Annotated in this window: 49 protein-coding genes, 2 tRNA genes and 1 pseudogene (1 of these 52 cut by a window edge); 32 read left to right on the forward strand and 20 right to left on the reverse strand. The window is 65.2% G+C overall.

Features of this window, described 5'->3' with window-relative positions:
• Positions 1–166 (reverse strand): annotated as a pseudogene (locus HMPREF3115_RS31275) (MFS transporter); the annotation flags it as partial.
• A 516-nt stretch (positions 167–682) separates the two neighbouring features.
• Here HMPREF3115_RS31275 and HMPREF3115_RS24215 point away from each other — a divergent pair.
• The gene (locus HMPREF3115_RS24215) at positions 683–1,015 is read left to right on the forward strand and encodes a YnfA family protein (RefSeq protein WP_070556418.1); all 333 of its coding nucleotides are present in this window, start codon (positions 683–685) and stop codon (positions 1,013–1,015) included.
• 33 nt (positions 1,016–1,048) lie between these two features.
• On the opposite strand, the gene dnaQ is transcribed toward HMPREF3115_RS24215, so the two are convergent.
• The 3 genes from dnaQ to HMPREF3115_RS24230 are packed head-to-tail and all read right to left on the reverse strand — an operon-like array spanning position 1,049 to position 3,074.
• The gene (gene dnaQ, locus HMPREF3115_RS24220) at positions 1,049–1,783 is read right to left on the reverse strand and encodes a DNA polymerase III subunit epsilon (RefSeq protein ID WP_006401060.1); all 735 of its coding nucleotides are present in this window, start codon (positions 1,781–1,783) and stop codon (positions 1,049–1,051) included.
• A gap of 38 nt (positions 1,784–1,821) precedes the next feature.
• The gene (gene rnhA, locus HMPREF3115_RS24225) at positions 1,822–2,265 is read right to left on the reverse strand and encodes a ribonuclease HI (protein ID WP_006401058.1); all 444 of its coding nucleotides are present in this window, start codon (positions 2,263–2,265) and stop codon (positions 1,822–1,824) included.
• Entirely contained in the window at positions 2,262–3,074 is an 813-nt protein-coding gene (locus HMPREF3115_RS24230; protein ID WP_006401057.1) for a class I SAM-dependent methyltransferase, read from the reverse strand. The genes rnhA and HMPREF3115_RS24230 overlap by 4 nt, the downstream gene beginning before the upstream one ends.
• 18 nt (positions 3,075–3,092) lie before the next feature.
• On the opposite strand from HMPREF3115_RS24230, the gene gloB reads away from it, so the two are divergent.
• The 8 genes from gloB to HMPREF3115_RS24270 all read left to right on the forward strand — a co-directional run bounded on the left by gloB (position 3,093) and on the right by HMPREF3115_RS24270 (position 13,557).
• A complete protein-coding gene (gene gloB / locus HMPREF3115_RS24235; RefSeq protein ID WP_006401056.1) occupies positions 3,093–3,899 on the forward strand; it encodes a hydroxyacylglutathione hydrolase in 807 nt (268 codons plus the stop codon).
• 152 nt (positions 3,900–4,051) lie between these two features.
• Positions 4,052–5,638 (forward strand): transglycosylase SLT domain-containing protein, encoded by a 1,587-nt coding sequence (locus HMPREF3115_RS24240; protein WP_039224895.1) that lies wholly within the window; start codon positions 4,052–4,054, stop codon positions 5,636–5,638.
• 139 nt (positions 5,639–5,777) lie between these two features.
• A complete protein-coding gene (locus tag HMPREF3115_RS24245) occupies positions 5,778–7,010 on the forward strand; it encodes an MFS transporter (protein WP_006401054.1) in 1,233 nt (410 codons plus the stop codon).
• 343 nt (positions 7,011–7,353) lie between these two features.
• Positions 7,354–8,499, forward strand: a complete 1,146-nt coding sequence (carA, locus tag HMPREF3115_RS24250) for a glutamine-hydrolyzing carbamoyl-phosphate synthase small subunit (protein WP_006401052.1) — start codon at positions 7,354–7,356, stop codon at positions 8,497–8,499.
• A gap of 26 nt (positions 8,500–8,525) precedes the next feature.
• Positions 8,526–9,185, forward strand: coding sequence for a leucine efflux protein LeuE (gene leuE, locus HMPREF3115_RS24255; protein WP_006401051.1), 660 nt, complete (start codon positions 8,526–8,528; stop codon positions 9,183–9,185).
• A 48-nt stretch (positions 9,186–9,233) separates the two neighbouring features.
• Complete coding sequence (carB, locus tag HMPREF3115_RS24260) at positions 9,234–12,488, forward strand: carbamoyl-phosphate synthase large subunit (protein WP_006405092.1); 3,255 nt, start codon at positions 9,234–9,236, stop codon at positions 12,486–12,488.
• A 119-nt stretch (positions 12,489–12,607) separates the two neighbouring features.
• On the forward strand, positions 12,608–13,084 hold the full coding sequence (gene greA, locus HMPREF3115_RS24265; protein WP_006401049.1) for a transcription elongation factor GreA: 477 nt from the start codon (positions 12,608–12,610) through the stop codon (positions 13,082–13,084).
• Between the two features lie 14 nt (positions 13,085–13,098).
• Positions 13,099–13,557, forward strand: a complete 459-nt coding sequence (locus HMPREF3115_RS24270; RefSeq protein WP_006401048.1) for a DUF4149 domain-containing protein — start codon at positions 13,099–13,101, stop codon at positions 13,555–13,557.
• A 57-nt stretch (positions 13,558–13,614) separates the two neighbouring features.
• Here the strand turns inward: HMPREF3115_RS24270 and HMPREF3115_RS24275 are convergent, their stop codons facing one another.
• Positions 13,615–14,145 (reverse strand): YhbY family RNA-binding protein, encoded by a 531-nt coding sequence (locus HMPREF3115_RS24275; protein ID WP_006401047.1) that lies wholly within the window; start codon positions 14,143–14,145, stop codon positions 13,615–13,617.
• Positions 14,146–14,339: 194 nt separating this feature from the next.
• Between HMPREF3115_RS24275 and HMPREF3115_RS24280 the strand changes: the two genes are divergently transcribed.
• The 11 genes from HMPREF3115_RS24280 to phoR all read left to right on the forward strand — a co-directional run bounded on the left by HMPREF3115_RS24280 (position 14,340) and on the right by phoR (position 26,613).
• Complete coding sequence (locus HMPREF3115_RS24280; protein ID WP_006401046.1) at positions 14,340–15,002, forward strand: RlmE family RNA methyltransferase; 663 nt, start codon at positions 14,340–14,342, stop codon at positions 15,000–15,002.
• Between the two features lie 165 nt (positions 15,003–15,167).
• Positions 15,168–17,063, forward strand: a complete 1,896-nt coding sequence (ftsH, locus tag HMPREF3115_RS24285; RefSeq protein ID WP_006401045.1) for an ATP-dependent zinc metalloprotease FtsH — start codon at positions 15,168–15,170, stop codon at positions 17,061–17,063.
• Positions 17,064–17,091: 28 nt separating this feature from the next.
• Positions 17,092–18,033 (forward strand): dihydropteroate synthase, encoded by a 942-nt coding sequence (gene folP, locus HMPREF3115_RS24290; protein WP_175835779.1) that lies wholly within the window; start codon positions 17,092–17,094, stop codon positions 18,031–18,033.
• Between the two features lie 29 nt (positions 18,034–18,062).
• A complete protein-coding gene (glmM, locus tag HMPREF3115_RS24295) occupies positions 18,063–19,418 on the forward strand; it encodes a phosphoglucosamine mutase (RefSeq protein ID WP_070556421.1) in 1,356 nt (451 codons plus the stop codon).
• Positions 19,419–19,915: 497 nt separating this feature from the next.
• Complete coding sequence (gene pstS, locus HMPREF3115_RS24300) at positions 19,916–20,947, forward strand: phosphate ABC transporter substrate-binding protein PstS (RefSeq protein WP_006401042.1); 1,032 nt, start codon at positions 19,916–19,918, stop codon at positions 20,945–20,947.
• A 94-nt stretch (positions 20,948–21,041) separates the two neighbouring features.
• Positions 21,042–22,028: a phosphate ABC transporter permease PstC gene (pstC, locus tag HMPREF3115_RS24305; protein WP_006401041.1), complete on the forward strand. Its 987-nt coding sequence runs from the start codon at positions 21,042–21,044 to the stop codon at positions 22,026–22,028.
• Positions 22,025–22,918, forward strand: a complete 894-nt coding sequence (pstA, locus tag HMPREF3115_RS24310; RefSeq protein ID WP_006401040.1) for a phosphate ABC transporter permease PstA — start codon at positions 22,025–22,027, stop codon at positions 22,916–22,918. The genes pstC and pstA overlap by 4 nt, the downstream gene beginning before the upstream one ends.
• A gap of 15 nt (positions 22,919–22,933) precedes the next feature.
• A complete protein-coding gene (gene pstB / locus HMPREF3115_RS24315) occupies positions 22,934–23,782 on the forward strand; it encodes a phosphate ABC transporter ATP-binding protein PstB (RefSeq protein ID WP_070556424.1) in 849 nt (282 codons plus the stop codon).
• Positions 23,783–23,800: 18 nt separating this feature from the next.
• Positions 23,801–24,505 carry a phosphate signaling complex protein PhoU gene (phoU, locus tag HMPREF3115_RS24320; RefSeq protein WP_006401038.1) on the forward strand — a complete coding sequence of 235 codons (705 nt, stop codon included), beginning with the start codon at positions 23,801–23,803 and terminating at the stop codon, positions 24,503–24,505.
• A 30-nt stretch (positions 24,506–24,535) separates the two neighbouring features.
• Positions 24,536–25,237, forward strand: coding sequence for a phosphate regulon transcriptional regulator PhoB (phoB, locus tag HMPREF3115_RS24325; RefSeq protein ID WP_012213681.1), 702 nt, complete (start codon positions 24,536–24,538; stop codon positions 25,235–25,237).
• 56 nt (positions 25,238–25,293) lie between these two features.
• The gene (gene phoR, locus HMPREF3115_RS24330) at positions 25,294–26,613 is read left to right on the forward strand and encodes a phosphate regulon sensor histidine kinase PhoR (RefSeq protein WP_006401036.1); all 1,320 of its coding nucleotides are present in this window, start codon (positions 25,294–25,296) and stop codon (positions 26,611–26,613) included.
• A 101-nt stretch (positions 26,614–26,714) separates the two neighbouring features.
• Here phoR and ppk1 read toward each other — a convergent pair whose 3' ends face one another.
• On the reverse strand, positions 26,715–28,778 hold the full coding sequence (gene ppk1 / locus HMPREF3115_RS24335; RefSeq protein WP_006401035.1) for a polyphosphate kinase 1: 2,064 nt from the start codon (positions 28,776–28,778) through the stop codon (positions 26,715–26,717).
• A gap of 275 nt (positions 28,779–29,053) precedes the next feature.
• On the opposite strand from ppk1, the gene ppx reads away from it, so the two are divergent.
• Positions 29,054–30,568 (forward strand): exopolyphosphatase, encoded by a 1,515-nt coding sequence (ppx, locus tag HMPREF3115_RS24340; RefSeq protein ID WP_006411726.1) that lies wholly within the window; start codon positions 29,054–29,056, stop codon positions 30,566–30,568.
• 25 nt (positions 30,569–30,593) lie between these two features.
• Here ppx and HMPREF3115_RS24345 read toward each other — a convergent pair whose 3' ends face one another.
• Both HMPREF3115_RS24345 and HMPREF3115_RS24350 read right to left on the reverse strand, forming a co-directional pair.
• Positions 30,594–31,025, reverse strand: a complete 432-nt coding sequence (locus HMPREF3115_RS24345; RefSeq protein ID WP_006401032.1) for a hypothetical protein — start codon at positions 31,023–31,025, stop codon at positions 30,594–30,596.
• Between the two features lie 169 nt (positions 31,026–31,194).
• A complete protein-coding gene (locus tag HMPREF3115_RS24350; protein ID WP_006401031.1) occupies positions 31,195–31,395 on the reverse strand; it encodes a hypothetical protein in 201 nt (66 codons plus the stop codon).
• Between the two features lie 1,228 nt (positions 31,396–32,623).
• Here HMPREF3115_RS24350 and HMPREF3115_RS24355 point away from each other — a divergent pair.
• Together HMPREF3115_RS24355 and HMPREF3115_RS24360 are read left to right on the forward strand one after the other, a co-directional pair.
• Entirely contained in the window at positions 32,624–34,027 is a 1,404-nt protein-coding gene (locus HMPREF3115_RS24355) for an L-lactate MFS transporter (protein WP_070556426.1), read from the forward strand.
• A gap of 18 nt (positions 34,028–34,045) precedes the next feature.
• Positions 34,046–34,177 (forward strand): MFS transporter small subunit, encoded by a 132-nt coding sequence (locus HMPREF3115_RS24360; RefSeq protein WP_006401017.1) that lies wholly within the window; start codon positions 34,046–34,048, stop codon positions 34,175–34,177.
• Between the two features lie 172 nt (positions 34,178–34,349).
• On the opposite strand, the gene HMPREF3115_RS30140 is transcribed toward HMPREF3115_RS24360, so the two are convergent.
• From HMPREF3115_RS30140 to HMPREF3115_RS24370, 3 genes are all read right to left on the reverse strand, one after another.
• The gene (locus HMPREF3115_RS30140; RefSeq protein WP_006401015.1) at positions 34,350–34,571 is read right to left on the reverse strand and encodes a hypothetical protein; all 222 of its coding nucleotides are present in this window, start codon (positions 34,569–34,571) and stop codon (positions 34,350–34,352) included.
• 426 nt (positions 34,572–34,997) lie between these two features.
• Positions 34,998–35,453, reverse strand: coding sequence for a hemerythrin domain-containing protein (locus HMPREF3115_RS24365; RefSeq protein ID WP_070556434.1), 456 nt, complete (start codon positions 35,451–35,453; stop codon positions 34,998–35,000).
• A gap of 58 nt (positions 35,454–35,511) precedes the next feature.
• Entirely contained in the window at positions 35,512–37,617 is a 2,106-nt protein-coding gene (locus tag HMPREF3115_RS24370) for a catalase (protein WP_070556450.1), read from the reverse strand.
• Positions 37,618–38,277: 660 nt separating this feature from the next.
• On the opposite strand from HMPREF3115_RS24370, the gene HMPREF3115_RS24375 reads away from it, so the two are divergent.
• Together HMPREF3115_RS24375 and HMPREF3115_RS24380 are read left to right on the forward strand one after the other, a co-directional pair.
• Positions 38,278–38,409 (forward strand): entericidin A/B family lipoprotein, encoded by a 132-nt coding sequence (locus tag HMPREF3115_RS24375; protein WP_035948185.1) that lies wholly within the window; start codon positions 38,278–38,280, stop codon positions 38,407–38,409.
• 328 nt (positions 38,410–38,737) lie between these two features.
• Complete coding sequence (locus HMPREF3115_RS24380; protein ID WP_070556436.1) at positions 38,738–38,986, forward strand: CsbD family protein; 249 nt, start codon at positions 38,738–38,740, stop codon at positions 38,984–38,986.
• Positions 38,987–39,208: 222 nt separating this feature from the next.
• On the opposite strand, the gene HMPREF3115_RS24390 is transcribed toward HMPREF3115_RS24380, so the two are convergent.
• The 3 genes from HMPREF3115_RS24390 to HMPREF3115_RS24405 form a co-directional block, all read right to left on the reverse strand.
• Positions 39,209–40,174 carry an IS110-like element ISBcen8 family transposase gene (locus HMPREF3115_RS24390; protein ID WP_070556440.1) on the reverse strand — a complete coding sequence of 322 codons (966 nt, stop codon included), beginning with the start codon at positions 40,172–40,174 and terminating at the stop codon, positions 39,209–39,211.
• A 399-nt stretch (positions 40,175–40,573) separates the two neighbouring features.
• The gene (locus tag HMPREF3115_RS31725; protein WP_175835777.1) at positions 40,574–40,951 is read right to left on the reverse strand and encodes a hypothetical protein; all 378 of its coding nucleotides are present in this window, start codon (positions 40,949–40,951) and stop codon (positions 40,574–40,576) included.
• 18 nt (positions 40,952–40,969) lie between these two features.
• A tRNA-Pro gene (locus HMPREF3115_RS24405) sits at positions 40,970–41,046 on the reverse strand.
• Positions 41,047–41,205: 159 nt separating this feature from the next.
• Here HMPREF3115_RS24405 and HMPREF3115_RS24410 point away from each other — a divergent pair.
• Together HMPREF3115_RS24410 and HMPREF3115_RS24415 are read left to right on the forward strand one after the other, a co-directional pair.
• Positions 41,206–41,667 carry a SixA phosphatase family protein gene (locus HMPREF3115_RS24410; RefSeq protein WP_006401004.1) on the forward strand — a complete coding sequence of 154 codons (462 nt, stop codon included), beginning with the start codon at positions 41,206–41,208 and terminating at the stop codon, positions 41,665–41,667.
• A 149-nt stretch (positions 41,668–41,816) separates the two neighbouring features.
• Positions 41,817–42,623: a GNAT family N-acetyltransferase gene (locus tag HMPREF3115_RS24415; protein ID WP_006401003.1), complete on the forward strand. Its 807-nt coding sequence runs from the start codon at positions 41,817–41,819 to the stop codon at positions 42,621–42,623.
• A gap of 214 nt (positions 42,624–42,837) precedes the next feature.
• On the opposite strand, the gene HMPREF3115_RS31730 is transcribed toward HMPREF3115_RS24415, so the two are convergent.
• Positions 42,838–43,008 (reverse strand): hypothetical protein, encoded by a 171-nt coding sequence (locus tag HMPREF3115_RS31730; protein ID WP_006401002.1) that lies wholly within the window; start codon positions 43,006–43,008, stop codon positions 42,838–42,840.
• A gap of 132 nt (positions 43,009–43,140) precedes the next feature.
• Between HMPREF3115_RS31730 and HMPREF3115_RS31735 the strand changes: the two genes are divergently transcribed.
• Positions 43,141–43,317, forward strand: coding sequence for a hypothetical protein (locus HMPREF3115_RS31735; RefSeq protein WP_175773793.1), 177 nt, complete (start codon positions 43,141–43,143; stop codon positions 43,315–43,317).
• A 4-nt stretch (positions 43,318–43,321) separates the two neighbouring features.
• On the opposite strand, the gene HMPREF3115_RS24420 is transcribed toward HMPREF3115_RS31735, so the two are convergent.
• The 5 genes from HMPREF3115_RS24420 to HMPREF3115_RS24440 form a co-directional block, all read right to left on the reverse strand.
• Positions 43,322–44,683 (reverse strand): MATE family efflux transporter, encoded by a 1,362-nt coding sequence (locus HMPREF3115_RS24420; protein WP_070556442.1) that lies wholly within the window; start codon positions 44,681–44,683, stop codon positions 43,322–43,324.
• Between the two features lie 10 nt (positions 44,684–44,693).
• Positions 44,694–45,017, reverse strand: a complete 324-nt coding sequence (locus HMPREF3115_RS24425) for a DUF2288 domain-containing protein (protein ID WP_006405071.1) — start codon at positions 45,015–45,017, stop codon at positions 44,694–44,696.
• Between the two features lie 65 nt (positions 45,018–45,082).
• Positions 45,083–46,702 (reverse strand): acyl-CoA synthetase, encoded by a 1,620-nt coding sequence (locus HMPREF3115_RS24430; RefSeq protein ID WP_059938668.1) that lies wholly within the window; start codon positions 46,700–46,702, stop codon positions 45,083–45,085.
• 365 nt (positions 46,703–47,067) lie between these two features.
• Positions 47,068–47,760, reverse strand: coding sequence for a peptidoglycan DD-metalloendopeptidase family protein (locus tag HMPREF3115_RS24435; protein WP_006400996.1), 693 nt, complete (start codon positions 47,758–47,760; stop codon positions 47,068–47,070).
• Between the two features lie 132 nt (positions 47,761–47,892).
• On the reverse strand, positions 47,893–48,807 hold the full coding sequence (locus HMPREF3115_RS24440; protein ID WP_070556444.1) for an aldose epimerase family protein: 915 nt from the start codon (positions 48,805–48,807) through the stop codon (positions 47,893–47,895).
• A 155-nt stretch (positions 48,808–48,962) separates the two neighbouring features.
• Between HMPREF3115_RS24440 and HMPREF3115_RS32030 the strand changes: the two genes are divergently transcribed.
• From HMPREF3115_RS32030 to HMPREF3115_RS24455, 4 genes are all read left to right on the forward strand, one after another.
• Entirely contained in the window at positions 48,963–49,070 is a 108-nt protein-coding gene (locus tag HMPREF3115_RS32030) for a UDP pyrophosphate phosphatase (RefSeq protein WP_190972317.1), read from the forward strand.
• 233 nt (positions 49,071–49,303) lie between these two features.
• Positions 49,304–50,134: an undecaprenyl-diphosphate phosphatase gene (locus tag HMPREF3115_RS24445; protein WP_006400994.1), complete on the forward strand. Its 831-nt coding sequence runs from the start codon at positions 49,304–49,306 to the stop codon at positions 50,132–50,134.
• 167 nt (positions 50,135–50,301) lie between these two features.
• A tRNA-Arg gene (locus tag HMPREF3115_RS24450) sits at positions 50,302–50,378 on the forward strand.
• A gap of 1,128 nt (positions 50,379–51,506) precedes the next feature.
• Positions 51,507–57,040, forward strand: the 5' portion of a protein-coding gene (locus HMPREF3115_RS24455; RefSeq protein ID WP_070556446.1) for a hemagglutinin repeat-containing protein. It continues 4,738 nt past the right edge of the window; 5,534 of the gene's 10,272 nt are visible here — the first part of the coding sequence; it begins with the start codon at positions 51,507–51,509; its stop codon lies beyond the right edge, outside the window.

The raw sequence follows: 57,040 nt of genomic DNA on the forward strand, positions 1-57,040 counted from the left end.
CGAAGTCGAACCATTCCATCGCGTTGCCGAGCGCCATGGCGCTGACGGCGCGCTTGAGCAGGCTTTGATCGACGACGGTAATGTCGTCCGCGGCGAGCGGGGCCTCCGTGGACGACGAGGTGGAAGAAACAGCGGTCGGGCTGACGTGTGTTGCGGTCAAGGTCATGCACTCCTTTGACTGCGCCGGAACGGCGGGCCGTCCGACACGGTTTGCCGGCGAGCGCGATGTCGTGTGCTGCGCGTCGGGGCAGGCCATTAAGCGCTTAGTGCGCAAGGGCTTGCTTCGACGCGGGCCCGTTGGGCCGTCGCGACAGTGCGCTCATGAAGAATGGGCCGCGTGATGCGAGCGGCAGATGCCGGTGCGGACGGTGTCCAGCGTGCCGGCGGACGCCCCGAAAGGGCGACGAAACGAGAAAAGCGGGCCTGTCGGGCGGGCTTTCCTGTGGATGCAATTCCGAGCGAAGCGCCGGCCCACGTGACGCGGACAAGCTTTCGTCGAAATCGAATAGACAGAGATTGAATGTTGAAACAGGAGACATGATAGCACGATGACAGACGATCGTGCAAATTGCCGTGAAACGCAGGCCCGGCGGGGCGCTCCGCGCGATCGGCTCCGGTATGATCGGCGGCGCGCGGCGTGCCGCGTGGGCCTGCGACGCGGGCCGAATTCGCGAGGAACCGGATGACGGAACTGATGAAAATCGCAGCGTTGTTCGCCGTGACGGCGCTCGCCGAAATCGTCGGCTGCTATTTGCCGTGGCTCGTGCTGAAGACGGGGCGGCCCGTGTGGCTGCTCGCGCCCGCCGCGGTGTCGCTGGCGCTGTTCGCGTGGCTGCTGACGCTGCATCCGAGCGCCGCGGGTCGCACCTACGCGGCGTACGGCGGGATGTACATCGCGGTCGCGCTGATCTGGCTGCGTGCGGTCGATGGTGTGGCGCTCACGCGCTGGGACGCGGCCGGCGCGGCGCTCGCGCTGGCCGGCATGGCCGTCATCGCGCTGCAGCCGCGCGGATGAGCGGGCGGCGCGCGCCCGGCGGCCGCCGCCGCGTCATGCGGCTTCGGCCGTATCGGCTTCGTCCGCCTGGCGCCACACGCATGCGCCCTTGACCGACTTGTCGAGATCGTCGAGCTGCGCCTGATGCTCGGCGAGCTCTTCGGCCGTGGCGGCGAGCACCGGCAGGTCCAGCGCCGCAAGCGACACGCGCTGGCCGTTGGCGGCGCCGGCGCCGCCCGCGTCGTCGTCGAGCATGTCGATGACGAGGCTGTCCTGGCCGCGCGTCATCGCGAGATAGACCTCGGCGAGCAGCTCCGAGTCGAGCAGCGCGCCGTGCAGCGTGCGGTGCGCGTTGCTGATGCCGAAGCGGTCGCACAGCGCGTCGAGCGAGTTGCGCTTGCCGGGGAACATCTGCTTGGCCTGCACCAGCGTGTCGATCACGCCCGCGCAGTGCTCGCTGAACGGCGGCAGCCCGAGCAGCGCGAATTCGGCGTCGAGAAAGCCGAGGTCGAACGGCGCATTGTGGATGATCAGCTCCGCGCCTTTCACGAAGTCGAGAATCTGATGCGCGATTTCCGCGAACTTCGGCTTGTCGCTGAGGAACTCGGTCGTGAGGCCGTGCACGGCCAGTGCGCCCGGATCGCTGTCGCGCTCCGGATTCACGTAGAAGTGCAGGTTGTTGCCGGTGAGCCGCCGGTTCAGCAGCTCGACGCAGCCGATTTCGATGATGCGGTCGCCCGTGCGGGCGTTCAGGCCGGTGGTTTCGGTATCGAGAATGATCTGGCGCATGTCGGATAAATCGGGAAAGGCAAGAAAGCGGCCGTCGCTCAGGCCGCGAGCGAGGCGACGCCGCGATTCGCGAGCGCGTCGGCGCGTTCGTTTTCGGGATGGCCGGCATGGCCCTTGACCCAGCGCCACTCGACCTCGTGCAATGCGACGAGCGCGTCGAGCCGCTTCCACAGGTCGGCATTCTTCACCGGCGTCTTCGCGGCCGTGACCCAGCCCTTTTTCTTCCAGCCGTGGATCCACTCGCTGATGCCTTTCTGCACGTATTGCGAGTCGGTGTGCACGATCACGTGGCACGGGCGCTTCAGCGCTTCGAGCGCGGCGATCACGCCCATCAGCTCCATCCGGTTGTTCGTCGTGTTCGGCTCGCCGCCGAACAGTTCCTTCTCGCGTTCGCCGTAGCGCAGCAATGCGCCCCAGCCTCCGGGGCCGGGGTTGCCCTTGCAGGCGCCGTCGGTGTAGATGTCGATGGTGTCGGTGGTCATGAATGTTCTTGATGGGTGGTCGGGGAGGCCGCCGGCGTCAGGCCCGGCGCGAGGACCGGCTTTTTCACCTTGATCGGGCCGACGAGCCGCATGCCGCGCACGCGCTTGACGGCCGTCACCATGTAGACGGCGCCGAAGATCGGCCACCAGCGGTCGCCCGCGGCTTCCATGAAGCCGTAGCGGGCGAGCCATTTGTCGGTGGCGAGCGGCGGCCGGTAGCAGCCGAAGCGGCCGCGCTCGAGATCGAAGCCGAGCAGCTTGATCCAGTCCTTGAGCCGGATGAACGCGATCTGGTCGTGCGCGGCCGGCACGAACGGCCGGTTGGCCATCCGTCCGAACGATTGGCGCATTCCCCACAGGCTCAGCGAATTGAAGCCGGTGATCACGAGCTGGCCTTCCGGCATCAGCACGCGTTCGGCTTCGCGCAGCAGACGGTGCGGGTCGGACGTGAACTCGAGCGTATGCGGCATCACGATCAGGTCCACGCTTTGCGATTCGAACGGCAGGTCGACGAGATCGCACCACGTCGTGCTGCGATCTGTGGGCGCGTGGTGCGGCGCATGTGCATCGTGCACGTGCGGAAAGCGGTAGGGCGCACTCGCGCCGCTCGCCGGATCGAGCACGAGGCCGCGATACGGCATCCGGTTCTCGCGCAGCGCGTCGAGCTGCGGCAGGCCGAGCTGCAGCGCGTGAAACCCGAACACGTCGGACACGATGCGGTCGAGCTGCGCCTGCTCCCAGCCCAGCACGTAGCGGCCGGGCGGCGAGTCGGTCCAGGCGGGCCAGTCTATAATTTCTCGGTCAGACATAACGATGGTTGCGCGCCCATGAACGAGCTGGAATACGTGCCGGTGCCGGCATTTGAAGACAACTACATCTGGCTCGTGTCGGACGGTCGCGATGCGATCGCCGTCGATCCGGGTGAAGCCGAGCCGGTGCGCCGGGTTCTTGCCGAACGAGGCTGGCGGTTGACCGCTATTCTACTCACGCACCATCACGCCGACCATGTCGGCGGCGTCGCGGCACTGCAGGATAGCCAACCGGCCGATGTGCCATTGCCCGTGTACGGCCCGGCCGACGAGGCGATCGGCGTAGTCGCGCATCCGCTCGCGGGCGGCGCGCGCGTGACGCTCGACGCGCCGGCCGCGACGTTCGACGTGCTGGCCGTACCCGGTCACACGCGCGGCCATATCGCTTACTTCCAGCCCGCCGGTCCGCACACGCCGGTGCCGCACGTGTTCTGCGGCGACACGCTGTTCTCGTGCGGCTGCGGCCGCCTGTTCGAAGGCACGCCCGCGCAGATGCTCGCGTCGCTCGACGCGCTCGCGGCGCTGCCGGGCGACACGCGCGTGCATTGCGCACACGAATACACGCTGTCGAACATCCGCTTCGCGCTCGCGTGCGAGCCCGGCAACGCGGCGCTCGCCGCCTGGCGCGACGAAGCGCAGGCGCTGCGCGCGCGCGGCGTACCGACGCTGCCGACGACGATCGCGCACGAGCGCGCCGTGAACCCGTTCCTGCGTGCCGACGCCGCGGCGATCCACGCGACGCTCGAAGCCGAATTGCACGAATCGGTGCCGGATCGTTTGACCGCCTTCACGCTGATGCGCGAATGGAAAAACCGGTTCAGATGAGCGATTCGCGAGGACTCCCAAAGCTCAAGCGGAGTCTGTAAAAATTGCTCCAAACTTTGGATTTCAATGACTTTTCGGTGTTTTTATTGACGTGAAGCACGCACTTCCGTAGTATCGCCAGCAATTTCCAGCCGTCGGAAGCCGAGATTTTCATGCGATTCATATTGAGCGCGCTGATGGTCCTGCTGCTCGCCGCTTGTGCGAGCCAGGGCCCTGTCGCCAACAACGCCGCCGATGCACAGGCGACGTCCAACTACCTCCGCAAGTCAGCCACCGCCAAAGAAACCGTCGACGTCGACAAGCAATCGGTCGGCGACCTCACCAGCGCAGACAGCGACCTGTGGGCGCGCATCCGCCGCGGCTTCCAGATGCCCGACCTGCAGAGCGACCTCGTCGACATGCAGACGACCTGGTACACGCAGCGTCCCGACTACGTGCAGCGCATGACCGAGCGGTCGCAGAAGTACCTCTATCACATCGTCGAGGAACTCGAGGCGCGTCACATGCCGACCGAGCTCGCGCTGCTGCCGTTCATCGAATCCGCGTACAACCCGCAGGCGCTGTCGGTCGCGAAGGCGGCCGGCATGTGGCAGTTCATGCCGGGCACGGGCCGCACCTACAACCTGAAGCGCAATATGTGGCAGGACGAGCGGCGCGACGTGCTCGCGTCGACGAGTGCCGCGCTCGACTATCTGTCGCGCCTGCATGACATGTTCGGCGACTGGTATCTCGCGCTCGCCGCGTACAACTGGGGCGAGGGCAACGTGCAGCGCGCGATCGCGCGCAACCAGGCGGCCGGTCTGCCGACCGACTACCAGAGCCTCAGGATGCCGAACGAGACGCGCAACTACGTACCGAAGCTGCAGGCGGTGAAGAACATCATCGCGAATCCGCAGCAGTACGGGCTCGCGCTGCCGGACATTCCGAACCACCCGTATTTCGTGACGGTCACGACGTCGCACGACATCGACGTGGCCGTGGCCGCGAAGCTCGCGAACCTGTCGCTCGACGAATTCAAGTCGCTGAACCCGTCGTTCTCGAAGCCCGTGATTCTCGGCGCGACCGAGCCGCAGATCCTGCTGCCGTTCGACAACGCGGCCGCGTTCGAGAAGAACCTGAAGTCGTATTCGGGCCAGCTGTCGTCGTGGACGACCTACACGGTCAGCGAACGCGCGCGTCCGGCTGCAATCGCGGAAAAGATCGGCGTCGACGCCGATACGCTGATGGCCGTCAACAAGATTCCGGCCGGCATGCGGCTGAAGCCGGGCTCGACGATCGTCGTGCCGCGCGGCGACGACGATGACGAGGACATCAGCGCGGACGTCGCGGAAAACGGCGTGCTCGCGATGGAGCCCGACGTGCCCGATACGCGCAAGATGCTGATCCGCGTGCGCCGCAAGCAGTCGATGGCGACGATCGCGGGCCGCTACGGCGTGTCGGTTTCGCAACTGAAGGCATGGAACCGGACGCGTCGCGACCTCGTGCTGCCGGGCCAGGCGCTCGTGCTGCACGTGCCGGTCGGCCGCGCGGTGCCGGCCGAGCCTGGCCCCGAGCGGATCGCGACGTCGGTCGGCGGCGGCCGCATCGAGCGCGCGAGCCTGTCGACGGGCAGCAAGTCCGCGCGCGGCAAGCATGTCGCGAAGCCGGCGGCGCGTGCGACGAAGGCGGCACCCGCCAAGGCCGAACGCGCGAAGGCCGCGCCGGCGAAAACGGCCGCGCACAAGGCGAAGAAGAAGTAAGCGACGCACTCGCGCGCGAGCCGGCTTGCGGCGCGCGACTGCGATATCATCCGACGAAACGCCGTCACCGAGGTGACGGCGTTTTCGTTTGCGTGCGGCATCGTGCCGCGGCTGGATGGTGCTTCGATCGGGAGGAGCGATGTCGTCGGTGCAGGTCAGGGTGCTCGCGCTGTTTGCGCTCGGGTATTTCGTCTCGTATGTGTTTCGCGGCGTCAATCTCGGGTTCGCGCCGTTCGTCACGCGCGAACTCGGCCTGTCGGCGGCCGATCTCGGCCTGCTCACCAGTCTCTATTTCCTCGGTTTCGCGGGCGCGCAGATTCCGGCCGGCGTGATGCTCGATCATTTCGGCCCGCGCCGCGTGACGGCCGGCATGCTGCTGTTCGCGGCGGCCGGTGCGGCCGTGTTCGGCGCCGCGCACGGGCTCGGTACGATGATGATCGGCCGGCTGCTGATCGGCGTCGGCGTGTCGGTCTGCCTCGGCGCTGCATTCAAGGCGCTCGCGCAGCATTTCCCGGTCGGCCGGCTGCCGTTCGTCAACGGGCTCGTGATGGCGGTCGGCGGGCTCGGCGGCGTCGCCGTCGGCTCGCCGCTGACCTGGCTGCTCGGCTGGACGAACTGGCGCACGATCTGCGTCGCGCTCGCGGTGCTGACCGTCGTCGTCGCGGCCGCGATCGGCTTCGGCGCGCCCGAGGCCGAGCGGCCGCGTCACCAGGGCGGCCTTGTCAGCCAGTTCAAGGGCACCTGGCACATCCTCGGCAGTCGCGCATTCTGGAAGATTTCGTCGTTTTCGATGGTCACGCAGGGCGTGTTCTACGCGATGCAGTCGCTGTGGGTCGGGCCGTATCTGCGCGACGTCGCGGGTTTCGATGCGCCGCACGCGGCGCGGCTCGTGTCGGTGCTCGGGTTCGCGATGATGGGCGGCTGCGTCGGCTTCGGCGCGGCCGCGCGCATGCTCGAGCGGCGCGGCGTGTCGGTCCATGCGTTCTGCAGCATCGGCATGCTGCTGTTCGTCGCGACGCAGGCCGCGATCGTCGCGCGCGTGCCGCTGCCGCCGGCCGTGCTCTGGGCCGCCTACGGGATGTTCGGCGGCGTCGGCATCCTGACCTATGCGGTGCTGGCCGGCCATTTCCCCGCGCAGCTGATCGGGCGCGCGAACACGACGCTCACGCTCGTGATCTTTCTGCTGATCTTCGCGTTCCAGATCGGTGTCGGCGCGGTGCTGTCGCACTGGGCGCCGGTCGACGGCCGCTATCCGGTCGCCGCGCACGTCGCCGCGTGGGGCGTGCTGCTTGCGCTGCAGGTCGCGAGCGCCGCGTGGTCGCTGTGGCCGGCACGCCATGCTGGTCAGCGCGCCGATCCGGCGGTACGCTGACGGATACGCGCGGCGAAATCGGGGCGGTAGCCGCGCGCGCGGCGGCCGGGCCGCATTGCGGCACGATCGGACGGCCGTATCGATTGAAGATAGGGCCATTTTCAGGCTATAATTTGAAAGTTTGTGCTGATCAACCTCGCACCCTAGCGCCTACCTCACTCATCCCGTTCATCCGCCGCACGCCGCCTGTCGGGCGTTGCCGCGAAGCCTCGTGCGCGCCGCGCCGGGTTCGCGTGTCGACGACTCAGGCTGCGTCCAGCTAGCGACCCCGCGCGCACGCCGCGCGGCGCTCGCGCGGCAGGGTAGACAGGTCGGCAGCAGGGTGTTCCCCAAGGAGCCTCCCGTGTTGCCGTCTTTTTCTCCCGCCTTGCTTGCACTTGCCGACGGCACGGTCTTTCGTGGTTATTCGATCGGGGCCGAAGGCCATACGATCGGTGAAGTCGTGTTCAACACCGCGATCACCGGCTATCAGGAAATCCTGACGGATCCGAGCTACGCGCGCCAGATCGTGACGCTCACCTATCCGCATATCGGCAACGTCGGCGTGAACGCCGAAGACGTCGAAGCCACGAAAGTCCATGCCGCGGGCCTGATCATCCGCGATCTGCCCACGCTCGCCTCGAACTTCCGGATGGAGCGCACGCTCGGCGACTACCTGCGCGACGAAGGCGTCGTCGCGATCGCCGGCATCGATACCCGCAAGCTGACCCGCATCCTGCGCGACAAGGGCGCGCAGAACGGCTGCATCCTCGCGGGCTCGGACGACGCAGCGAAGGCGATCGAACTCGCGCGCTCGTTCCCGGGCCTCGCCGGCATGGATCTCGCGAAGGTCGTGTCGACGACGAACCCGTTCGAATGGAAGCAGACGGAATGGCGTCTCGGCAGTGGCTACGGGATGCAGGAAGCGCCGAAGTACCGCGTCGTCGCGTACGACTTCGGCGTCAAGTACAACATCCTGCGCATGCTCGCGGAGCGCGGCTGCCAGGTGACCGTGCTGCCCGCGCAGGCGAGCGCGGCCGACGCACTGGCGCTGAATCCGGACGGCATCTTTCTGTCGAACGGCCCCGGCGATCCGGAACCGTGCGACTACGCGATCGCGGCGACCAAGGAATTCATCGAGCGCGGCGTGCCGACGTTCGGCATCTGCCTCGGCCACCAGATCATGGGCCTCGCGGTCGGCGCGAAGACGCTGAAGATGAAGACGGGCCATCACGGCGCGAACCACCCGGTGAAGGATCTGGCCGACGGCCGCGTCGTGATCACGTCGCAGAACCACGGCTTCGCGGTCGACGCCGACTCGCTGCCGGCCAACGCGCGCGCGACGCACGTGTCGCTGTTCGACGGCACGCTGCAGGGCTTCGAGCTCACCGACAAGCCGGCGTTCTGCTTCCAGGGTCACCCGGAAGCGTCGCCGGGCCCGCACGACATCGGCTACCTGTTCGACCGCTTCACCGCCCTGATGGACGCGGCGAAGCAGCGCAGCGCCTGAACGGCGCGCGCACGGAGGCTCGCATCATGTTCGGTCACGCACTCGGCATCACGGATCTCTGGACCTATGTGTTCGGCGTGATCTTCATCATCCTGCTGCCGGGGCCGAATTCGATGTACGTGCTGTCGCTCGCGGCGCAGCGCGGCGTGAAGGCCGGCTATCGCGCGGCCTGCGGCGTGTTCGTCGGCGATACGGTGCTGATGGTGCTGTCGGCCGCCGGCGTCGCGTCGCTGCTGAAGGCGAACCCGCTGCTGTTCTCGGTCGTCAAGTACGGCGGTGCCGCGTATCTGCTCTACATCGGCACCGGCATGCTGCGCGGCGCGTGGCGCAAGCTGCGCGCGAGCGCCGATGCGCCGGACGAAGCGCCGCGCGCGGTCGACGGCGACCGGCCGTTCCGCAAGGCGCTGATCGTGAGCCTCCTGAATCCGAAGGCGATCCTGTTCTTCATTTCGTTCTTCATCCAGTTCGTCGATCCGGCATTCCCGCATCCCGCGCTGTCGTTCGCGGTGCTCGGCGCGATCGCGCAATGCGCGAGCTTCCTGTACCTGAGCACGCTGATCTTCGCGGGCGCACGGCTCGCCGCGCATTTCCGCCGCCGCCGCAGGCTCGCGGCCGGCGCGGCGAGCAGCGTGGGCGGCCTGTTCATCGGCTTCTCGGTGAAACTCGCGCTCGCCACCATGGGCTGAGCGCAGCCGGCCGACCACGACAACGATTACTTATTGAATTCACAAGCCATGCCAAAACGCACAGACATCAAAAGCATCCTCATCATCGGCGCCGGCCCGATCATCATCGGCCAGGCGTGCGAGTTCGACTACTCGGGCGCACAGGCATGCAAGGCGCTGCGTGAGGAGGGCTACAAGGTCATTCTCGTCAACAGCAACCCGGCGACGATCATGACCGACCCGAACACGGCCGACGTCACCTACATCGAGCCGATTACCTGGGAAGTCGTCGCGCGCATCATCGAGAAGGAGCGCCCGGACGCGATCCTGCCGACGATGGGCGGCCAGACCGCGCTGAACTGCGCGCTCGACCTGCATCACCACGGCGTGCTCGAAAAGTTCGGCGTCGAGCTGATCGGCGCGTCGCCCGAGGCGATCGACAAGGCCGAGGACCGCCAGAAGTTCAAGGACGCGATGACGAAGATCGGCCTCGGCTCCGCGAAGTCGGGCATTGCGCACTCGATGGAAGAGGCGAGCAAGGTGCACGCGGAGATCATGGCGGCCACCGGCGGCAGCGGCTATCCGGTCGTGATCCGCCCGTCGTTCACGCTCGGCGGCTCGGGCGGCGGCATCGCGTACAACCGCGAGGAATTCGAGGAAATCTGCAAGCGCGGCCTCGATCTCTCGCCGACGCGCGAGCTGCTGATCGAAGAATCGCTGCTCGGCTGGAAGGAATACGAGATGGAAGTCGTGCGCGATCGCGCCGACAACTGCATCATCGTCTGCTCGATCGAGAACCTCGACCCGATGGGCGTGCACACCGGCGACTCGATCACCGTCGCGCCGGCGCAGACGCTGACCGACAAGGAATACCAGATCCTGCGCAACGCGTCGCTCGCGGTGCTGCGCGAGATCGGCGTCGATACGGGCGGCTCGAACGTGCAGTTCGCGATCAACCCGAAGGACGGCCGGATGGTCGTCATCGAAATGAATCCGCGCGTGTCGCGTTCGTCGGCGCTCGCCTCGAAGGCGACCGGCTTCCCGATCGCGAAGGTCGCGGCGAAGCTCGCCGTCGGCTACACGCTCGACGAGCTGAAGAACGAAATCACCGGCGGCCAGACGCCCGCATCCTTCGAACCGACGATCGACTACGTCGTCACGAAGATCCCGCGTTTCGCGTTCGAGAAATTCCGCGAAGCCGATTCGCGCCTGACCACGCAGATGAAGTCGGTCGGCGAAGTGATGGCGATCGGCCGCACGTTCCAGGAGTCGTTCCAGAAGGCGCTGCGCGGCCTCGAGGTCGGCGTCGACGGTCTCGACGAGAAGTCGACCGATCGCGACGAAATCGCGATCGAGATCCACGAGCCGGGCCCGGATCGTATCTGGTACGTCGGCGACGCGTTCCGGATCGGCATGACGGCCGAGGAAATCTACGCGGAAACGGCGATCGACCCGTGGTTCCTCGCGCAGATCGAGCAGATCATCCTGAAGGAGAAGGCGCTCGCGGGCCGCACGCTCGCGTCGCTGACGGCCGACGAACTGCGCTTCCTGAAGCAGAGCGGTTTTTCCGATCGCCGCCTCGCGAAGCTGCTCGGCGCGAAGCCGGACGACGTGCGCCGCCGTCGCGTCGAACTGAACGTGCGCCCCGTGTACAAGCGCGTCGATACCTGCGCGGCCGAGTTCGCGACGAAAACCGCGTACATGTACTCGACCTACGAGGAAGAGTGCGAGGCGCAGCCGACGTCGAACAAGAAGATCATGGTCCTCGGCGGCGGTCCGAACCGCATCGGCCAGGGCATCGAGTTCGACTACTGCTGCGTGCACGCCGCGCTCGCGATGCGCGAAGACGGCTACGAGACGATCATGGTCAACTGCAACCCGGAAACGGTGTCGACCGACTATGACACGTCCGACCGCCTGTACTTCGAGCCGCTGACGCTCGAAGACGTGCTCGAGATCGTCGACAAGGAAAAGCCGGTCGGCGTGATCGTCCAGTACGGCGGCCAGACGCCGCTGAAGCTCGCACTCGACCTCGAGGCGCACGGCGTGCCGATCATCGGCACGTCGCCGGACATGATCGACGCAGCCGAAGACCGCGAACGCTTCCAGAAGCTGCTGCAGGACCTCGGCCTGCGCCAGCCGCCGAACCGCACCGCGCGCAACGAAGAGGAAGCGCTCGAGCTGGCCGCCGAAATCGGCTACCCGCTCGTCGTGCGTCCGTCGTACGTGCTCGGCGGCCGCGCGATGGAAATCGTCCACGAGCCGCGCGATCTCGAGCGCTACATGCGCGAGGCCGTGAAGGTGTCGAACGACTCGCCGGTGCTGCTCGACCGCTTCCTGAACGATGCGATCGAATGCGACGTCGACTGCATCTGCGACGGCGAAGCCGTGTTCATCGGCGGCGTGATGGAGCACATCGAGCAGGCGGGCGTCCACTCGGGCGACTCGGCATGCTCGCTGCCGCCGTACTCGCTGTCGAAGGAGACGGTGGCCGAGCTGAAGCGCCAGACCGCCGCGATGGCGAAGGCGCTGAACGTCGTCGGCCTGATGAACGTGCAGTTCGCGATTCAGCAGGTGCCGCAGGCGGACGGCTCGAAGCAGGACGTCATCTACGTGCTCGAAGTGAACCCGCGCGCCTCGCGCACGGTGCCGTACGTGTCGAAGGCGACGAGCCTGCCGCTCGCGAAGATCGCGGCGCGCGCCATGGTCGGCCAGAAGCTGGCGCAGCAAGGCGTGACGAAGGAGATCGAGCCGCCGTATTTCAGCGTGAAGGAAGCGGTGTTCCCGTTCGTGAAGTTCCCGACCGTCGATCCGGTGCTCGGGCCCGAAATGCGCTCGACCGGCGAAGTGATGGGTGTCGGCCGCACGTTCGGCGAGGCGCTGTTCAAGTCGCAGCTCGCGGCCGGCTCGCGCCTGCCGGAGTCCGGCACGGTGCTGCTGACGGTGATGGACGCCGACAAGCCGAAGGCCGTCGAAGTCGCGCGCATGCTGCACGATCTCGGCTATCCGATCGTCGCGACGAAGGGCACGGCTGCCGCGATCGAAGCGGCCGGCGTGCCGGTGAAGGTCGTCAACAAGGTGAAGGACGGCCGTCCGCACATCGTCGACATGATCAAGAACGGCGAGATCGCGCTCGTGTTCACGACCGTCGACGAGACGCGCCAGGCGATCGCCGACTCGCGTTCGATCCGGATGAGCGCGCAGGCGCACAAGGTCACGTACTACACGACGATGTCGGGCGCACGCGCGGCGGTCGAGGGGCTGCGCTACCTGAAGGATCTGGAAGTCTATGATTTACAAGGTCTTCATGGTCGCCTAAACTAAGCGGTCAGTTACCTGTCGAAGCATCACGTGCCGCGGTTAAGCGGCGTTTCCGGTTCGCCGGGAATGCGCTTAATCGCGGTGATTTTTTTTATAGCCGTTTTTTAGCGATTGAGCCGTTTATGAGCACCATTCCGTTGACAAAGCGTGGCGCAGAGCAACTGCGCGATGAATTGCAGCGCCTCAAGTCCGTCGAGCGGCCGGCCGTGATCAATGCGATCGCGGAGGCCCGCGCACAGGGCGATCTGTCCGAAAACGCCGAATACGACGCCGCCAAGGAAAAGCAGGGCTTCATCGAGGGTCGTATCGCGGAACTCGAATCGAAGCTGTCCGCCGCGCAGATCATCGATCCGACCGTTCTCGAGGCCGACGGCCGCGTGGTGTTTGCCGCGACGGTCGAACTCGAGGATCTCGAGTCCGGCGACACCGTGAAGTACCAGATCGTCGGCGACGACGAAGCCGACATCGACCACGGCCTGATCTCGGTCAGCTCGCCGATCGCGCGCGCACTGATCGGCAAGTCGGAAGGCGACGTCGCGGCCGTGCAGGCGCCGAGCGGCGTGCGCGAATACGAAATCATCTCGGTCAGCTACATCTGACGCGGGGCGACGTGATGCCGCACCGCGTGTTCCGTCTGCTGTCGGCCGTGTGGGTCGGCAGCCTGCTGACGATCGGCTATGCGGTCGCGCCCGTGCTGTTCCGCACGCTCGAGCGGATGACGGCCGGCTCGGTCGCGGCGCAGCTGTTCCGGATCGAGGCGATCCTCGGCGTCGTGTGCGGCGTGCTGCTGCTCGCGCTGTCGAATCAGCAGGTGCGGCGCGGCAGCGGCGAATACCGGCGCGTACGCTGGGTCGTCGCCGCGATGGTCGCGTGCGTGCTGATCGGCTATTTCGCGCTGCAGCCGTTCATGAACGCGCTGCGCGTGGCCGCAATGGAGGCGGGCACCGATATCGCGAACTCGCCGTACGCGAGCCGCTTCGGGATGCTGCACGGCATCTCGAGCCTGTTCTATCTCGTCGAGAGCGTGCTGGGGCTGATGCTGATCTGGCGTCTGCCGGCGCGCGACGCCTGAGCGGGCGCCGGCGAAGCGGCGCGGCCCGCGAACGTGCCGCGGCCCGCGCGACGCGCGTTACTTGTTCTGGAACGGTCGCTTCGTGCTCGTCTGGCGCTTTTTCGCGCGCTTCACGGTGCCGCCGGCCGTCACGCGCTCGTTGCCGCGCACGACGACCTTCGTGGGCTTCGGGCGGCGCACCGGGCTCGCGTTCGGCGACACCTTGACGACCTTGACGACGCGCGGCGCGCGTCCCTTTTTCGTGTCGGCCGCTTCGCCGGCGCTCGGCAGCGCCCCGGCGGCACGACGGCCGCGCGACGGTGCGGCGGCGGGCGCTTCCGGTTTCCAGATCACGAGCAGCTTGCCGATGTGCTGGATCGGCGCGGCGTTCAGCCGGTCGCAGATTTCGTCGTAGATCGCGACGCGCTCGTCGCGCTCGTCGCCGAACACGCGGATCTTGATCAGCTGGTGCGCGTCGAGGTGCACCTTGATTTCCTTCAGCACGGCGTCGGTCAGCCCTTCGGCGCCGATCAGCACGACGGGCTTGAGCGCATGGGCCTGGGAGCGCAGCGCGGAGCGCTCGGCGGGGGAAAGCGAAAGGGCGGGCATGGAATTATCGAAATCAAATTAGGGGCGCGCTGCACGAAAAGCGATCGCTGCGCAGCGACTGCGTCAGCGGCGCGCCGAAACCACGTAAAATCGCGGCTTGGGCCTCAAAAGGGGCCGTAGCCGCGCGAAGAAGACGCGTATTATCCGCCAAAAGCGCGGCTTCACGAAGCATACGGCAGCAATCTCTCTTTCGAATGGCAAAAAACCGCTTCAACCAGCACTGGCTGCACGACCACATCAACGACCCGTACGTCAAAATGGCGCAGCGGGAGGGCTATCGCGCGCGCGCGGCATACAAACTCAAGGAAATCGACGAGCAGGACAAGCTGATCCGGCCCGGCCAGGTGATCGTCGATCTCGGCGCGGCGCCCGGCAGCTGGAGCCAGTATGCGCGCAACAAGCTCGCGCAGGGCAAGAAGCGCGACACCGTGCGCGAGGGCGGCATCGACGGCACGATCGTTGCGCTCGACATGCTGCCGATGGAGCCGATCGCCGACGTGCACTTCATCCAGGGCGACTTTCGCGAGGACGAGGTGCTGCATCGGCTCGAGGCGGTGCTCGAAGGCCGCACGGTCGACCTTGTTATTTCCGACATGGCCCCCAACCTGTCGGGAGTGGCGTCGGCGGATGCGGCGCGCATCGAGCATGTGTGCGATCTGGCGCTCGAATTTGCGCAGAATCACCTGAAGCCGGACGGCGCGTTGCTCGTCAAGTGTTTCCACGGCAGCGGCTACAGCCAGATCGTCGAAAAGTTCAAACAGCAGTTTAAGGTGGTCGCACCACGCAAGCCCAAGGCGTCCCGCGACAAATCGTCCGAAACGTTCATTTTGGGCCGGCATCTGAAGCATCCGCGGTAACGCGGGCAGGATGCCGCAAACGGGCCGCGGCCCTTGCCGGACAAGCGAATCGCTATCGTGGCGGTTGTCAATGCTTATGGCAGGGGTGGTCGGACTGGATTAGAATGACCGAGGAGCGCCGCAAGGAAAATGTAGGCGCTCGTCTACGAGTGAAGGAGTGGTGCTTTGAACAACAATATGTTTTCGAAGGCAGCAGTGTGGCTGGTGATCGCACTGGTGCTGTTTACGGTGTTCAAGCAGTTCGACAAGCCCCGCGTCCAGGAAGGTGTGTCCTATTCGCAGTTCATGGACGACGCCAAGAACGGCAAGGTCAAGAATGTCGTCGTGCAGGGGCGCAACCTCACCGTCACTCCGGCCGATGGCCAGAAATACCAGATCGTGTCGCCGGGCGACATCTGGATGGTCGGCGATCTGATGAAGTACGGCGTGCAGGTCAGCGGCAAGGCCGACGACGAGCCGAACGCGCTGATGTCCGCGCTGTACTATCTCGGGCCGACGATCCTGATCATCGTGTTCTGGTTCTACATGATGAGGCAGATGCAGGGCGGCGGCAAAGGCGGCGCATTTTCGTTCGGCAAGTCGCGTGCGCGGCTGATCGACGAGAACAACAACGCGGTCAACTTCTCCGACGTCGCGGGCTGCGACGAAGCGAAGGAGGAAGTGTCCGAGCTCGTCGACTTCCTGCGCGATCCGCAGAAATTCCAGAAGCTCGGCGGCCGCATCCCGCGCGGCGTGCTGCTCGTCGGCCCGCCGGGTACCGGCAAGACGCTGCTTGCCCGCGCGATCGCGGGTGAAGCGAAGGTGCCGTTCTTCAGCATCTCGGGTTCGGACTTCGTCGAAATGTTCGTCGGCGTCGGCGCGGCCCGCGTGCGCGACATGTTCGAGCAGGCGAAGAAGCATGCGCCGTGCATCGTGTTCATCGACGAAATCGACGCGGTCGGCCGTCATCGCGGCGCCGGCATGGGCGGCGGCAACGACGAACGCGAGCAGACGCTGAACCAGATGCTCGTCGAGATGGACGGCTTCGAAGCGAATTCGGGCGTGATCGTGATCGCCGCGACGAACCGTTCGGACGTGCTCGACAAGGCGCTGCTGCGTCCGGGTCGTTTCGACCGTCAGGTCTATGTCGGTCTGCCGGACATCCGCGGCCGCGAGCAGATCATGCGCGTGCACCTGCGCAAGGTGCCGATCGCGAACGACGTCGATGCAGCCGTCATCGCGCGCGGCACGCCGGGCTTCTCGGGTGCCGATCTCGCGAACCTCGTGAACGAGGCGGCGCTGTTCGCCGCGCGTCGCGGCAAGCGCATCGTCGAGATGCAGGACTTCGAGGACGCGAAGGACAAGATCTTCATGGGTCCGGAGCGCAAGTCGGCCGTGATCCGCGAGGAAGCGAAGCGCGCGACCGCCTATCACGAGTCGGGTCACGCAGTGATCGCGAAGCTGCTGCCGAAGGCCGACCCGGTCCACAAGGTCACGATCATTCCGCGCGGGCGTGCGCTCGGTGTGACGTGGCAGCTGCCGGAACACGACAACGAGACCTATTCGAAGGACTATTTGCTCGACCGTCTCGCGATCCTGTTCGGCGGCCGCGTGGCCGAGGAACTGTTCCTGAACCTGATCAGCACCGGCGCGTCGGACGACTTCAACAAAGCGACGCAGACGGCACGTGCGATGGTCGCCCGCTTCGGGATGACCGACGCGCTCGGGCCGATGGTCTACGTCGACGACGAGAACGACGGCGGTCCGTTCGGCCGCGGCTTCACGCGCACGATCTCGGAAGCGACGCAGCAGAAGGTCGACGCGGAAATCCGCCGCGTGCTCGACGAGCAGTACAACCTTGCGCGTCGTCTGCTCGAAGAGAACCGCGACAAGGTCGAAGCGATGACGGCCGCGCTGATGGAATGGGAAACGATCGACGCCGATCAGATCAACGACATCATGGAAGGGCGTCCGCCGCGCTCGCCGAAGAGCACGCCGGCCGTCGGCGGCGATTCGCCCGGCGGCGGCGCCGCTGCCGAGGTGAAGCCGGGCAACGCACCGGCACCTGCCTCGCCGGTATAAACTTCGTCCTAGCACCGTTTACGGGCTGGTGTGGTTCCACACCGGCCCGTTTTGTATTCTCCCCCTCAGCCGCTCCGTGTCCGATTCCACCGCTTCCCCGTCCATTCCCGCGCCGCTGCGCTGCGGCCGCTTCACGCTGACATTCGAACGCCCGCTCGTCATGGGCATCCTGAACGCGACGCCCGATTCGTTTTCCGACGGCGGCCGTTTTCTCGCCTACGACGACGCAGTGCGACAAGCCGAACGGATGATTGCCGACGGCGCCGACATACTGGATATCGGCGGCGAATCGACACGTCCCGGCGCGCCGCCCGTGCCGCTCGACGAGGAGCTCGCACGCGTGATCCCGCTCGTCGAAGCGCTGCGGCCGCTCAACGTGCCGTTGTCGATCGATACGTACAAGCCCGCGGTCATGCGCGCGGCGCTTGCGGCCGGTGCGGATTTGATCAACGACATCTGGGGTTTCCGTCAGCCGGGTGCCATCGACGCCGTGCGCGACGGCGACAGCGGACTCTGTGCGATGCACATGCTCGGCGAGCCGCAGACGATGCAGGTCGGCGAGCCCGATTACCGCGACGTCGTCGCGGACGTGCGCGATTTTCTCGCGGCACGCGCGCAGGCGCTGCGCGACGCCGGCGTCGCGCCGGAACGGATTTGCGTCGATCCCGGTTTCGGGTTCGGCAAGGCAGTCGTCGACGACAACTATGCGCTGCTGGCCGCGCTGCCCGACACGGCGCCGCTGCGGCCCGACGGACGCGCGTATCCGGTACTCGCCGGGATGTCGCGCAAGTCGATGCTCGGCGCGGTGATCGGCGGCAAGCCGCCGATGGAGCGGATCGCGGCGAGTGTCGCCGCCGCCTTGTGCGCGGTCGAGCGCGGCGCCGCGATCGTGCGCGTGCACGACGTCGCGGCGACGGTCGACGCGCTGAAAATATGGTGTGCCGTGCGCGAAGCCGCGCGGCAACGATAAGTCAGAAAACCGAAGGAGGAAGATTCGTCATGGGACGTCGATATTTCGGCACGGATGGCATTCGCGGCACGGTCGGCGATGCGCCGATCACGCCCGATTTCGTGTTGCGCCTGGGCTATGCGGCCGGCAAGGTGCTCGCGGGTACGGCGGACGTCGCGCCCGGTGCGCGGCCGACGGTGCTGATCGGCAAGGACACGCGCGTGTCGGGCTACATGCTCGAGGCCGCGCTCGAGGCCGGTTTCTCGGCGGCGGGCGTCGACGTGATGCTGGCGGGCCCGATGCCGACGCCGGGCGTCGCATATCTGACGCGCGCGCTGCGACTGTCGGCGGGCGTCGTGATCAGCGCGTCGCACAATCCGTATCCGGACAACGGGATCAAGTTCTTCTCGGCGGACGGCAACAAGCTGCCGGACGACACCGAAGCCGCGATCGAGGCGTGGCTCGACAAGCCGCTCGAATGCGCGCCGTCGGACGGCCTCGGCAAGGCACGCCGCCTCGACGACGCGGCCGGCCGCTACATCGAGTTCTGCAAGAGCACGTTCCCGGCCGCGTTCGACCTGCGCGGGCTGAAGCTCGTCGTCGACTGCGCGCACGGCGCCGCGTATCAGGTCGCGCCGCACGTGTTCCACGAGCTCGGCGCGGACGTGATTCCGATCGGTGTCGCGCCGAACGGCTTCAACATCAACGACGGTGTGGGCGCGACCGCGCCCGACGCGCTGATGCGCGCCGTGCGCGCGAATCGTGCGGACCTCGGAATCGCGCTCGACGGCGACGCGGACCGCCTGCAGATCGTCGACGCGTCGGGCCGCCTGTACAACGGCGACGAGCTGCTCTACGTGCTCGTGCAGGACCGGATCGCGACCGACGGCAAGGTCGAAGGCGCGGTCGGTACGCTGATGACGAACCTCGCGGTCGAAGTCGCGCTGCAGCGCGCGGGCGTGCAATTCGTGCGCGCGGCGGTCGGCGACCGCTACGTGCTCGAAAAACTGCGCGAACACGGCTGGCAGCTCGGCGCGGAAGGCTCGGGCCACATCCTGTCGCTCGATCGCCATTCGACCGGCGACGGCATCGTGTCGGCGCTGCTCGTGCTCGCTGCGCTCAAGCGCAGCGGCAAGACGCTCGCGCAGATGCTCGACGGCGTGACGCTGTTCCCGCAGAAGCTCATCAACGTACGGATGAAGCCGGGCGCCGACTGGAAGGGCAGTGCGTCGATCCGCGCGGCGATCGAGACAGCCGAAGCGGCGCTCGCCGGCAGCGGCCGCGTGCTGATCCGTCCTTCGGGCACCGAACCGGTGCTGCGCGTGATGGTCGAGGCGCAGCAGGCGGCCGACGCGACGCGCCATGCGGAAGCGATCGCCGAAGCGGTGCGCGCGGCGACGGCGTGACGTCGAAACGGTCGGTGGGCGCCGGGTAGCGGCGCGCCGGCCGCATGATCAGAAGGAGCGCGGCACCTTGCAAGCGCCGCGCTTTTATCTGCATGCAAGTACGCGCGCCGACGATCGCGAATATCTACTGCCGTCATCGTCGGTCGAGCCATTGCAGCCGGCCTCCATGCCGAGCAGTTTGTAGATCGCGCGCTTTCGCGCTTTCGACCCCATTCCAACTCACGCGCTAGTCCAACCGAACGGCACGCGCCGTTCTTCCTCGCCCTGCATCGAACCGCGCCGCAGCGCCGAATCCTCCCGCTCGCCGCATGCGCGAGCGGTAACTTATACCGCCATCCGACCCCCGCGATCGCCGCGCCGGTAACAACGCCGCGCGCTACTCGCTTTCAACCAGTCATGTTACTGTCACGCCAGTTTCATCGATTGTCACATTATCGTCATGAGCAGCCCCTAACCTTCGCGGTGCCGTAGTCATCCGCTCACACACTGGAGGTCTCATGAAATTGATGCAAACCGCGATTGCCGGCCTGGCTGGCGCGCTTTTCGCCGTTGCCGCCCACGCAGCCGACATCACGGGGGCAGGCAGCACGTTCGCGATGCCGATCTACACGAAATGGGCTGCCGATTATCAGCAGTCCGGCGGCGCGAAGGTCAACTACCAGGGTATCGGTTCGTCGGGCGGCCTGAAGCAGATCGTCGCGAAGACGGTCGATTTCGCCGGTTCGGACGCGCCGCTGAAGGATGACGAACTCGCGAAGGAAGGCCTGTTCCAGTTTCCGACGGTCGTCGGCGGCGTGGTGCCGGTCGTCAACGTGCCGGGCGTGAAGGCCGGCGAACTGACGCTGTCGGGCCCGGTGCTCGGCGACATCTATCTCGGCAAGATCAAGAAGTGGAACGATCCGGCCATCGCCGCGCTGAACCCGAAGGTCAAGCTGCCGGATACGGACATCGCGGTCGTTCGCCGCGCGGACGGCTCGGGCACGAGCTTCATCTGGACGAACTACCTGTCGAAGGTCAACGGCGAGTGGAAGTCGAAGATCGGTGAAGGCACGACGGTCAACTGGCCGACGGGTACGGGCGGCAAGGGCAACGACGGCGTCGCCGCGTTCGTCCAGCGTCTGCCGGGCGCGATCGGCTACGTCGAGTGGGCGTACGCCAAGAAGAACAACATGACGTACACGGCGCTGAAGAATTCGTCGGGCGCCGTCGTCGAGCCGAAGACCGAAACGTTCAAGGCCGCGGCCGCGAGCGCGAACTGGTCGAAGTCGTTCTACCAGATCCTGACGGACGAGCCGGGCAAGGACGCATGGCCGGTCGTCGGCGCGACGTTCGTGCTGCTGCACGCGAAGCAGGACAAGCCGGGTCAGGGCGCGGAAACGCTGAAGTTCTTCGACTGGGCGTTCAAGAACGGCGAGAAGGCTGCCGACAGCCTCGACTACATCTCGCTGCCGGCGGCAGTCACGGCCGAGATCCGCAAGCAGTGGAAGGTGAAGGTGACCGACGCGTCGGGCAAGCCGGTCGCGGAGTAAGCGTCGCAGCGGTTCGCTGCCCGGCCGCGCCGGCCGGGCAGTGTGTGCGGTAAGGCCGGGCGTCACGGCGCCCGGCGATCCCAAGCAGGCACCCATGTCTGATATTTCCTATCCGTCTTCACGGTCCACCGGCGGCGAAGCGCAACGTGCGCCCGGCCGTATCGGCGACATCGTGTTCGGCGGCCTCGCGCGGCTCGCCGCGATCGTGACCCTGCTGCTGCTCGGCGGGATCATCGTTTCACTGATCATTGCGTCGATGCCGACCATCCAGAAGTTCGGCATCGGCTTTCTGTGGCACTCCGAGTGGGATCCGAACTCGGACATCTACGGTGCGCTCGTGCCGATCTACGGCACGATCGTCACCTCGCTGATTGCGCTCGTGATCGCGGTGCCCGTCAGCTTCGGCATCGCGCTGTTCCTGACCGAGCTGTCGCCCGTGTGGCTGCGCCGTCCGCTCGGCATCGCGATCGAACTGCTCGCCGCGATTCCGTCGATCGTGTACGGCATGTGGGGGCTGCTGATCTTCGCGCCGATTTTCGCGCAGTACTTTCAGAAGCCGATCGGCCGCCTGTTCGAGAACGTGTGGGTTCTCGGCCCGCTGACCTCGGGTCCGCCGATCGGCATCGGCATTCTCGCCGCGGGCGTGATCCTGGCGATCATGATCATCCCGTACATCGCGTCGGTGATGCGCGACGTGTTCGAAGTGACGCCCGTGCTGCTGAAGGAGTCGGCGTACGGCATCGGCTGCACGACCTGGGAAGTGATGTGGAAGGTCGTGCTGCCTTATACGAAAACCGGCGTGATCGGCGGCGTGATGCTCGGCCTCGGCCGTGCGCTCGGCGAGACGATGGCCGTCACGTTCGTCATCGGCAACACGAACCTGCTCGATAGCGCGTCGCTGTTCGCACCCGGCAACAGCATCACGTCGGCGCTCGCGAACGAATTCGCGGAAGCGCAGCCGGGCCTGCATACGTCCGCGCTGATGGAGCTGGGCCTGATCCTGTTCGTGATCACGTTTATCGTGCTGGCCATCTCGAAGCTGATGTTGCTGCGTCTCGAGAAGGGAGAGGGCAAGAAATGAGCGAGCGCATGATGAATTTTCCGGGGCCGGACGGCGCCGCGCTCGAGGCGATGCGCACGCGGCTGCAGCGCAAGCGCAAGCTGACCAACGCGGTCGCGCTGACGGCGTCGCTCGGCGCGATGGCATTCGGCCTGCTGTGGCTCGTATGGATTCTGTACACGACGCTGCATCTCGGCATCGGCGGCCTGTCGCTGCAGCTGTTCACCGAGTCGACGCCGCCGCCGAACACCGAAGGCGGCGGGCTTGCGAACGCGATCGTCGGCAGCCTGCTGCTGTGCGGCTTCGGTACGCTGATCGGCACGCCGATCGGCATCCTCGCGGGCGTCTATCTCGCCGAATACGGGCAGAAGAATCTGCTCGCGAGCACGATCCGCTTCATCAACGACATCCTGCTGTCGGCGCCGTCGATCGTCGTCGGGCTGTTCGTGTATGCGCTCGTCGTCGCGAAGTCGGGACGCTTCTCCGGCTGGGCCGGCGTGATCGCACTCGCGCTGCTGCAGATTCCGATCGTGATCCGCACGACCGAGAACATGCTGAAGCTCGTGCCGAACGCGCTGCGCGAAGCGGCCGTCGCGCTCGGCACGCCGAAGTGGCGCATGGTGTTGAAGATCACGCTGCGCGCATCGCTCGGCGGGATCGTGACGGGCGTGCTGCTCGCCGTCGCGCGGATCGCCGGCGAAACGGCGCCGCTGCTGTTCACCGCGCTGTCGAACCAGTTCTTCTCGTTCGACATGAGCCAGCCGATGGCGAACCTGCCGGTCACGATCTTCAAGTTCGCGATGAGCCCGTTCGCCGAGTGGCAGTCGCTCGCATGGGCAGGCGTGTTCCTGATTACGCTCGGGGTGCTCGGACTCAATATCCTGGCGCGCTCGGTCTTCTCGAAAAAGTAACGGCGGAGCAATCCGATGAATATGGCAGAAAGCCACCTGAATCCCGTCGAGCGCACGGCTGCGCCCGCCGGCACGCGCGACGCGGCCAACGGCCGCCCGCTCGCGCCGCTGAATGCGAAGATCGAGGTCAACAACCTCAACTTCTTTTACAACAAGTTCCATGCGCTGAAGAACATCAACCTGCGCATTCCGGAGGGGAAGGTGACGGCGTTCATCGGCCCGTCCGGCTGCGGCAAGTCGACACTGCTGCGCACGTTCAACAAGATGTATGCGCTCTATCCGGAGCAGCGCGCCGAAGGCGAAATCCTGATGGACGGCGAGAACCTGCTGACGTCGAAGCGCGACATCTCGCTGCTGCGCGCCCGGATCGGCATGGTGTTCCAGAAGCCGACGCCGTTTCCGATGTCGATCTACGACAACATCGCGTTCGGCGTGAAGATGTTCGAAAGGCTCACGCGCTCGGAGATGGACGACCGCGTCGAATGGGCGCTGACGAAGGCCGCGCTCTGGAACGAGGTGAAGGACAAGCTGAACCAGAGCGGCTACGGGCTGTCGGGCGGACAGCAGCAGCGGCTTTGCATCGCGCGCGGCATCGCGATCCGTCCGGAAGTGCTGCTGCTCGACGAGCCGTGTTCGGCGCTCGATCCGATCTCGACCGGCCGTATCGAGGAACTGATCGCCGAGCTCAAGAGCGACTACACGGTCGTGATCGTCACGCACAACATGCAGCAAGCCGCACGCTGCTCGGACTTCACGGCCTACATGTACCTGGGCGAGCTGATCGAATTCGGCGAAACCGAAAAGATCTTCATCAAGCCGGTACGTAAGGAAACCGAAGACTACATCACCGGCCGTTTCGGCTGATGACGGGGAACAACAATCATGTCGGATAAACATCTGTCGAGCCAGTTCGACGCCGATCTGAACGCGGTGTCGTCGAAGGTGCTGGAGATGGGCGGGCTCGTCGAGTCGCAGATCGTCGGCGCAATGCATGCGCTCAACGAGTTCGACCGCGACGCGGCCGAACGCGTGATCGCGGCCGAGGAAACGCTGAACGCGATGGAAGTCGACATCGACCAGGAGTGCGGGAACATCATCGCGCGGAGGCAGCCGGCCGCACGCGACCTGCGTCTTTTGATGTCGATTTCGAAAACGATTACGAACCTCGAACGCGCGGGCGACGAGGCCGAGAAGATCGCGAAGCGCGTGCGCCGCCTGATCGACGAGCCGGCTGCGCGTGCGGTCAACATCGCCGAGATCAAGGTGTCGGGCGAGATGGCCGTGACGATCCTGCGCCGCGCGCTCGACGCGTTCGCGCGCCTCGATACGGTGGCCGCCGCGCAGATCGTCAAGGACGACAAGGAAATCGACCAGGAATTCCGCGCGTTCGTGCGCAAGCTCGTGTCGTACATGCAGGAAGACCCGCGCACGATCTCGGTCGGTCTCGAGTATCTGTTCATCGCGAAGGCGATCGAACGGATCGGCGATCACGCGAAGAACATCGCCGAATTCATCATCTACATCGTGAAGGGCACGGACGTGCGGCACCAGCCGCGCGACACGCTCGATCGCGAAGCCAACAGTTAACGCGACTACGCCAGGAAGATAGAGGTGCCGATGCCCAGCAACATTCTCGTCGTTGAAGATGAACCCGCGATTTCGGAACTGATCTCGGTGAATCTCCAGCATGCCGGTCACTGTCCGATTCGTGCGTACAACGCTGAACAGGCGCAGAATCTGATCAGCGACGTGCTGCCCGATCTGGTGCTGCTCGACTGGATGCTGCCGGGCAAGTCCGGTATCGCGTTCGCGCGCGACCTGCGCAACAACGAACGGACCAAGCACATTCCGATCATCATGCTGACCGCGCGCGGCGACGAGCAGGACAAGGTGCTCGGCCTCGAGATCGGCGCGGACGACTACGTGACGAAGCCGTTCTCGCCGAAGGAACTGATGGCGCGCATCAAGGCGGTGCTGCGCCGTCGCGCGCCGCAGCTGACCGAAGACGTCGTGTCGATCAACGGGCTGCGTCTCGATCCGGCCACGCACCGTGTCGCCGCGCAGACGAACGGCAGCGAGATCAAGCTCGATCTCGGTCCGACCGAATTCCGGCTGCTGCATTTCTTCATGACGCATCCGGAGCGCGTGCACAGCCGCACGCAGCTGCTCGATCAGGTGTGGGGTGATCACGTCTTTGTCGAGGAGCGCACCGTCGACGTGCATATCAAACGATTGCGCGCGGCCTTGAAACCGGCCGGCTGCGATGCGATGATCGAGACCGTGCGCGGCAGCGGCTACCGGCTCGCGAAGCACGCGTAACGCCATCGGGCATGCCGGCAACGCGGCATGCCGTTCATTCTTTTGGACGCTGAATCATGAACATCATCTGGGCGCGCTTTCTGGTGTCGCTCGTGCTGCTCGTGCTGATCAGCGTACTGGTCGGCGTGTTCGCCGGCCCGACCGCGGGCTTCGGCTTCGCGGCCGCGATGCTGATCGTGCAGGGCTTTTTCAGTACGTTCCATACGCAGCGTCTGTGGCGGCTGCTCGATGCGCCGGTGTACGGCGAAGTGCCGAGCGCGCCCGGCATCTGGGGCGAGATCTACTACCGGCTGCACAAGCTCGCGAAGCAGTGGCACGCGCAGGTGCGGCAGGTCGAGCAGCAGCATTCGCGCTTCATCCAGGCGATCCAGGCCTCGCCGAACGGCGTCGCGATGCTCGACGATCACGACCAGATCGAGTGGTGCAACGCGATCGCCGAAGTGCATTTCGGTCTCGACGCGAAGCGCGACCTGCGCCAGCACATCACGAATCTCGTTCGTCATCCCGATTTCGTCCGCTATCTCAACGCGCAGCATTACGAGGAAACGCTCGTGATGCGCGGGATGGGCGACTCGCGGCAGAACGTGCTCGCCGTGCAGGTGTTTCCGTACGGCGAGAACCGCAAGCTGCTGCTCACGCAGGACATCACCGAGCTCGAGCGTACCGATGCGATGCGCCGCGACTTCGTCGCGAACGTGTCGCACGAGCTGAAGACGCCGCTTACCGTGCTGTCCGGCTTTCTCGAGACGATGCGCGAGCTGCCGCTCGGCGAAGAGGATCGCGCGCGCTATCTCGAGATGATGGAGCAGCAGGCGTCGCGGATGCGGCACATCGTCACCGATCTGCTGGTGCTCGCGAAGCTCGAAGGCGAAAGCAAGCCGCCGCTCGATCGCGCGATCGACATGCGCTCGGTGTTCGACCATCTGAAAGAGGACGCGCACACGCTGTCGAACGGCCATCACGACATCACGTTCTCGATCGACGACACGCTCGGCGTGACGGGCGCGCAGACCGAAGTGTTCAGCGCGTTCGCGAATCTCGTGACGAACGCGATCCGCTACACGCCGGACGGCGGCAAGATCTGCGTGACGTGGCGGCGCGAAGGCGCGCAGGGCGTGTTCTCGGTGACCGACAGCGGCTTCGGCATTCCGGCCGCCGATCTGCCGCGGCTGACCGAGCGCTTCTATCGCGTCGATCGCAGCCGCTCGCGCGATACGGGCGGCACCGGTCTCGGGCTCGCGATCGTCAAGCACGTGCTGCAGCGGCACGACGCGCATCTGTACGTGCAGAGCGAGGAAGGGCGCGGCAGTACTTTTACGGCGCGTTTTCCCGCGTCGCGGATCATCGCGATTCGTCCGGCCTCGATGGCATCGTGAGCGCGGCGCGCTCGCGGCACGCGATCTGCATAAGCGATCGGCATGAGACAACGCAGCCCCGAGGGCTGCGTTTTTCATGGGCGTCGCTTCGCGCTACGCGATCACGAACAGAACTTCGCGAGCAGGCCGAGCTGCGCGTTGCGCACCGTCTTGCCGGCGCGGCGGCGACGGTAGTGACCGTCGCTTTGCATCTGCCACGCCGATTGATTGTCGCCGAGGCACACCGAGAGCCCTTCGGCGATCACGCGCCGCTTCAGCTTGCGCTCGCGGATCGGGAACGCGACTTCGACGCGGCGGAACAGATTGCGATCCATCCAGTCGGCGCTCGACAGATAGACGTGCTCGGCACCGTCGGCATGGAAGTAGTAGATCCGGTGATGCTCGAGGAAACGGCCGACGATCGAGCGCACCGTGATGTTTTCCGACAGCCCCGGCACGCCGGGCTTCAGCGCGCAGACGCCGCGCACGATCAGGTCGACCTTCACGCCGGCCTGCGACGCTTCGTACAGCGCCGCGATCACCGACGGCTCCAGCAGCGCATTCATCTTCGCGACGATGCGCGCGCGCTTGCCGGCGCGTGCGTTGTCGATCTCGGTGCGGATCGACTCGATGATGCGCGGATGCAGCGTGAACGGCGACTGCCAGAGCTCGTGCAGCGCCAGTTCGCCGCCGATGCCGGTCAGCTGCTGGAATACGTGGTGGACGTCCTCGCAGATCTTCTGGTCGGCCGTCATCAGCCCGAAGTCGGTGTACAACCGCGCGGTGCGCGGATGGTAATTGCCGGTGCCGAGGTGCACGTAGCGGCGCAGCGTCGCCCTGCCGCCCTGCAGCACGCGCCGCACGATCAGCATCATCTTCGCGTGGCACTTGTGTCCGACGACGCCGTATACGACATGCGCGCCGACCGCTTCGAGCTGCGACGCCCAGTTGATGTTGGTTTCCTCGTCGAAGCGCGCGAGCAGCTCGACGACGACCGTCACTTCCTTGCCGTTGCGCGCGGCTTCCATCAGCGCGTCCATCAGTGGCGAATCGGTGCCGGTGCGATAGATCGTCTGCTTGATCGCGACGACGCTCGGATCGCGCGCGGCCTGCTGCAGCAGCTCGAGCACGGGCTGGAAGCTTTCGTATGGGTGATGCAGCAGGATGTCGCCTTCGTCGATCGCGTCGAACATCGTCGTCGCGTTCGCGATCGCCGGTGGAATCGATGCGGTAAACGGCGTGAACTTCAGGTCGGGCCGGTCGACGAGATCGGGAATCTGCATCAGCCGCACGAGGTTCACCGAGCCGATCACACGGTAACAGTCTTTCTCGCCGAGTCCGCTTTCCTCGAGCAGCCGCCGCACGATGTGCTGCGGCGTGTCGGCCGACACTTCGAGGCGCACCGCGTTGCCGAGATGGCGCGCCGGCAGTTCGCCCTGCAGCGCGACGCGCAGGTTCGTGATTTCGTCTTCGTCGACGAAGAGTTCGCTGTTGCGCGTGATACGGAACTGGTTGCAGCTTTTCACGACGAGCTGCGGGAACAGTTCGCCGACGAAGCGCTGCATGAACGAACTCAGCAGCACGAAGCCGTGCTCGAAGCCCGACAGCGCCTGCGGCATCTGCACGACGCGCGGCAGCGCGCGCGGCGCCTGCACGATACCCATCACGGCCTGGCGCCCGAATGCATCCCGGCCTTCGAGTTCGACGACGAAGTTCAGGCTCTTGTTCAGCACGCGCGGGAACGGGTGCGCGGGATCGAGGCCGATCGGGGTGAGCACGGGCAGCAGCTCGTCCAGGAAGTAGCGCCGCGCCCATTCGAGCTGCGCGTCGCTCCACGAGTCGCTGTTGTGGAAGTAGATGCCTTCCTGTTCGAGCGCGGGCAGCACGGTTTCGTGCAGCATCGTGTACTGCCGATGCACGAGCCGCTGCGCGCGCTCGACGACGAGGTCGTACGCGTGCTGCAGCGACATCCCGTCGGGCGTCATCGCGCCCGGGTTGTCGCGGATCTGTTCCTGAAGGCCGGCCATCCGGACTTCGAAAAATTCGTCGAGGTTGCTGCTCGTGATGCAGATGAAGCGCAGGCGCTCGAGCAGTGGGACTTGCGGATCGGCCGCCTGGGCCAGCACGCGCTCGTTGAAACCGAGGATGCCGAGTTCACGGTTGAGAAGCGGATAACGGACGGACATCGGCAATATAGGAGGCAGGTCGGGCGATGTTTCGAAAGGACGCTCGGAAACTCTCACGATTCGATGACGTGCTGATGACAAGACTAAATATATATCAGCAAAATATACGCCTGAAACGGGTGATATCGCGAATGTGCGGCGATATACGGTCGTATCGTGCGCATGTTCGCCGGGCGTGGCGCCCGAAAGCGTTCCACGCTTAAAATGTGCGCTTCGATCGACTGCTTCGCGGGCCGCACGGATGCCGCGAGCGAACGCGCACGGAGCCCCTTCTGATGGTTACAACTCCCCACTTGCTGGCTGCCGTGGATCTCGGCTCGAACAGCTTCCGGCTGATCGTCGGACGCGTCGAGGAGACGCCGGCGGGAAGCCAGATCTACCCTGTGGATGCGCTGCGCGAGCCGGTCCGGCTTGCCGCCGGGCTGTCGAGCGACAAACTGCTCGACCGCGCGTCCCAGGAGCGCGGCTGGGAGGCGCTCAAGCGGTTCGGCGAGCGCCTGCGCGATTTTCATCCCGATCATGTGCGGGCGGTCGCGACCAACACGCTGCGCGTCGCGAAGAATGCCGGCGAATTTCTCGTCGAGGCGGAAGCCGCGCTCGGTTTCCCGATCGAAGTGATCGCGGGCCGCGAAGAGGCGCGCCTGATCTATGCGGGCGCCGCGCACTCGGTGCCCGCGAGCGCCGGCAAGCGGCTCGTCGTCGACATCGGCGGCGGCTCGACCGAGTTCATCATCGGCTCGCACTACACGCCGCTCGTGATGGAGAGTCTGTACATCGGTTGCGTGAGCCACAGCCGCGCATTCTTTCCGGCCGGCAACGTCGACGAATACACGATGCGGCAGGCCGAACTCGCGGCGAAGCGCGAAATCCAGATCATTTCGAGCGAATACAAAAAGGCGGGCTGGGATCAGGCGATCGGCTCGTCGGGCACGGCGCGCGCGCTCGCCGAGCTCGTCGAGGCGAACGGCTTCAACGATCCGGGCATCACGCACGGAATCTCGCGCGGCGGCCTCGAGCGGCTCAAGCGCGCGCTGATCAAGGCCGAGAACGTGAACCGCCTGAAGCTGATCGCGCTGAAGCCCGATCGCGTGCCGGTGCTCGCCGGCGGTCTCGCGATCATGCTGGCCGTGTTCGAGGAACTGGGCGTCGACTACGTCGACACGACCGACGGCGCGCTGCGCCTCGGCGTGCTCTACGACCTGCTCGGCCGTACGCAGCACGAGGACATGCGCGCGGTCACCGTCGAAGGATTCACGCGCCGCTACGGCGTCGATCGCGCGCAGGCGGAACGAATCGCCGCGCTGGCGGTGCGCTTCTACGATCAGCTCGGCGAGCCGGACGACGAGCGGCGCGAAGAGTGCCGGACGTTCCTCGGCTGGGCCGCGGCGCTGCACGAGATCGGGCTGTCGATCTCGCACAGCGCATATCACAAGCATTCCGCGTATATCGCGAGCAATGCGGACATGCCCGGTTTCTCGCGCACCGATCAGGCGCGGCTGGCCGCCTTGGTGCTGGGCCATGCGGGTAAGCTCGGCAAGCTGTCGCAGGCGCGCGAAGTCGAGTGGCCGCTGCTGTTCTGTCTGCGGCTCGCGGCGCTGCTGTGCCGGCGCCGTACCGACGCCGGGCTGCCCGACATTTCGGTCGCGCAGATGAAGAAGGGCGGCTACGAAGTGCGGCTGCCGAGCGCGTGGGTCGAGCAGAATCCGCTCACCGATTACAGCCTCAGCCAGGAAGCGGCGGAATGGGAGAAGGTCGGTATTCCGTATCGCGTCGTCTATACGGGCGCATGACGGCCGCGGCGTCGGTGCCGGCCGCTCAGTCGGACGAGCAGACGATCGCGGTCAGGAACGGAAACGCCTGCTTGACCGTCGCATCGCTGCCGGCCTTGCGCACCGCCTCCTCGACGGCACTTTTCGTGCCGCGCACGACGACGCCGTATGCCCAGTCGCCGATCGGTGTGCCGTCGCCCGGGCGGAAGAGCGGATCGTTCGCCTGATAGCCGAGCACGACGTACACGCCGAAGCCGTAGGCCGTCAGCGGCCGGGCGGTGCGGAACGCATTCACCGAATTCGATTCGACATGCATCGGCTCGCGCTGGATGTCGCCGGCCGCGAGCAGCGGCGCGACGAACTTGTGGCCGTTCGAATGGCAGTCGAGCGCGTCGTCGAGCGATTTGGCCGTCGCAGTGCCGGCCGTCGCGACGGCGAGCAGCGCGCCGAAGAGGGCGGTTCGGGTCGTTTTCTTCATGCGATTTTGACGGGGTTGGGTCGATATTATCGCGCGTTCGCCGTACCTGCGGCGGCCGGCGGTCATCGCCCGGTTGCAGCAAGGCCGTTGCGGTAGCAATCCTTGCGCCCGACGCGGCGTGCGCCTGCCATCGTCCGCCATCGTCCGCCATCGCCCGTCATCGCGCGCGTCAATGATCCTTGATCCGGACCGCGAAACCCGCGTCCTCGAACGCGACGACGAACTCCTCGGGAAACAACCACGAATCGACCGTCACGCGCGACGTCGCGCGGTCGATCTCGACCTTCGCATCGGGGTCCACGCGCCAGATTTCGTGTTCGACGGCCCGCGCGGCTTCGTCGTCGAGTGCATGATCCAGTAAGAATTCCATCGTTGCTCCTGTTTGTAAAAACGGCGTGGCGGCGGCGGTGAGCGGTTTTGTGTTGGGGCGTCACGGTGCCGTGCGATGCGACATGGTGACTACGATACGGCGCGATTGGCACGGCGCGATGGGGCGCTGCGCGTGGGAAGGGTCGTTGTATCCGCGTGCCGGCGTACGCAGCGACGCATCATGTGAAGCCGGTGCCGGGTACATCCGTCCAAATCGTCGCAAGACGGTTGCCTGATCTCCGCGAGGTGGTCGATCGGCAAGCCGCGTCGCCTTCTTTGATGGGGCGGCAGGCGGGAATGGGCAGCGGCGACGCGACGCGGATTTCAGCGGACGGCGGCAGCTTCATGGGGACGGTGGCGGGCGTGGGCGCCGGCGAGCCCTGCTATCGGCTATGCGACATGCGTTGAGCCGCGCGATACGAAGATTCGCGAAATGTCGTTGCGCATACAACTGTCAGGGTTAGGTCGACAGGACAATCGGAAGTGCGTTTGCGAATCGCTCGATTGCTTAAGCGCCGCATAGGCGAACACGCATTGCGCGGTGTCACTCGCAGCTTCGACGTTCGTCCGCCGGCGCGCGCGACTGCAGTGACCCGCGCGGGCTGACGACATTGCATTGCGGGCCGTCGCGAGCTCGGCCTTATCGTTCCCAGCTGCGACCGCACTCGGGGATAGCGCGTGACACACCTCGCGAACACCGTGACACCCGCCGCAGTCGATGATCGGCCGCGAGATGACCTGCCATAAGCGGTGCGTTGTCGCGTCGTCGTTCACGGACGCGAAGAAGTTGCCGGACACGGAGGACGCGGTGCTTGCGGATATGCCGCTCGACATGCCGAGGATGACGATTTCCATGCGCGCCGGTAACGAGGCACGGTTCAGAAAGTCGTTTGTAATTTAGAGCGCGGCATCGGTTGCGGTCGCGGCGCGCCCTCTCTAAGCGCGCGAATCGGCCGTGAGCCGGCCCGGCGCACGTGCGCGCGTACGCACGCCGGCTTCGCGGTTTGATTCGCGTGAAATAGGAGAAAAAATAACATATTGAACATGCTGTTCATATGAACTAATTTCTCGAAAGCCGATACCAAAGCGGCCGGCGGAGCGACCCCGCATCCCATTGCATATGAGCGCCAATTGCATATAAGCGGCGCTCGTGCGGCGGCCGGGGCACCGGGTCGAAACGCCGACATACAAAACGGATCGCGTCGCGATCCCCACAGGAGACACCACTGATGAGCAGCGTTACCGATCCAGGCGCCCGTGCGGGCGCCGCGCCGTTTTTTTCGAAGGAAGCGACCATCGCGCAGCCGGGGTTTTCGCGCTGGATGGTGCCGCCCGCCGCGCTGGCCGTCCATCTGTGCATCGGGCAGGCCTATGCGTTCTCGGTCTTCAACGGCCCGCTCACGAAAGTCATCGGCATTACGGAATCCGCGCCTGACGATTGGTCGCTGACCACGCTCGGCTGGATCTTCTCGCTCGCGATCTTCTTCCTCGGACTGTCCGCGGCATTCGCCGGCAAGTGGCTCGAACGCGTCGGCCCGCGCCGCACGATGTTTACCGCCGCCTGCTGCTTCGGCGGCGGCTTCCTGATTTCCGCGCTCGGCGTGAAGCTGCACCAGATCATGCTGCTATACCTCGGCTACGGCGTAGTGGGCGGCATCGGGCTCGGGCTCGGCTACGTGTCGCCGGTGTCGACGCTGATCCGCTGGTTTCCCGACCGCCGCGGGATGGCGACCGGGATGGCGATCATGGGCTTCGGCGGCGGTGCGATGATCGCCGCCCCGATGTCGGTCGCGCTGATGAATCACTTCAAGACCGCGACGAGCGTCGGCGTGGCCGAGACGTTCGTCGTGCTCGGCATCGCGTACTTCATCTCGATGTCGATCGGCGCGCTCGCGATCCGCGTCCCGGCCGCCGGCTGGAAGCCGGCAGGCTGGACGCCGCCTGCCGTGACGAAGCACAAGATGATCACGTCGAATCACGTGCACATCGACGAAGCGCTGAAGACGCCGCAGTTCTACCTGATCTGGCTCGTGCTGTTCCTGAACGTGACGGCCGGGATCGGCATCATCGGGCAGGCATCGGTGATGATTCAGGAGAGTTTCAAGGGCGCCGTGAGCGCGGCGGCCGCCGCCGGCTTCGTCGGGCTGCTGTCGCTGTTCAACATGGGCGGGCGCTTCGTGTGGGCGTCGGCGTCCGATTGGGTCGGGCGCAAGAACACGTACTTCATCTTCTTCGCGTTCGGTGCGGTGCTGTATTTTTGCGCGCCGCTGTTCGCGTCGTCCGGTCAGATCGCGCTGTTCGTGCTCGCGTTCTGTCTGATCCTGTCGATGTACGGCGGCGGTTTTTCGACCGTGCCCGCGTATCTCGCCGACATGTTCGGCACGGCGTACGTCGGCGGCATTCACGGCCGGCTGCTGACCGCGTGGGCCGCCGCCGGCATCGCGGGGCCCGTGCTCGTCAACTACATCCGCGCATATGAAGTCGCGCACGGCGTCGTGAAGGCCGACGCATACACGATGACGGTGCACATCATGGCATCGCTGCTCGTGATCGGCTTTATCTGCAACCTGTTCGTCACGCGCGTGAACGAACGCCATCACATGACCGACGCGCAGCTCGACGCCGGCAAGTAAAACGAGGAGACACGAAACATGAACGAGACCGTTGCTGCCGCTCGGCCGACCAACAAGGCGTTGCTCGCGGTGTTCTGGTTATATGTGCTGATTCCGCTTGCGTGGGGTGTCGTGAATACGCTCGCGACGGCGATGAAGCTGTTCGAGTGAAGGCGGGAATTGCGCGCGTGCCCGGTGCGGCACGCGTGCTGGGTCTAATTTCGCCATCTGGCTTCGATTCGGTAAAGAAGCCCGAGTTTGGCGCGGGTGGCGCCGAGAAGGAGTTCCTGTGACCGCTTGAGTTTTGCGTCGCAGCGGCTACGAACATCCCGACTGTGCGCTGTCACTGCCCCGATGCCGCCGCCGCGCTTGCTGCCTTGGCCTTTTTCGCTGCCTGATGATGGCCGATGGCGCAACCTGCCGCCGCGCCTACCGCACCGTGATGACCTGCGACGTGGCCTGCGACGCCGCCGACTGCCGCGCCTTTCAAACATCCCGCTGCCTGTGCAGAAAAGGATGCGGCCATCAGAATGACACTCGTTGCTGCAATCGAAAGGATCTTCATCGTCAATACGCCTTATAAGGAAGTTTCATGCGCGAGCTCTGCCGCGCAGGTGTTTAGCGAAAATCACATACGCCAGCACGAATGGCGGACGCATTCCGCATGCCCGCGCTGCGATGCTGCGCTAGGCCTGCTGAGCGCATCGGTCAGCGCGACCCGCCGTCGCATCAGATTGCGGAAGCCCGCCTCGTCGACGGATGTCTGATCCGATGATCCCGTGCCCCAAATCGCAGAGAAGCGTGCGATACCGTTCGCGCATCTTGGAGCGGATCCGCTTACGCGCCCGTCATCGGCCTCGGCCAGCTTGACGGTGATGAGGCCGTTTGCGTGGCACAAACATCGGCTGTAATGGAAGGTGTGCATGCGAGCGGTCAGCGTCAACGAATAGGGTTGTCATTCATCCCACGCCACGACAAAACCGCGCGACCGCTACGCATCAGCGAGCGTCGCATGCATGCGAAGGTAGTCGGTCCGGTAGTGCTTCGCGAGCGCCGTCTTCTCGGATGCCCGCAGAATCTTTCCCGAGATCTGGAAGAAGATCTTTTCCTCTTCTTTCAGATGATCGTGCAATTCGGCAGACAGTTTCCTGAGCGTCGCGAGCCACCCGCGCGAACCCGAATCGCGGCCGCGCAACTCGTCGACGATTTCGTCCATCCGGTGATGATCCGCGAGCGCATCGCGGGAGGGGTGGAGGCCGCGATCGTCCATCAGCATCGGCACATACAGGAAGCGTTCCTCGGCCGCTTCATGCGCACCGAGCTCGATGCGCAACTGTTCGAACAGCGCGCTGCGCACTTCACCGGGCTGCGACCGTAACAAGCGGCGCATCATTGAGCGCTGGATTTCGTGACTTTCGCGCAGTGCGTCGAATATCGTTTCCGCCATACGAGCCCCTTTATCTGATTCAAACGCCGAGGCCCCCGAAGAAGCCTCGGCATCGACATCACGCCAGCAGCCGAAGCTTCGGCTCGCGATCCCATTGACGCGTGGCGGCCGCTTCGAGAAATGCTCGCGTGTCGCTTGCCGCCACCACGCCCGCGTCCTCGACTATGCTGCCGGCGTTCAGAAGCGCCTGTCCGCCTTCGTCGCTGGCGATCGCCTTGAGGTGGCCGTATGCGTCGCGCACCCAGTCGACGGCTGCCGCCTCTTTTGCCAGTTGCTCGCCCGCAGCGGCGGACAGCAGCACCGCCACGGCGTCGAACACTACCGACGGCGTGCCGGCGAGTTGTCCGTCCGCGGCGATTCGACGACCGTCGCTGAGCTTGGCGCCGCCCACCTTGGGGGCGACGATCTTGACCGCCGCGCCAGCCGCTTCGACTGCCTTGCGCAGCGCGCCCAGCGTCGCGGCCTCGGTTCCGTCGTCGATCAGTATGCCGACGCAGCGGCCCTGCAGCGTGGGCTTCATCTTGCCAATCAGTTGCAGCGCGGGCGACGGCGGCATATCGATCGGCTCCACGGCGGCAGGCGGTGCAGGCGGCAGTGCGTCCAATCCCAGTCCGGCGGCGACCCGTTTCGCGAGGCTCTCGTCGATATGCCGAAGGTGGCCCACCACGGCCGTGCGTACGTGCTCGGTCTCGACCTTCGACAGTTCGAACACCAGCGCCGAAGCGAGATGCGCTTGCTCCGGCGCAGTCTGGCTGCGGTAGAACAACCGGGCCTGGCTATAGTGGTCGGCGAAGCTTTCCGCGCGCACGCGGCCCTTGGCCCCATCGTCCGCCTGCTGCGGGAAACTGCGAAAGCCGTGCGGCGTTTCGCGCGGACTGTCGGGCATCAGCGAACTCGGCTCGTAGTTCACGCGGCCCTTGGGCACGTGGACCTGCATGTGACCGTCCCGCTGCAGGTTCGCGAACGGGCACTTCGGCGCGTTGATCGGGATCTGATGGAAGTTCGGCGAGCCAAGCCGCGACAATTGAGTGTCGAGGTAGGAAAAGAGCCGCCCCTGTAGCAGTGGATCGTTGCTGAAGTCGATGCCGGGCACGATGTTGGCCGGGCAGAACGCGACCTGTTCGGTCTCGGCGAAGAAGTTGTCCGGCCAGCGGTCCAGCACCATGCGCCCGATGACGGTCAGCGGCACCAGTTCTTCCGGAATCAGCTTGGTCGGATCGAGATGGTCGAACGGGAATTTGGCGGCCTCTTCGTCGGTGAACAACTGCACCGCGAGCTCCCATTCCGGGTAATCGCCGCGCTGGATCGCCTCGAACAAGTCGCGCCGATGGAAATCCGGATCGGCGCCGGCGATTTTCACGGCCTCGTCCCACACGGTGGACTGCAGACCGAGCTTCGGACGCCAATGGAACTTCACGAACGTCGACTCGCCCTTGGCGTTGATCAGCCGGAAGCTGTGGATGCCGAATCCTTCGATCATGCGAAGCGAGCGCGGGATCGCGCGATCCGACATCGCCCACATGATCATGTGCATCGACTCGGGCGTCAGCGAGATGAAGTCCCAGAACGTATCGTGCGCGCTCGCTGCCTGCGGAAAGCCTCGGTCCGGTTCCATTTTGACCGCGTGAACGAGGTCGGGGAACTTCATCGCGTCCTGGATGAAGAACACGGGGATGTTGTTTCCGACGAGATCGAAGTTGCCTTCTGTCGTATAAAACTTGACCGCGAAACCGCGTACGTCGCGAGGCGTATCGATCGAGCCCGCACCGCCTGCGACGGTGGAGAAGCGCGTGAATACCGGCGTCTTCCGGTCGGTTTCGGTAAATAGCTTGGCGGTGGTGTAGCGGCTTAGCGAGCGCGTCAGCTCGAAGTAGCCGTGGGCCGCCGAGCCGCGCGCATGCACGATGCGTTCGGGAATCCGCTCGTGGTCGAAATGCGTGATCTTTTCGCGGAGGATGAAGTCCTCGAGCAATGTCGGACCGCGCGGAGTGGCGCGAAGGGAGTTCTGATTATCCGAGACCGGAACGCCCTGATTGGAAGTCAGAGGGGGATGTTTGCCGCCGGCCGTCTGATGCAATTCGTCTCCCGTGCCGAAATGGCTATCGCCGTTTTCGTTGTTCTTATTGGAACGTGTATCGGATCGACTCTTGGCTATCTTTGCCATGCGCAGCTCTCCTTGAATCGGGTTGTTGAAATAACCCATATTTAGATGAAAGCTGATTGAATATACATGGCCTCGCTTCGGTGAAACACCTGCAAATGCACTAGGCAGGCATATGGCCCGAGCCGAAATTCGACCGGTTGGAGTCTTGTGTCATTCAGACGCGGAGTCCCGGCCGGCGCGGTTGTATCGTCCGGCAGCAAGCGTTTCGCCGACGTCGCGCTTGTACCAGAGTCGCGTGTCAATGAGCTTGCGTTGACATTCAATATCGGACGCGCACGATCGGTCTGTGCCGAACACGCTGCCGCGATTCGGTATGGCAAATACAGGCGGATTGACGTCTGATTGCGGAGAGAATGGAGTCTCGCTTCATAAATTAAATAATTTCGAGAATTATTGTTCAAATATTGGTGTTAGGCCGATGTGCTATAAATAACGCGGCCTTCCGCGTCGCGCGTACGTCCGAGGAGGACAGCGAACGTACGTGTCTCGACGGTGGCATGGCGATGTTTCGTGTCGCGGCTGCCATGCGGCGCCGGCGCCAGATCGGCTGACGGGCACGTTACGTCCAGGCGTCGGCAGCGACGCATCGTCATGCCGTGGAAGGAAGGTGAAGCAGGTGGACGAAGTGCGACTGCAAATCACACTGACATGGAGAGGAAAATGGCAAAGATCGCAATGATGGTGTTGGCTCTGACCGTTGTGTTGACGGGCTGCAATACGATCGCTGGTGCCGGGCAGGATGTATCGGCCGGCGGTAAGGCCATTACGAACACGGCCGAACAGGCGAAGTGACAGACGCTGTACATCGGCTCGATTTGCCGATGATGCAGCGGATGTAGTGTTTCGGGCAGCGGCTCCGCGGGCCGCAGCCCGAACTGCCCGGAAAATTGCGGCCCCAGTTGCGCCGCCTCACCTCCTTCTACCTCGTCACTGACCGCAGCGGATTCCGCAGAGCGGGCGGCGATCGTGCAAATGCACTATCTGGGCTGGCGCATTTGAACATGATGCAGCGAGCCCGACGTCTTTACACTGCGATACGGGATGGCGATTGGCTCTCGGGATGGAACGAGCCGATGGCGTCCATGTATCCGGTTATCCTAAATAAACCAGGAGGTCGATCATGTTCGAAAAGACGACGGGCACGGTGCAAAAGGTGGCGGGCAAGGCGCAGGAGGCGGTAGGCGACGTCACGGGCAGCGCCGATATGCAGTTGGACGGAGTGGCTCGCCAGGTGATCGGCGGCGTGCAGGAAACCTACGGCGAAGCGCTCGAACAGCTGCGCGACGTCACATCGCGCAACCCGCTCGCGACGCTGGCGGCGGTGGCCGCAGTGGGCTTCCTGATCGGCACGTTGTGGTCGAAGCGCTGATCGTCCGTAGAGAAGCGGCAGGCGCATGCGGGAGTCTTCAGGGGAGCTCGTCATGGGTTTGTTTTCGAGAGTCAGACGATGGCAGAACAGCGCCCACTTCTCCGCGGCGCGTCTGGTTTACTACGCCACGCTCGCAGCGATCGAGCTGGAAGTCGCGAGGAAGTCGTTCTTGCGCGACATGGTCCTTTATGCGGTCGTCGGACTGAGTAACCGTCTTCCGAGTCAAGCCCGATGAAGTGAATCGTCCCAAGGCGTGTTGGCTTTGACCATGGCATTGAGCATGGTTAGGAGCTTGCGCATGCAGGCAACAAGCGCGACCTTGGACAGTTTGCCGGCGGCCTCCAGGCGTTGATAGAAAGCTCTGATGGCGGGGTTGTAGCGTGTTGCAGTCAATGTAGCCATGTACAGCACGCGACGGATCGCGAAGCGGCCACCTTGAACCCGTCGTCGCCCATTACGTAAGCCGGAATCGCAAGCAATGGGAGCGACGCCAACGAGGGCTGCAATCTGACGGCGATTGAGCCGGCCCAATTCGGGCAGTTCTGCGATCAGGCAGGCGCTGGATACCGGGCCAATTCCATGTGTGGGCTGCAACAGGCGGTCGAGTTCACCGAAGTGCTGGCGTACATGAGCGACCATCTGAGCGTCGATGTCATCGAGTTGTGCCTGGATGGCGGCAATGATAGCCAGCAGACTTGGATGCAGACCAACCGGCGTGATCTGGAGCCGCTGTCGCTCCGAAAGGAGCATGGTGAGTAGTTGGTGCCGCCGGGTCACCAGTGCAGCCAGCCACTGCTGCCGCTCGTCGGGAACGGGACGTAGCAAGCGGGACAGATCGTCCCGACGCAGTAGCACGGAAGCCAGTTCGGCAAGCATACGTGCGTCGATGGCGTCGGTTTTGGCCAGACGTCCCATCGAGCGGGCAAAATCGCGTGCTTGCCGAGGGTTGACGACAGCGACCGGCAAACCCGCACCTTGCAAGGCGCACGCCAGCTCGGTCTCGTAGCCACCGGTCGCCTCCATCACGACCAACTGCACGTTCAGCGACTGAAGGGCAACAGCCAGGGCCGAGTGGCCCTCGGCATCGTTGTTGAATCGACGGATGTCCAGATTGGCACCCAGTACGGAAACATCGACGTGAGCTTTTGCGACGTCAATGCCGACCGTTACGGCAGAAGGAGCAGACATGATCTTCGGATCCCATGCTTGTACATGCGCACTCGATGTAAATGGCGCGCGTAACCGTTCGGGCTTCAGGAAGACCAGCACGGCAACCGTGCGTTTTGTACTCAGTCACGGGCTCCAACACCCAAGCGCGGGGCAAACTGCACGGTCTCGTCTGGCTACCACCAGACTTTACCGTACTGGTCAGTACTGAACATACAAGCGCGACGTTCGGCCTCGCATTCGCGTGCATGGCGGCGATCGTCACCGCAGCAAGGACGCCGTACCTCACCGAGACTGCGTGGGCCGTCGCCGCGTTCTGGATACTCGCGTCCATCGGTTCCTTCATCACCGTGCGCCTCAGCGCGCGACGCGGCACCTTGTCGATACTGAGAGAGGAATTGCAGCGCGACGTTCGGGCTATCAGGGAGAGTCTGGGATGAAGGCACGAGCGTCGGCCGATGCGCCGGAATCGCAGCGACGTGCGCTGCTCGCGCGGATGGCGGCGACGCGGGCTGAACTGTCCGCGTCGAACCACGTCGTCGGAATGACGGGGCGGATTTCCGGCAGCAGCAATGCAGGGCATGCTCCGATGCCGCTGCCGAGCCTCGGCGGATCGACCGGCGCGGCGATCGCGGTAGTGCTGGCGAGCTTCGCGGTTCTGGGGCCGCGGCGCTTCTCGCGACAATCGTTCGTGCCGGCCTCGTTTCGCTGATCGGACGCATGGCGCGCGACGTCGTGGCGAAGTGAATGGCGCACACTCACGCCAGACAAAGAAAAAGGGGTTACACGCTTTTGCATGTAACCCCTTGATTCCTTTGGTCGGAGCGAAAGGATTCGAACCTTCGACCCTCTGATCCCAAATCAGATGCGCTACCAGGCTGCGCTACGCTCCGACGAATCGGCGATTCTATCGTCGAACGACGCACCGGGTCAATCAAATCGTGCAAGCGGTCGTCGTCGCGATGGAATCCCGTACAGGCGCTAAAGTACCGGCAGGACCGCACGATCCGCGATTCCCGCACAACGGCACCACCGATCGAAGGAGCGCAACGATGATGAACCTGATCCTATGGCGCCACGCCGAAGCCGAAGATTACGCCGCGAACGACCTCGCGCGGCAGCTCACCACACGCGGCCGCAAGGACGCGCAGACGATGGCGCGCTGGCTGCGCGGCCGGCTCGAGACGAATAGCGTGATCCTCGCGAGCCCGGCTGCGCGCACCGTGCAAACCGTCGAGGCGCTAACCGACCAGTACCGGACCGTCGACGCGCTCGCGCCAGACGCGAGCGTCGACGACGTGCTCGCCGCGGCCGGCTGGCCGGACGGCATCGCGCCGACGGTCATGATCGTCGGCCACCAGCCGACGCTCGGCAGCGTCGCGGCGCGGCTGATCGCGGACAGCGACGACAGCTGGAGCATCAAGAAGGGCGGAATCGTCTGGATCGCCAGCCGCTCGCGCGGCGGCGACCGCCAGGCGATCTTGCGCGCGGTGCTGTCGCCGGAACTCGTTTGAAGGGTTAGATCATACGGTTCTGCAAGCTTTCTGCTAAAGTCAATTCGGCGACACGTCATTGAACGGACACGGTCGTGCCACATAACGGTCATGGCTGGTTACTACATTGGCGGGCATGTCGTCCTCTTCCTTACGACCAGGAAAGCCTAATGCGAGAACTGCCGACGCCTACGCTCCCTTTTGCCTCGCTTCCCCTCGATTCGACGCGGCGCCATCTGCCGCGCGCTGCTGAAACCGTCACATCGGAGTACCGCCTGCGCGCCGCGTGGGCGCGCACGGAAGACGAACTGCGCGAAGCCCAGCGCCTGCGCTACAGCGTGTTCGCCGAAGAAATGGGCGCGCAGGTCAGCGGGCCCGCCGGTCTCGACGTCGACCCGTTCGACGCGTACTGCGACCATCTGCTGGTGCGCGATCTCGACACGCTGAAGGTCGTCGGCACGTATCGCGTGCTGCCGCCGCACGAGGCGGCCCGTGTCGGCCGCCTGTACGCGGAGGGCGAGTTCGATCTGTCGCGTCTCACGCACCTGCGCGGCAAGATGGTCGAAGTCGGCCGCTCGTGCGTGCACAGCGACTACCGCAGCGGCGCCGTGATCATGGCGCTGTGGGGCGGTCTCGGCGCGTACATGATGCAGAACGGCTACGAGACGATGCTCGGCTGCGCCAGCGTGTCGATGGCCGACGGCGGCCACTACGCGGCGAATCTCTACCAGTCGCTGCCGGCCAGCGCGCTGACCGCAACGGAATATCGCGCGTTCCCGCACACGCCGCTGCCGGTTGACGAACTGCAGACGGGCACCGTCGTCGCGCCGCCGCCGCTGATCAAGGGGTACCTGCGCCTCGGTGCGAAGATCTGCGGCGCGCCCGCATGGGATCCCGACTTCAACTGCGCGGATTTCCTGACGCTGTTCCGACTGTCCGACATCAACGCGCGCTACGCGCGGCATTTCCTCGGCTGAGCGGACGACTCACGCGACGCTCGTCACGGGCGAGCGGGCGCGGACAAACGAACGCCGTCGCGCGGCAATGGCCCGCGTGACGGCGTTCGTTTGTCGGTACGTAAGGCCGTAGGATCCGGCCCCTTTCTAAAGCGCACACAAACGGCGCGCACCGCGCGACGAAAGCGCGGAAGCGTTCCGCCGGCGCGGCGGACGGATCGGCGTGGCGGCTAGCCTAGTGCTTGCGCCGCCAGTCCAGCAGATGGTGTTCGGCCATCCAGTGATGGATCATCCCTTCGCCGCCGTGGCTGCGCTTGTATTCGCGCGATTCGAAATACGACAGCGCGGCAAGGACCATCAAGCCGATGAGCAGGCCGATCAGGCCGGCAATTTCTTCAGAGGACATGGCAGCCTCCTTTCTACGGCACAGCGCCATGGCTACATAGTAGGACATCGTGCGCGCGACCCGTAGGCCGGAAATCCGCTAGACTCGGCGGTCCGGCGCGCAGCGGGCGCGCCGCTTTCCGGAGTCGACCCGATGATCCGTTTTGCGCTGGCCGTGCTGGCCGCGTCGCTGCTTGCCGGTTGCGCAAGCGATCCCCGTCAGGCCCGTCGCGGGCATCCTCCGGCCGATCCGGTCGACTATCACGGCGTGCCGACGGACATGACGCCGCCGTCGATGCTCGGCGAACCGCCGCCGCCCGCCGCGCAGTGACCGGTCAGGACGCGGCCGCTGCGACGTGCGCGTCGCCGCCGATCTTGCGCGTCAGCGCGGGCAGGTAGCGGGCGAGCGTCACGCCCCGCGCGGCCATGAACAGGAGCAGCGCGAACCAGAGGCCGTGGTTGCCGAACGTGCCGACGGCCGCGAACGTCGCCGCGACGAAAGTCGCGAACGACACGATCATCGCGCGCATCAGCGATTGCGTCTGCGTAGCGCCGATGAAGACGCCGTCGAGCAGGAACCCCCACACCGATACGATCGGCGACAGCGCAGCCCAGGGCAGATAGCGCAGCGCGACGGCGCGGATCTCGGCCTGATCGGTCAGGCGCGCGACGATCCAGCCGCCGGCCGCCCAGTAGACGAGCGCGAACAGCAGCGCGCCGAGCACGGACCAGAACAGCGTGATGCGCACTGCCTGCCGGAACGCCGCGCGATCGCGCGCGCCGGCTGCCGCGCCGACGAGCGCTTCGGCCGCGTGCGCGAAACCGTCGAGGCCGTACGCCATGAAGGTCTGGAAGTTCAGCAGCAGCGCATTGGCCGCGAGCGTCGCGTCGCCCTGTTTCGCGCCGAGATGCGCGAACCAGCCGAATGCGCCGAGCAGGCACAGCGTGCGCAGAAAGATGTCGCGGTTCAGCGCGACGAGGCGCTTGAGCGCCGCGCGATCGGCGAGGGCGCGCGCGGCGAGCGGCGGCAGCCCGCGCGGCCGCAGCTGCCACAGCAGCCAGGCGCCGAGCGCGAACCCGCAGGTGTCGGCGGTCGCCGTCGCGGCACCGATGCCCGCGATACCCCAGCCGAATCCGTACACGTAGAGCAGCACCGCGCCGATGTTCACTGCGTTGATGAACACCTGCGCGACGAGCGCGAGCCGCACGCGCTGCACGCCGAGCAGATAGCCGAGCACGACATAGTTGGCGAGCGCGAACGGCGCGCTCCAGATGCGCGCATGGCTGTAGGCGAGCGCCGTCGTCTGCACGGCGTCGCTGCCGCCGAGCGCGCGCAGCGCGAACGACAGCAGCGGCACCTGCAGCGCGAGCACCGCGGCGCCGAGCGCGAACGCGACGATCAGCGCGCGCAGCAGGTTCAGCCGGATGCCGTCGGTGTCGCCGGCGCCGTGCGCCTGCGCGACGAGCCCGGTGGTGCCCATCCGCAGGAAGCCGAAGCCCCAGAACACGAAGTTGAAGAACAGGCCGCCGAGCGCGACGCCGCCGAGATACTGCGCGCCGTCGAGGTGGCCGGCGACGGCCGTGTCGACCGCGCCGAGGATCGGCTGCGTCAGATTCGCGAGAACAATGGGAAACGCGAGCGCGAGCACGCGCCGGTGCGAGACGGCCGTGCCGCGCGGTAAAGCGGAATCGGACATGGCGGACGCGTCAGGCGCGTTCCTGCACGCACACCCACGGCGACACGACGACCGCCCACAGTTCCGGGTTGCGCGCCGCGTAGTCGCTGGCGGTTTCGGCCGGCATGCGCGCGACGAGCCCGGCCGACAGCCAGCGCGAGACCTGATCGGTGTCGTCGCCGGCGATCGCTTCGGCGACGCTGACGAGATCGAGATCGCGCGCGACGGCGAGCAGCTTGCCCTGCGCGAAGAAGCGCTCGAGATCGCACCAGTCGATCTTGGCGGTCTCGCCGAGCAGTTTGGCGTACAGCGGGCTATGCGACGCGCCCGCGGCGGAGTGGTGTTCGGAGGACATCGGATTCTTCGAAAAACTGCGTGTGCGCCACTATAAACCATCCGGCCGGCCGGGCCGTGCGCCGATCACGCGTCACGCAGCGCGCGGCGCACGATCTTGCCGGTCGCCGTCATCGGCAGGCTGTCGACGAACGCGATCGCGCGCGGATATTCGTGCGCGGCAAGCCGCGTGCGCACGTGCGCCTGCAGCGCCTGCACGAGCGCATCGTCGCCGACATGGCCGTCGTTCAGCACGACGAAGGCCTTGACGATCTCGGTGCGCGTCGGATCGGGCACGCCGACGACGGCCGCCATCCGCACGGCAGGATGCGTGAGCAGGCAGTCCTCGATCGGGCCCGGGCCGATCCGGTAGCCGGCGCTCGTGATCACGTCGTCGTCGCGGCCGACGAAGCGCACGAAGCCGTCCTCGTCGATCGCGCCCGTGTCGCCGGTCAGCAGGTAGTCGCCTGCGAACTTGTCGCGCGTCGCGTCCGCGTTGCGCCAGTATTCGATGAACATCACGGGATCGGGGCGACGCACGGCGATATGTCCGTCGACACCGGGCGGCAGCGGCGTGCCGTGCGCGTCGACGATCGCGACCGTGTGACCGGGCACCGCCTTGCCGATCGTGCCGGGCCGTGCCTCGAACAGCGCCGCGCACGACGACAGCACCATATTGCATTCGGTCTGCCCGTAGAACTCGTTGATCGTCACGCCGAGCGCGTCGCGTCCCCATTCGGTGAGCTCGGTGCCGAGCGATTCGCCGCCGCTCGCGACGGATTTCAGCGACAGCGCGTAGCGCTCGCGCGGCCGCTCCACCGCGCGCATCAGCTTCAGCGCGGTGGGCGGGAGGAATGCGTGCGTGACGCCGTGCCGCGCCATCAGCGCGAACGCCGCATCGCCGTCGAATTTCTCGAACCGGCGCGCGAGCACCGGCACGCCGTGATGCCACGACGGCAGCAGCACGTCGAGCAGCCCGCCGATCCACGCCCAGTCGGCAGGCGTCCAGAACAGCCGCGCGTCGCGCGGAAAGCATTGCTGCGACATCTCGACGCCCGGCAGATGGCCGAGCAGCACGCGATGCGCATGCAGCGCGCCTTTCGGCTTGCCGGTCGTGCCCGACGTGTAGATGATCAGCGCCGGATCGTCGGCGGCCGTGTCGGCCGGCGCGAATTCCGGCGATTCGGCCGCGAGTGCCGCGTCGTAGCGCAGCACGCCCGGCGCGTCCGCCGCGTCGGCGCCGATGCAGTAGCAGGTATGCAGCGCCGGCAGCCGATCGCGCAGCGGCGCGATTTTCGCGTAGCCGGCCGCGTCGGTGACGAGCGCGGCCGCTTCGCTGTTCGCGAGACGGTATTCGAGTGCATCGGCGCCGAACAGCGTGAACAGCGGCACCGCGATCGCGCCGAGCTTGTAGGCGGCCAGATGCGCGACGGCCGTTTCCGGGCCCTGCGCGAGAAAGATCGCGATGCGGTCGCCGCGGCGCAGCCCCGCACGCGCGAACGCGTTCGCGAGCCGGTTAGAGGCGTTCCTCAGGTCGTCGAACGTGAAGCGCGCGACGTCGCCGTCCGCGGTTTCGTGAATCAGCGCGAGGCGGCCGCTGCCGTCCGCCCACTTGTCGCATGCGTCCACGCCGATGTTGTAGTGCGCCGGAATCGCCCACCGGAAGCGGGTGAGCAGGTCGTCGTAGCGATCGGCGGCGGGCAGCATCGCAAGTCTCCTCGGCGTGAATCGTCGAATTGGACACGTAGATTACATCGCCTTTTCACGCGCCCGAAACGACAACGGCGTCTGATGTAGGGATTATGCGAACTCGCCGGAGGGCGGCGGTCCAGTGCACGATTCGACAAACGCGCATAAGATCACGACAAAACAGTGATGTGACCATGGATTTGCTTCTGATAGCTGCGGGGTTCAGCCTGATCGGAATCGGCGCACTGGTGGCATTCGCCCGCCATGTCGATCCGCTGTCCGGCCGTTTCACCGGACGTCTGCGCAAACGCTGACTCGACTTGTCCCGATCGCGGACGCGAACGCACGCGATGCGCATTGCATCGCGTACGGGCGGCCGGTGCTCAGCGCGCCGGTAGATAGCGTGCCGGATCGATCGAACGGCCGCCGTAGCGCAGTTCGAAATGCAGCGCGACGCGATCGCTGTCGCTATCGCCCATCTCGGCAATCGTCTGCCCCTGTGCGACCGACTGGCCTTCCTTCACGAGCAGCGCGCGATTGTGCGCGTACGCGGTCAGGTAATCGGCGTTGTGCTTCAGGATGATCAGATTGCCGTAGCCGCGCAAGCCGTTGCCCGCATACACGACGACACCCGGCGCAGCCGCCACCACCGGCGTGCCTGCGCTATTCGCGATGTCGATGCCTTTCGATTTCGCGCCGTCGAAACTGCGGATCACGTTGCCCGGCGCAGGCCAGACGAGCGAGATGCTCGTGGCCGGCTTCACCGCGGATTCGACCGGTGCGGAAGGGGCGGGACGGCTGCGGCCGGCCGTGCCGGTGCCCGTCGTCGACGCGGTCGTCGTGCCGGGCGGCGGCGCGACGCGCAGCACCTGGCCGACTTCGATCGCGTCCGGATTCGAGATCTGGTTCCAGCGGACGATGTTCTGGACGGACTGGCGGTTGGCACGCGCGATCTTGTACAGCGTATCGCCGCGCTCGACGCGGTAGAAACCGGGGCCGACCGGCGCGGAGCCGCACGCGACGAGCAGGGCGGCGCAGCCGGCCGCGATGAGTCGTTTCGTTGTTGTTCCGAACATTGAACCTCGCAAAACGCTGCCGCGCATCACGCGGCAGGCGACACAAAACGTCAGATTTTAACGGGTTCGACCCGCGCGCCGCAGTTTGGGCGGGCGCGAGTGCGTTCGGCAACCGTGCGACGCAGCGTCGCGTCAGCTCGCGCGGGGCAGCACGCGGATGCGCAGCACCGCCGTTTCGGTCGCGCCGGGCGCGAGCATGCGCAGGCCGAAGCCGTTGTGAATCGCGTCCGGCAGGCCGAGCCACGGCTCGACGCAGTAGAAGTCGGATTCGGGCTTTTCCGTCCAGGTCGTGACGGCGTACCACGGGATCGAGCCCGGCACGTCGAGCGCGATCTCGACGACGCGGCCGCGGCCCGGCATGTCGATGCGCACCGGCGTCGACGGCGGCGTGCGGTCGAGGCAGTGGAAGCGGTCATGGATGCGCGGATCGTCGAGCGTGTAGCGCGCGTCGCCTTGCTCCGGGGCGCTGATCGAGCCGTCGGCGAGTTGTTCGCGGCGGTGCGTCGGCGGCAGTTCGAGCGTCGTCGTCGCGCGCTCGCCGTGCGGCAGCGCGAAATAGAAGTGATGGCCCGCGTAGTACGGCAGCGGCGTGCTGCCGCGGTTGGTCGTCGTCAGCGCGACGTCTAGCGTGTGCGCATCGGCGAGCCGGTAGGTCGCTTCGAAGCGGAAATCGAACGGATAGGCGGCGCGCGACGCTGCATCCGCTTCGAGCGTCATCGCGATCGCGGCGCCGTCGGCAGACGGCTGCGCGGCGAACGGCAGATCGCGCGCGAAGCCGTGCATCGGCAGATCGCGCACGACGCCGGCCGCATCGCGCCAGCGGCCCAGTTCGCCGTCGACGCGATGGCGGCCGAGGAACGGGAACAGCAGCGGATTGCCGCCGCGCACGCGCGCGAGCTGGCTCCAGTCGGCGGTGTCGGGCCAGAAGATGACGGGCTCGCCGTCAAGCTCCCACGACAGCAGGCGGCCGCCGAATTGCGGTGCGACGCGGACGACGGATGGACCGGCATGAAGTTCGTGAATCTCGTGTTGCTGGAAGATGGGCATGGCGGATCGAAATGGACGAATGAACGGACGCCGCGACGGCGCGTGACATTATCGGGCGCCCGCGCGACCGGGAAAACCCTTCTCGGGGAAATTGCGAGTTTTTCACAAAGTCCGGTTTCTGGATAATTTCGATACACCGGTGAGATTGCCGGGTCATGACACTTCGAGGAGGCGCCATGGATCTGGCAATGGCAATGGGCATCGCACTGTTCGGCATGTTCACCGGCAGCACCGTTCTGTTTTTCTATCAGCTCGGGCGCTGATCGAGATCCGACCGAGATTTCTTTCGAATCTGAAAGGCCCGCCATGCAATTGGCGGGCCTTTTGCTTTCCAGAGACTTACAAAATGCAAGCGTTTGTGTGCATTGCCGCCCCAAGCGGCCAAATGCCTTGGCGCAGTCATTATCGCTCGGCATAATCGGGGCGCGTTTTCCCGGACGCGCACTGCAGCGTCCGTCATTTCTTCCCGCTCCATCTCCACTGAAAGGACCGACGCGTGAGTCTCTGGTTTCTGGTTTTCCTGAGCGTCCTGCAAGGCGTGACCGAACTCTTCCCCGTCAGCAGTCTCGGCCATACGTTGCTCGTGCCGGCGCTGTTCGGCATGCATATCGACAAGCACGCGCCGCAATTGCTGCCGTTTCTCGTTGCGCTGCATCTGGGCACCGCGCTCGCGCTGCTGTGGTATTTCCGCGCGCGCTGGATCGCGCTGATCGGCGGGTTCTTCGCGCACCTCGGCGGGCGCAAGAACGACGACGGGCATCTGATGTGGGCGCTGATCATCGGCACGATCCCGACGGGCATCGTCGGGCTGCTGCTCGAGAAGCGCATCGAACGCGTGTTCCACGATCTGCGGATCGTTGCGATCGCACTGATCGTCAACGGCGTGCTGCTGTGGATCGGCGATCGCATTCAGCGCAGCCGCGCGCATCGGGCGCCCGAGAAGCTGACGTTCAAGCAGGCGTTTTTCGTCGGTCTCGCGCAGATCGGTGCGCTGATTCCGGGCTTTTCGCGCAGTGGCCTGACGATGATCGCCGGCAACGCGGCCGGCTTGACTGCGGAGAAGGCCGCGGAATTCTCGTTCCTGCTCGGCACGCCGATCATCTTCGCGGCGGGCGTGCTCGAACTGCCGAAGCTGTTCCATGCGCGCGACCAGCTCGCCGACGCGTTGCTCGGCGGCGTGCTGACCGCGATTGCGGCCTATCTGAGCGTGCGATTCCTGATGCGCTATTTCGAAGGGCGCGGCCGGCTCGCGGCGTTCGGCGTGTATTGCGTGATCGCGGGGCTGTTCTGCTTCGGATGGTTCATGCTGCATGGGCAGCCGGTGTGATGCCGCGACGCCGATCGCGCTCGATATTGCGCGGTGATCGGGTATAATTTCGGGCTCGGCTTCATGCCGGGCCCGTTTTGTTTCGGGGCGTCGAATGGAGGGTGTCGGTCATTCGGGGCTTCGGGCGAATGCGGTCCGTGTCGCGAGCCGTGTCATTTTTCCATCGACCGCCCTTAGCTCAGTTGGATAGAGCAACGGCCTTCTAAGCCGTAGGCCGCAGGTTCGAATCCTGCAGGGCGGGCCAATACAGTCAGTGTCTTGGCTGATATTTTCAAATTCCCCATTTTCTCCAGGCGTGCTCGTGTAGGCATGCGTGTACGTATTTGTGGTCAACGCGGATCGCAACCAATCCATGTGAACCGCTGCTCTCAGGTACAAACGCTTGCAATGCCGAGCCGGTTGCGCCTCTGATTGCTAAAGGGCCATGACAGTACAAGAGCGGAAAGTCTGCCCGTTGCCCCGCAACGCTGCCGATCGTGCTGCCCGCCTTGAAGGCACGAGTGCGCGTGTCGATACGCGGGGACAGACAACGCGGACAGCGGATTGCTGAATTGGGTGACGACGGCGCGGTGGTCTTTGCCGGCGCCGGATCGGCTTGTCCGGCTCGCGCGTCAACGATTCAATCGCATTGTTGCAAGTCGTGGCGAGCCTCGGTCCTAGGGGGTGCATAGGCGCGTTCTTCGCGCTGACTGAACGGCGGATGGCTATCGCCCGATTCGGCCCTGGCCTCATGTGCGGCGTGGACAGCGGGATTGGGATACGGCGCGAAAGCCTTCCGTTCATCGAATTTATCGACGTCGACGAAACGGGGGCCGGCCAGCACTGTGAGCTCGCGGGGGAGCGAACGGGGCGTGTCGACGTGTCGGCCGGTCCTTGGTGGCAAGCCAATAGAAACCCACCGCGAACATGGCGACGAGCGCAAGGCTCAGCCTGATTAGCGCATAGGTAGGGGAATTAGAGATCACGGAAACTCCTGAATGAAGTGCGTCGATGCGGAAATGCATCGACGGAGTAGCCGTAGCTGGCCGTGCTCAGAAAGGTGATATGTGGTTGAAGGAAAGTTGATTATCGTTTGTGCGCCAATTCGCCCTCGCACTTCTGTTAGGGATTTTTGAGATGATGGGTGAGGTAATATTCGCCCGGATTGCCATTACAATGGCGCCCATAGTTGCGGACGACGCAATATGCAACTCGCCACGGTCGGGGTAGCCGGGGCGAGCGCCCGTGTTGGAGCTTCGGCGCGAACGACTGTTTCAAGCGGGCAACGATTGACGTTCTTTGACGTTGACTTTCTACGTTTCAGTTAGATTCCAGCGATATTCGATGCCGTGAGAGCGGATCGAAACAAAAAATCGCGAGTAGACCAAAAATCATGAACAAGAACCAATATCGGCTGGTGTACAGCCGCGTGCGCGGTATGCTGGTTGCAGTCGAAGAGACGGCCGGCAGGACGGGGAAAACAAATACGGGCGAGACTCGCCGTGCCGCAAAGCGGGGCGGCGGGCATCCGGCAGCGGCCTTCGCATTGCGTGTCGCCGCGTTCGGCGCGCTGGTCGCAGCCGGCGCAAATCCGATCTGGGCGAATGCACAAATCGTTGGTGCCGGGCCTCAGGCGCCCGCAGTAGTGCAGACACCCAACGGCTTGCCGCAAGTCAACATCAACAAGCCGAGCGCTGCTGGCGTGTCGCTGAACACGTATAGCCAGTTCGACGTTCAGAAGAACGGTGCGATCCTGAACAACGCGTCGACGATCGTCAACACGCAGCAGGCCGGCTATATCAACGGCAACCCGAACTTGAGTGCGGGGCAGGCGGCGCGCATCATCGTCAACCAGGTCAACAGCACGGCGGCTAGCCAGATCAAGGGATATGTGGAGATCGCGGGCAGCCGTGCGGAGGTCGTGCTGGCCAACCCAGCGGGTATCGTCGTGGACGGTGGCGGGTTCATCAATACCTCGCGCGCGGTCTTGACAACTGGCGTGCCGCAATTTGGCGCGGACGGGTCGTTGACAGGCTTCAATGTCAATCGCGGCCTCGTGACCGTGCAAGGCGCGGGGCTCGATGCGTCCACGGTCGATCAGACCGACATCATCGCCCGTGCTGTACAGGCTAATGCCGCGATCTATGCGAAGAACCTGAATGTAATCGCCGGTACGAACCAGGTTAATCACGACACGCTTGCCGCGACGCAGATCGCCGGTGACGGTCCCGCTCCTGCCGTCGCGATTGACGTGGCTCAGTTAGGCGGGATGTATGCCAATAGGGTGTTTCTGGTTGGCAACTCCGCAGGCGTGGGTGTCGCGAACGCAGGGACGATCGCGGCGCAGGCAGGCGATTTGACGTTGCAATCGGACGGCCGGCTCGTGCTCGCGGGCAAGACCACGGCAAGCGGCAACCTCGCGATGTCGGCCTCGGGCGGCATCCAGAATAGCGGTACCACGTATGCGCAGCAATCGTTGTCGGCGAACACTGCGGCCGATCTGACGAACAGCGGGACGCTCGCGGCGCAGCAGAATGCGACGGTCAATGCCGGCAGCATCAACTCGACCGGCACGCTCGGCGCGGGTGTGAACAACGACGGTTCGGTCGCGCACAGCGGAGACCTGAACCTGACCGCGTCGGGCCAACTGACCGCGACCGGCCAAAATGTAGCGGGCGGTAACGCATCGCTGACGGGCGGCAGTGTGAATCTCGCCGGCAGCCAGATCGCCGCGAACGGCAATCTGTCGCTGAACGCGACGGCCGGCGACGTGAATCTGTCGAACGCGACGACGAGCGCGCAAGGCGCCATTCAGGCGAACGCATCGGGCACCGTGATCAACGACCACGGCAGCCTGTCGAGCGGCAGCAGCACGACGCTGACCGGCGGCAACCTGTCGAACCAGGGGGGCAAGGTGTCGTCGCAGGGACAGCTGTCGGTCAACGTCGCAGGCCAGATCGCCAACCAGTCCGGCGAACTGGTATCCGAAAGCACGGTGGCCGTGCGTGGCGGAGCCATCGCGAACAACCGAGGGACCATCCAGAGCGCAGCCGGTATGACGATAGCCGGCGCGTCGCTGGACAACACGGCGGGCCGGATCACATCGCTCAACAGCGATGGCCTGACAGTGACGACCGGCGGTGAGTTGACCAATGCGGCAGGCACGACCGCGAACGGCGCACAGGGCGGCGTCATTGGTGGCAATGGCGACGTCACCGTGCAAGGCGGCAATGTCGCGAACCACGGCAGGATCACATCCAATGCAAACCTGCAGGTCTCCGGGCAATCGGTCGCCAATGCCAATGGCGTTTTGCAGGCCGCACAGAAGGTGGCGGTCGATGCGGGCACGCGCCTGACCAACAATGGCGGTTCGATCGCCGGCCAGACCGCCACATTGACGGGCACGACCCTCGACAATAGTCGCGGCGCCGTGCAGGCCACGCAACTGTCATTCAACGCGACCGACCTTGTGAACCACGGCGGCACTATTACGCAGACTGGCACGGCCGCGATGAGCGCGAACGTGTCCGGCACGCTCGACAATTCAAACGGCGGTACGTTGCAAAGCAACAGTACCGACCTGTTGCTCGGGGCGGCGGCCATCGTCAACGACGGCGGCACGATTACGCATGCCGGCAACGGGACGTTGACCATCGATAACGGGACGGGCCGAGTGTCGAATGTGGGCGGTACCGTCATCAGCAATGGACGTGTCGCGGCTCGAACCGGAACGCTGAACAATGCGGCTGGCGTGATCAGCAGCCAGACCGGCTTGGCGGCTACCGTCGGCAGCACACTCGACAACACCGGAGGCAAGCTGCTGTCCAATGCCGACCTCGACATCGCGGGCGGTACGCTGAAAAACGACGGCGGGCGGATCAGCGCGAATACGAATGCGTCGATCGAGAACCGATCGATGACGAACAGCGGCGGGTCGATCGCCGCTTCGACGCTGAGCATGAGTGCGAGCGAACTGCTCGACAACAGTCGAGGCACGCTGGAGGCGAATCAGCTCGCATTGACCGCGCCGAATCTGAGGAACCATAACGGGACGATCACGCAGTATGGCGCGTCGGCGACGAACGTCGATGTCAGCGACACGATCGACAATTCGGCGGGCGGCGTGATCCAGACCCGCAGTACCGACCTGACGCTGTCTCCTGCGACGCTGATCAACGATGGCGGCACGATCACGCATGTCGGGACGGGCACGCTGACGCTCGGCAATGGGGCGAACGCGATCAGCAATGCGGGCGGGAAGATCGTCGGCAATGGCCGGATCGACGCCCGGTCGGCGACCTTCGACAACACGGCAGGTTCGATCACTGCACAGAACGGCTTGACGGCGGAAGTCAGCGGAACGCTGAACAACGCGAGCGGTAAATTGTTGTCCAGTACGGACCTCGGCGTGACCGCCGGTATGCTCGTCAACGACGCCGGACAAATCGGTGCGAGCGCGAATGCGACGATTCAGGCCGCGACGATGACGAATAAGCAAGGGTCGATCGTCGCACCGAATCTCGTTGTGGACGCAAGCAACCTGCTCGATAACAGCCAAGGCAGGCTGGAGGCAAACCAGCTTGCGTTGACCGCGGCGAACCTGACGAACCATAGCGGCTCGATTACCCAATACGGAACGTCGGCGATGGCCGTCGACGTCAGCGGCACACTCGACAACTCGTCGGCTGGCGTGATCCAGACCAACAGTACCGACCTCACGCTCAAGCCTGGCGCGCTGAACAATGCGGGCGGAACGATCACGCATGCCGGTACCGGTACGCTGACGATCGCGCCGGGCAATGGAGCGAACGCGCTGAACAATGCGTCGGGCACCATCGTAACGAAGGGACAGGCCGTCGTCAGCGCGGGTAGCTGGAACAACGCGAACGGGATCCTCGCCGCGCAACACGGTGTGAACGCGACGATCGGCGGCGACGTGAACAACACGCAGGGTCTGCTGCGCTCCACCGCGTCACTATCGCTGACGGCGGGCGGCGCAATATCCAACCGCGGCGGCCACATGCAGGCGGGCCAGTCGACGGCGGGCGACACGAGTACGCTCGACCTTCGGTCGGCGTCGCTCGACAACGCGGACGGCGCGATCGTCGATCTCGGTGCGGGCCGAATGAACGTCCAGGGTGGGGCCTGGATCGCGAACAGCCATGCCGGCAACGTATCGGGCATGGGTGCAATCACCGGCAACGGCGATGTCACCATCGGCGCTGCATCGATCAGTAACACGCAAGGCGGTCAGCTCAGCGGCGGGTCGCTGCATGTGAACGCAAACGCCATTGACAACAGCGGCGGCGCGATCGGCAATGTCGCGAACACGAGCGGCGACGTGGACGTGGCGACAGGCGGTGCGATCACGAACACGAACGGCCGTGTCAGTTCGACGCGCAATCTGACGATGTCGGCGGCGACGCTGCTGGGCGGTGGTGCATACAGTGCGACGCGCGATGTGAATGTGAATCTGCAGGGCGACTATGTTTCGACTTCCGACACACAGTTCAACGTCGCTCACGATCTCACGTTCACGTTGCCCGGCACCTTCACGAACTACGCGAACCTGCAGTCGGTGAACAACCTGAGCGTCAATGCAGGCAACGTCGTGAACGTCGGCGCGCTGACGGCAGGTGGACTGTTGCGGACGCAATCAGCGAATCTGTTCAATACAGGTGCGCTCGTCGGCGCCAGCACGTCGCTCAACGCAACAGATACTGTTTCGAACGTTGGTCCGACCGCGCTGATCGGCGCGTCGGATACCAACGGCACGCTCGAGATTCTCGCGCGCGACATCGAAAACCGGGACGATACGTCGTCCGCCGACACGATGGCGACGACTGCCATTTTCGGCATGGGTAAAGTCGTACTGGCCGGCGGCAAGGACGCGGCGGGCAATTACACGAATGCGGCGGTGGTCAACAACGCGTCGGCGCTGGTCCAGTCCGGCGGCGACATGGAGCTGCATGCGGATCGTGTTACGAACACGCGTCGCCAGATGCAGACATCGGGCGCGACCACGAGCATCGACCCTGCCGTGCTGGAGCAACTGGGCATCAGTATGTCGGGCTGTGTGGCCATTCACATGGAGGCTTGCAGCGGCCAGGACGTTGGGGGAGTCCGATTGACGCCGGATCCAGCCCATCCGGACTACGATCCGGCGCCGATTATCGCCCAACTGCAGGCTCAGCCCGGTGGCGTCTATACGATCCCGCCGGGCGGCGGGCAATGGAACAGCAGCTATCAATACACGACGTATACCGGCACGGCAGTCGCGAACACGATTACGGCGCTGAGTGCTGCCGGTCAGATCGTCTCCGGCGGCAGCATCAATGCGACCACGGTCGGGAACCTCCAGAACTACTGGAGCCACATCACGGCCGTGGGGAACGTCGACATGCCGCAGCATTACGACGGCGATGGCTGGGCGGCTTCCGGTCAGCAGGCGCCGGCCGTGACCGTCACGTATTCGGGCTACTACCACTACAACAACTACGACAACACCGAGCACAACTGGACGCTGCCGTTCGGCGACATGCCGTTCGTCGGCAGCCGTCCCGGCGGCTACACCCAGGCGGCGCCGGCCGATGTCAAGAAGTATGCGATTGCCGGTTACGACTCGACGTTGGGCTCCAACGGCACGATCTCGGGCACGGGCGTCAGCATCAATAACACGGCGGGCAATGCATCGATTCCGTCGCTCGGCTTGCTTCCCGGCCAGGAAGTGCCGGGTCTGACGTTTGGAAGCTTGAGCGGCAATGCCGCCGTGTCGAAAACGTCGGGCGGCATGGTGACGGGGCAGGTGTCAGGTGCCGGCGCGAAAGGCGCGAGCGTGACGGGCAAGCCCGTTCAGCCGGTCAGCCCGATCATCGCGAGCGCGACGGCGCAAAACGTGTTGAACAATCTCGCGATTCCACAGGGCGG

This window comes from Burkholderia sp. HMSC10F09, assembly GCF_001806955.1.
In the GTDB taxonomy this organism is placed as follows: Bacteria; Pseudomonadota; Gammaproteobacteria; order Burkholderiales; family Burkholderiaceae; genus Burkholderia; species Burkholderia multivorans.

What these genes read in the sequence shown, in the direction of transcription:
- HMPREF3115_RS24345 (WP_006401032.1), bottom strand. Translation starts at nt 31,025, where the DNA reads ATGAAGAAAACGACCCGAACCGCCCTCTTCGGCGCGCTGCTCGCCGTC.
- HMPREF3115_RS24365 (WP_070556434.1), bottom strand. Translation starts at nt 35,453, where the DNA reads ATGGCGGAAACGATATTCGACGCACTGCGCGAAAGTCACGAAATCCAG.
- gloB (WP_006401056.1), top strand. Translation starts at nt 3,093, where the DNA reads ATGAACGAGCTGGAATACGTGCCGGTGCCGGCATTTGAAGACAACTAC.
- pstC (WP_006401041.1), top strand. Translation starts at nt 21,042, where the DNA reads ATGTCTGATATTTCCTATCCGTCTTCACGGTCCACCGGCGGCGAAGCG.
- pstS (WP_006401042.1), top strand. Translation starts at nt 19,916, where the DNA reads ATGAAATTGATGCAAACCGCGATTGCCGGCCTGGCTGGCGCGCTTTTC.
- HMPREF3115_RS31735 (WP_175773793.1), top strand. Translation starts at nt 43,141, where the DNA reads ATGATCCGTTTTGCGCTGGCCGTGCTGGCCGCGTCGCTGCTTGCCGGT.
- carB (WP_006405092.1), top strand. Translation starts at nt 9,234, where the DNA reads ATGCCAAAACGCACAGACATCAAAAGCATCCTCATCATCGGCGCCGGC.
- pstA (WP_006401040.1), top strand. Translation starts at nt 22,025, where the DNA reads ATGAGCGAGCGCATGATGAATTTTCCGGGGCCGGACGGCGCCGCGCTC.
- HMPREF3115_RS30140 (WP_006401015.1), bottom strand. Translation starts at nt 34,571, where the DNA reads ATGAAGATCCTTTCGATTGCAGCAACGAGTGTCATTCTGATGGCCGCA.
- HMPREF3115_RS24355 (WP_070556426.1), top strand. Translation starts at nt 32,624, where the DNA reads ATGAGCAGCGTTACCGATCCAGGCGCCCGTGCGGGCGCCGCGCCGTTT.
- dnaQ (WP_006401060.1), bottom strand. Translation starts at nt 1,783, where the DNA reads ATGCGCCAGATCATTCTCGATACCGAAACCACCGGCCTGAACGCCCGC.
- pstB (WP_070556424.1), top strand. Translation starts at nt 22,934, where the DNA reads ATGAATATGGCAGAAAGCCACCTGAATCCCGTCGAGCGCACGGCTGCG.
- HMPREF3115_RS31725 (WP_175835777.1), bottom strand. Translation starts at nt 40,951, where the DNA reads ATGCAAAAGCGTGTAACCCCTTTTTCTTTGTCTGGCGTGAGTGTGCGC.
- HMPREF3115_RS24275 (WP_006401047.1), bottom strand. Translation starts at nt 14,145, where the DNA reads ATGCCCGCCCTTTCGCTTTCCCCCGCCGAGCGCTCCGCGCTGCGCTCC.
- HMPREF3115_RS24420 (WP_070556442.1), bottom strand. Translation starts at nt 44,683, where the DNA reads ATGTCCGATTCCGCTTTACCGCGCGGCACGGCCGTCTCGCACCGGCGC.
- HMPREF3115_RS24380 (WP_070556436.1), top strand. Translation starts at nt 38,738, where the DNA reads ATGTTCGAAAAGACGACGGGCACGGTGCAAAAGGTGGCGGGCAAGGCG.
- HMPREF3115_RS32030 (WP_190972317.1), top strand. Translation starts at nt 48,963, where the DNA reads ATGACACTTCGAGGAGGCGCCATGGATCTGGCAATGGCAATGGGCATC.
- HMPREF3115_RS24375 (WP_035948185.1), top strand. Translation starts at nt 38,278, where the DNA reads ATGGCAAAGATCGCAATGATGGTGTTGGCTCTGACCGTTGTGTTGACG.
- HMPREF3115_RS24230 (WP_006401057.1), bottom strand. Translation starts at nt 3,074, where the DNA reads ATGTCTGACCGAGAAATTATAGACTGGCCCGCCTGGACCGACTCGCCG.
- HMPREF3115_RS24215 (WP_070556418.1), top strand. Translation starts at nt 683, where the DNA reads ATGACGGAACTGATGAAAATCGCAGCGTTGTTCGCCGTGACGGCGCTC.
- HMPREF3115_RS24435 (WP_006400996.1), bottom strand. Translation starts at nt 47,760, where the DNA reads ATGTTCGGAACAACAACGAAACGACTCATCGCGGCCGGCTGCGCCGCC.
- HMPREF3115_RS24390 (WP_070556440.1), bottom strand. Translation starts at nt 40,174, where the DNA reads ATGTCTGCTCCTTCTGCCGTAACGGTCGGCATTGACGTCGCAAAAGCT.
- HMPREF3115_RS24410 (WP_006401004.1), top strand. Translation starts at nt 41,206, where the DNA reads ATGATGAACCTGATCCTATGGCGCCACGCCGAAGCCGAAGATTACGCC.
- HMPREF3115_RS24430 (WP_059938668.1), bottom strand. Translation starts at nt 46,702, where the DNA reads ATGCTGCCCGCCGCCGATCGCTACGACGACCTGCTCACCCGCTTCCGG.
- HMPREF3115_RS24350 (WP_006401031.1), bottom strand. Translation starts at nt 31,395, where the DNA reads ATGGAATTCTTACTGGATCATGCACTCGACGACGAAGCCGCGCGGGCC.
- rnhA (WP_006401058.1), bottom strand. Translation starts at nt 2,265, where the DNA reads ATGACCACCGACACCATCGACATCTACACCGACGGCGCCTGCAAGGGC.
- HMPREF3115_RS24280 (WP_006401046.1), top strand. Translation starts at nt 14,340, where the DNA reads ATGGCAAAAAACCGCTTCAACCAGCACTGGCTGCACGACCACATCAAC.
- ppx (WP_006411726.1), top strand. Translation starts at nt 29,054, where the DNA reads ATGGTTACAACTCCCCACTTGCTGGCTGCCGTGGATCTCGGCTCGAAC.
- phoB (WP_012213681.1), top strand. Translation starts at nt 24,536, where the DNA reads ATGCCCAGCAACATTCTCGTCGTTGAAGATGAACCCGCGATTTCGGAA.
- HMPREF3115_RS24240 (WP_039224895.1), top strand. Translation starts at nt 4,052, where the DNA reads ATGCGATTCATATTGAGCGCGCTGATGGTCCTGCTGCTCGCCGCTTGT.
- HMPREF3115_RS24270 (WP_006401048.1), top strand. Translation starts at nt 13,099, where the DNA reads ATGCCGCACCGCGTGTTCCGTCTGCTGTCGGCCGTGTGGGTCGGCAGC.
- HMPREF3115_RS24245 (WP_006401054.1), top strand. Translation starts at nt 5,778, where the DNA reads ATGTCGTCGGTGCAGGTCAGGGTGCTCGCGCTGTTTGCGCTCGGGTAT.
- HMPREF3115_RS24415 (WP_006401003.1), top strand. Translation starts at nt 41,817, where the DNA reads ATGCGAGAACTGCCGACGCCTACGCTCCCTTTTGCCTCGCTTCCCCTC.
- phoU (WP_006401038.1), top strand. Translation starts at nt 23,801, where the DNA reads ATGTCGGATAAACATCTGTCGAGCCAGTTCGACGCCGATCTGAACGCG.
- HMPREF3115_RS24440 (WP_070556444.1), bottom strand. Translation starts at nt 48,807, where the DNA reads ATGCCCATCTTCCAGCAACACGAGATTCACGAACTTCATGCCGGTCCA.
- HMPREF3115_RS24370 (WP_070556450.1), bottom strand. Translation starts at nt 37,617, where the DNA reads ATGGCAAAGATAGCCAAGAGTCGATCCGATACACGTTCCAATAAGAAC.
- HMPREF3115_RS24425 (WP_006405071.1), bottom strand. Translation starts at nt 45,017, where the DNA reads ATGTCCTCCGAACACCACTCCGCCGCGGGCGCGTCGCATAGCCCGCTG.
- phoR (WP_006401036.1), top strand. Translation starts at nt 25,294, where the DNA reads ATGAACATCATCTGGGCGCGCTTTCTGGTGTCGCTCGTGCTGCTCGTG.
- glmM (WP_070556421.1), top strand. Translation starts at nt 18,063, where the DNA reads ATGGGACGTCGATATTTCGGCACGGATGGCATTCGCGGCACGGTCGGC.
- HMPREF3115_RS24360 (WP_006401017.1), top strand. Translation starts at nt 34,046, where the DNA reads ATGAACGAGACCGTTGCTGCCGCTCGGCCGACCAACAAGGCGTTGCTC.
- leuE (WP_006401051.1), top strand. Translation starts at nt 8,526, where the DNA reads ATGTTCGGTCACGCACTCGGCATCACGGATCTCTGGACCTATGTGTTC.
- HMPREF3115_RS31730 (WP_006401002.1), bottom strand. Translation starts at nt 43,008, where the DNA reads ATGTCCTCTGAAGAAATTGCCGGCCTGATCGGCCTGCTCATCGGCTTG.
- greA (WP_006401049.1), top strand. Translation starts at nt 12,608, where the DNA reads ATGAGCACCATTCCGTTGACAAAGCGTGGCGCAGAGCAACTGCGCGAT.
- ppk1 (WP_006401035.1), bottom strand. Translation starts at nt 28,778, where the DNA reads ATGTCCGTCCGTTATCCGCTTCTCAACCGTGAACTCGGCATCCTCGGT.